44 protein-coding genes (1 of these 44 running past the window's edge) are annotated in these 57,671 nt (G+C 42.6%); 12 read left to right on the forward strand and 32 right to left on the reverse strand.

Annotation, left to right across the window (positions count from 1 at the left end; genetic code table 11):
- Nucleotides 1–330: 330 nt before the first annotated feature.
- Nucleotides 331–1,239: a TetR family transcriptional regulator gene (locus V5G28_RS31840; protein WP_332988150.1), complete on the reverse strand. Its 909-nt coding sequence runs from the start codon at nt 1,237–1,239 to the stop codon at nt 331–333.
- 390 nt (nt 1,240–1,629) lie between these two features.
- On the opposite strand from V5G28_RS31840, the gene V5G28_RS31845 reads away from it, so the two are divergent.
- Complete coding sequence (locus V5G28_RS31845) at nt 1,630–2,628, forward strand: Rieske 2Fe-2S domain-containing protein (RefSeq protein WP_332988292.1); 999 nt, start codon at nt 1,630–1,632, stop codon at nt 2,626–2,628.
- A 54-nt stretch (nt 2,629–2,682) separates the two neighbouring features.
- Here the strand turns inward: V5G28_RS31845 and V5G28_RS31850 are convergent, their stop codons facing one another.
- The 4 genes from V5G28_RS31850 to V5G28_RS31865 all read right to left on the reverse strand — a co-directional run bounded on the left by V5G28_RS31850 (nt 2,683) and on the right by V5G28_RS31865 (nt 6,152).
- Entirely contained in the window at nt 2,683–3,594 is a 912-nt protein-coding gene (locus V5G28_RS31850; protein WP_332988152.1) for an alpha/beta fold hydrolase, read from the reverse strand.
- A 54-nt stretch (nt 3,595–3,648) separates the two neighbouring features.
- Nucleotides 3,649–4,473 (reverse strand): SDR family oxidoreductase, encoded by an 825-nt coding sequence (locus V5G28_RS31855; RefSeq protein ID WP_332988153.1) that lies wholly within the window; start codon nt 4,471–4,473, stop codon nt 3,649–3,651.
- Nucleotides 4,474–4,481: 8 nt separating this feature from the next.
- A complete protein-coding gene (locus tag V5G28_RS31860; RefSeq protein ID WP_332988154.1) occupies nt 4,482–5,129 on the reverse strand; it encodes a pentapeptide repeat-containing protein in 648 nt (215 codons plus the stop codon).
- 537 nt (nt 5,130–5,666) lie between these two features.
- On the reverse strand, nt 5,667–6,152 hold the full coding sequence (locus V5G28_RS31865) for a hypothetical protein (RefSeq protein ID WP_073631147.1): 486 nt from the start codon (nt 6,150–6,152) through the stop codon (nt 5,667–5,669).
- A 734-nt stretch (nt 6,153–6,886) separates the two neighbouring features.
- Between V5G28_RS31865 and aroF the strand changes: the two genes are divergently transcribed.
- Nucleotides 6,887–7,759 carry a 3-deoxy-7-phosphoheptulonate synthase gene (aroF, locus tag V5G28_RS31870; RefSeq protein ID WP_332988155.1) on the forward strand — a complete coding sequence of 291 codons (873 nt, stop codon included), beginning with the start codon at nt 6,887–6,889 and terminating at the stop codon, nt 7,757–7,759.
- A 319-nt stretch (nt 7,760–8,078) separates the two neighbouring features.
- On the opposite strand, the gene V5G28_RS31875 is transcribed toward aroF, so the two are convergent.
- From V5G28_RS31875 to ahcY, 4 genes are all read right to left on the reverse strand, one after another.
- On the reverse strand, nt 8,079–9,263 hold the full coding sequence (locus V5G28_RS31875) for an RNA-guided endonuclease InsQ/TnpB family protein (RefSeq protein ID WP_332988156.1): 1,185 nt from the start codon (nt 9,261–9,263) through the stop codon (nt 8,079–8,081).
- Nucleotides 9,264–9,308: 45 nt separating this feature from the next.
- Nucleotides 9,309–9,917: an IS607 family transposase gene (locus tag V5G28_RS31880; RefSeq protein ID WP_332988157.1), complete on the reverse strand. Its 609-nt coding sequence runs from the start codon at nt 9,915–9,917 to the stop codon at nt 9,309–9,311.
- Between the two features lie 57 nt (nt 9,918–9,974).
- On the reverse strand, nt 9,975–11,327 hold the full coding sequence (locus tag V5G28_RS31885) for a serine hydrolase (RefSeq protein WP_332988158.1): 1,353 nt from the start codon (nt 11,325–11,327) through the stop codon (nt 9,975–9,977).
- 306 nt (nt 11,328–11,633) lie between these two features.
- Complete coding sequence (ahcY, locus tag V5G28_RS31890) at nt 11,634–12,911, reverse strand: adenosylhomocysteinase (RefSeq protein ID WP_332988159.1); 1,278 nt, start codon at nt 12,909–12,911, stop codon at nt 11,634–11,636.
- Between the two features lie 466 nt (nt 12,912–13,377).
- Here ahcY and V5G28_RS31895 point away from each other — a divergent pair, with 466 nt between their 5' ends.
- The 4 genes from V5G28_RS31895 (at nt 13,378) to V5G28_RS31910 (ending at nt 17,011) form a co-directional block, all read left to right on the forward strand.
- Nucleotides 13,378–14,988 carry a mechanosensitive ion channel family protein gene (locus tag V5G28_RS31895; RefSeq protein ID WP_332988294.1) on the forward strand — a complete coding sequence of 537 codons (1,611 nt, stop codon included), beginning with the start codon at nt 13,378–13,380 and terminating at the stop codon, nt 14,986–14,988.
- Nucleotides 14,989–15,191: 203 nt separating this feature from the next.
- Nucleotides 15,192–15,524, forward strand: coding sequence for a hypothetical protein (locus tag V5G28_RS31900; protein ID WP_332988161.1), 333 nt, complete (start codon nt 15,192–15,194; stop codon nt 15,522–15,524).
- A gap of 562 nt (nt 15,525–16,086) precedes the next feature.
- A complete protein-coding gene (locus V5G28_RS31905) occupies nt 16,087–16,353 on the forward strand; it encodes a hypothetical protein (RefSeq protein ID WP_073631213.1) in 267 nt (88 codons plus the stop codon).
- A 286-nt stretch (nt 16,354–16,639) separates the two neighbouring features.
- Nucleotides 16,640–17,011, forward strand: a complete 372-nt coding sequence (locus V5G28_RS31910) for a hypothetical protein (RefSeq protein ID WP_041032171.1) — start codon at nt 16,640–16,642, stop codon at nt 17,009–17,011.
- 216 nt (nt 17,012–17,227) lie between these two features.
- Here the strand turns inward: V5G28_RS31910 and V5G28_RS31915 are convergent, their stop codons facing one another.
- The 3 genes from V5G28_RS31915 to V5G28_RS31925 form a co-directional block, all read right to left on the reverse strand.
- The gene (locus tag V5G28_RS31915; RefSeq protein ID WP_332988162.1) at nt 17,228–18,364 is read right to left on the reverse strand and encodes a glycosyltransferase family 4 protein; all 1,137 of its coding nucleotides are present in this window, start codon (nt 18,362–18,364) and stop codon (nt 17,228–17,230) included.
- Nucleotides 18,365–18,461: 97 nt separating this feature from the next.
- On the reverse strand, nt 18,462–19,355 hold the full coding sequence (locus V5G28_RS31920; RefSeq protein WP_332988163.1) for a glycosyltransferase family 2 protein: 894 nt from the start codon (nt 19,353–19,355) through the stop codon (nt 18,462–18,464).
- A gap of 33 nt (nt 19,356–19,388) precedes the next feature.
- Nucleotides 19,389–20,600, reverse strand: a complete 1,212-nt coding sequence (locus V5G28_RS31925) for a glycosyltransferase family 4 protein (RefSeq protein WP_336231510.1) — start codon at nt 20,598–20,600, stop codon at nt 19,389–19,391.
- Nucleotides 20,601–20,954: 354 nt separating this feature from the next.
- Between V5G28_RS31925 and V5G28_RS31930 the strand changes: the two genes are divergently transcribed.
- The 6 genes from V5G28_RS31930 (at nt 20,955) to V5G28_RS31955 (ending at nt 31,529) form a co-directional block, all read left to right on the forward strand.
- Complete coding sequence (locus V5G28_RS31930; RefSeq protein ID WP_336231511.1) at nt 20,955–21,182, forward strand: hypothetical protein; 228 nt, start codon at nt 20,955–20,957, stop codon at nt 21,180–21,182.
- 1,279 nt (nt 21,183–22,461) lie between these two features.
- Nucleotides 22,462–24,648 (forward strand): hypothetical protein, encoded by a 2,187-nt coding sequence (locus V5G28_RS31935; protein WP_332988166.1) that lies wholly within the window; start codon nt 22,462–22,464, stop codon nt 24,646–24,648.
- A gap of 2,203 nt (nt 24,649–26,851) precedes the next feature.
- Nucleotides 26,852–27,961 (forward strand): glycosyltransferase family 4 protein, encoded by a 1,110-nt coding sequence (locus V5G28_RS31940; RefSeq protein WP_332988168.1) that lies wholly within the window; start codon nt 26,852–26,854, stop codon nt 27,959–27,961.
- Nucleotides 27,962–28,197: 236 nt separating this feature from the next.
- Entirely contained in the window at nt 28,198–29,136 is a 939-nt protein-coding gene (locus tag V5G28_RS31945) for an NAD-dependent epimerase/dehydratase family protein (RefSeq protein ID WP_332988169.1), read from the forward strand.
- A gap of 32 nt (nt 29,137–29,168) precedes the next feature.
- Complete coding sequence (locus V5G28_RS31950; RefSeq protein ID WP_332988171.1) at nt 29,169–30,116, forward strand: glucosamine inositolphosphorylceramide transferase family protein; 948 nt, start codon at nt 29,169–29,171, stop codon at nt 30,114–30,116.
- Between the two features lie 306 nt (nt 30,117–30,422).
- The gene (locus tag V5G28_RS31955) at nt 30,423–31,529 is read left to right on the forward strand and encodes a glycosyltransferase family 4 protein (RefSeq protein ID WP_332988172.1); all 1,107 of its coding nucleotides are present in this window, start codon (nt 30,423–30,425) and stop codon (nt 31,527–31,529) included.
- Here the strand turns inward: V5G28_RS31955 and V5G28_RS31960 are convergent.
- The 20 genes from V5G28_RS31960 to rfbF form a co-directional block, all read right to left on the reverse strand.
- A complete protein-coding gene (locus V5G28_RS31960; protein WP_332988173.1) occupies nt 31,492–32,613 on the reverse strand; it encodes a glycosyltransferase in 1,122 nt (373 codons plus the stop codon). The genes V5G28_RS31955 and V5G28_RS31960 overlap by 38 nt on opposite strands.
- 178 nt (nt 32,614–32,791) lie before the next feature.
- Nucleotides 32,792–34,288 carry an O-antigen ligase family protein gene (locus V5G28_RS31965; RefSeq protein ID WP_332988174.1) on the reverse strand — a complete coding sequence of 499 codons (1,497 nt, stop codon included), beginning with the start codon at nt 34,286–34,288 and terminating at the stop codon, nt 32,792–32,794.
- 311 nt (nt 34,289–34,599) lie between these two features.
- Nucleotides 34,600–35,523 carry a glycosyltransferase family 2 protein gene (locus tag V5G28_RS31970; RefSeq protein WP_332988175.1) on the reverse strand — a complete coding sequence of 308 codons (924 nt, stop codon included), beginning with the start codon at nt 35,521–35,523 and terminating at the stop codon, nt 34,600–34,602.
- Nucleotides 35,450–36,643, reverse strand: coding sequence for a glycosyltransferase family 4 protein (locus V5G28_RS31975; protein WP_332988176.1), 1,194 nt, complete (start codon nt 36,641–36,643; stop codon nt 35,450–35,452). The genes V5G28_RS31970 and V5G28_RS31975 overlap by 74 nt, the downstream gene beginning before the upstream one ends.
- A gap of 73 nt (nt 36,644–36,716) precedes the next feature.
- Nucleotides 36,717–37,709, reverse strand: coding sequence for a glycosyltransferase family 2 protein (locus V5G28_RS31980; protein ID WP_332988178.1), 993 nt, complete (start codon nt 37,707–37,709; stop codon nt 36,717–36,719).
- A gap of 92 nt (nt 37,710–37,801) precedes the next feature.
- Nucleotides 37,802–38,977 carry a glycosyltransferase family 4 protein gene (locus tag V5G28_RS31985; protein ID WP_332988180.1) on the reverse strand — a complete coding sequence of 392 codons (1,176 nt, stop codon included), beginning with the start codon at nt 38,975–38,977 and terminating at the stop codon, nt 37,802–37,804.
- Between the two features lie 124 nt (nt 38,978–39,101).
- A complete protein-coding gene (gene hepA, locus V5G28_RS31990) occupies nt 39,102–40,955 on the reverse strand; it encodes a heterocyst formation ABC transporter subunit HepA (protein WP_332988182.1) in 1,854 nt (617 codons plus the stop codon).
- 234 nt (nt 40,956–41,189) lie between these two features.
- The gene (gene hepC, locus V5G28_RS31995; RefSeq protein ID WP_332988184.1) at nt 41,190–42,044 is read right to left on the reverse strand and encodes a heterocyst development glycosyltransferase HepC; all 855 of its coding nucleotides are present in this window, start codon (nt 42,042–42,044) and stop codon (nt 41,190–41,192) included.
- Nucleotides 42,045–43,642: 1,598 nt separating this feature from the next.
- Nucleotides 43,643–45,874, reverse strand: a complete 2,232-nt coding sequence (locus tag V5G28_RS32000) for a GumC family protein (RefSeq protein ID WP_332988186.1) — start codon at nt 45,872–45,874, stop codon at nt 43,643–43,645.
- Nucleotides 45,875–45,898: 24 nt separating this feature from the next.
- On the reverse strand, nt 45,899–46,999 hold the full coding sequence (locus V5G28_RS32005; protein WP_332988188.1) for a glycosyltransferase: 1,101 nt from the start codon (nt 46,997–46,999) through the stop codon (nt 45,899–45,901).
- 150 nt (nt 47,000–47,149) lie between these two features.
- Nucleotides 47,150–47,305: a hypothetical protein gene (locus V5G28_RS32010; protein WP_336231512.1), complete on the reverse strand. Its 156-nt coding sequence runs from the start codon at nt 47,303–47,305 to the stop codon at nt 47,150–47,152.
- Nucleotides 47,298–48,506 carry a glycosyltransferase gene (locus tag V5G28_RS32015; protein WP_336231513.1) on the reverse strand — a complete coding sequence of 403 codons (1,209 nt, stop codon included), beginning with the start codon at nt 48,504–48,506 and terminating at the stop codon, nt 47,298–47,300. The genes V5G28_RS32010 and V5G28_RS32015 overlap by 8 nt, the downstream gene beginning before the upstream one ends.
- Before the next feature lie 198 nt (nt 48,507–48,704).
- A complete protein-coding gene (locus V5G28_RS32020) occupies nt 48,705–50,015 on the reverse strand; it encodes an NAD(P)H-dependent oxidoreductase (protein ID WP_332988193.1) in 1,311 nt (436 codons plus the stop codon).
- A gap of 81 nt (nt 50,016–50,096) precedes the next feature.
- Nucleotides 50,097–50,648 carry a dTDP-4-dehydrorhamnose 3,5-epimerase gene (gene rfbC, locus V5G28_RS32025; protein ID WP_332988195.1) on the reverse strand — a complete coding sequence of 184 codons (552 nt, stop codon included), beginning with the start codon at nt 50,646–50,648 and terminating at the stop codon, nt 50,097–50,099.
- Between the two features lie 131 nt (nt 50,649–50,779).
- Complete coding sequence (locus V5G28_RS32030) at nt 50,780–51,631, reverse strand: phytanoyl-CoA dioxygenase family protein (protein WP_332988197.1); 852 nt, start codon at nt 51,629–51,631, stop codon at nt 50,780–50,782.
- Between the two features lie 51 nt (nt 51,632–51,682).
- Nucleotides 51,683–52,687 carry a glycosyltransferase family 2 protein gene (locus tag V5G28_RS32035; RefSeq protein WP_332988199.1) on the reverse strand — a complete coding sequence of 335 codons (1,005 nt, stop codon included), beginning with the start codon at nt 52,685–52,687 and terminating at the stop codon, nt 51,683–51,685.
- 164 nt (nt 52,688–52,851) lie between these two features.
- On the reverse strand, nt 52,852–53,802 hold the full coding sequence (locus V5G28_RS32040) for a glycosyltransferase family 2 protein (RefSeq protein ID WP_332988201.1): 951 nt from the start codon (nt 53,800–53,802) through the stop codon (nt 52,852–52,854).
- Between the two features lie 459 nt (nt 53,803–54,261).
- Nucleotides 54,262–55,287, reverse strand: a complete 1,026-nt coding sequence (locus tag V5G28_RS32045; protein ID WP_332988205.1) for an NAD-dependent epimerase/dehydratase family protein — start codon at nt 55,285–55,287, stop codon at nt 54,262–54,264.
- Nucleotides 55,288–55,865: 578 nt separating this feature from the next.
- Entirely contained in the window at nt 55,866–57,083 is a 1,218-nt protein-coding gene (gene lhgO, locus V5G28_RS32050; protein WP_332988207.1) for an L-2-hydroxyglutarate oxidase, read from the reverse strand.
- 146 nt (nt 57,084–57,229) lie between these two features.
- Nucleotides 57,230–57,671: the 3' portion of a glucose-1-phosphate cytidylyltransferase gene (rfbF, locus tag V5G28_RS32055; RefSeq protein WP_096564747.1), read on the reverse strand. Its footprint extends 332 nt past the window's final position; only the last 442 of its 774 coding nucleotides appear in the window; the start codon falls outside the window, past its right edge; the stop codon is at nt 57,230–57,232.

Genomic DNA, 57,671 nt, shown 5'->3' on the forward strand with positions numbered 1-57,671 from the left:
CTAGAATGCTTGTACAGCAAGGCTTTTGCAAAAACTGACGAATGTGTTTCTTTCATATGTTACTTGCAGTTTTTAAGCCGCTAGTAAGAGGCTCATATCTTGCACCTGAAACCTTGAACGTTATTTAAGCACTAAGTATTAAGCATGAAGTGCTTGATTTACGACAAAAAGCCCATAATAAAATGTATCTTTATTTCGGCGCTTTTTAGTGAATCGTGGTTTACACGGTTAGGTACAAGATCTGAGCATGAAAAGGGGGCATTAAGAGCTGACGCTGTTGATGGTGGCGATCGCTTCCAATAGACGAAGAACAGGTGAGCCTGTGGAATGCTAACAACTGCTGTCATTCTGCTTCACCCAATAAATCACCGTGTTATGAGAGACTCCAGTTCTTCTTTCAATCTCCCGAAAACCAACACCATCGCGATACAATTCCAGACACTGCTGCTTCACTTCATCGCCGTATCCTTGCAATGAGTACGCCTCAGGAAATTGCTTGCCGCAGTCTTTGCAGATGTAACGCTGCTTGCCATGACGATGCCCATTTTTAGAAATACGTTCTCCATCACAGTGCGGGCATTTCATTACTATCATTACTTGATTGTGCAAAACTTCATCCCCTACATGAGGGTGTAAGTATGCAATCAGCAGCACCTCGATTTGCTCAAAAATCTGCTGGCGGTGAGTTTCATCGCTGCGTAGTGCCAAGAGTAGCAAAGTATTATAGGCATGGGTGCAGACTTGAGCCAGTAAATGGCAATGTTCGGGACTCAATGCTGGATTGCGGCCTCGCAGCAGTTTTGCCATAAAATTGATGGCTTCCTCGGTAAAGCTATCATCAATGTTTTGAAAGATGGTTCGGGATGTGAAGTACTGCACAAAGACCATCCGACAAGTGGGCTGCTCAAAAAGTTTCTGGAATGCTCCTGCCAAAGTTCGGATAAATCCCTCAAAAGGCAGTTGAATGATTTCTGGCTGATTCAGCTTAGCCCATACGGTGTGTACTCGCTCGACGTGACGCAATTCCAAAGCGTGGAAAATTGCCAATTTATCTGGAAAAAACTGGTAAAGCGAACCTATGGCTGTGTCAGCACGAGCGGCGATCGCATGAGTTGTCGCCGCCTCGAAACCCACTTCATCAAATACCTCAGCTGCTGCATCTAGAATGCGTTCGATACGCTCTTGACTGCGCTTTTGCTTGGGCTGACGGCGCATGGAGGCAATTTTCTTTGAATTCACCCTTGCACCCCTTCGCTCGTCACCAATCCTCTTGACAAACATGAATTGTTACTCATAAATTATAATAAAAGCGAATAATTTGTCACATTTTAGTTTGCGATCGCACCTGAGCGTAGTTGAGTTGCCCTAGCAGGCATTTCAACACAACTCAGATATAGCGGTTCTGGTGTTGAGTGCAATACATCAAGAAATAAGAACCACAGATGGACACAGATGGACACAGATAAATAATTACTTGATCCAAACAAGAAGCGCCATATATGCTACATCCACCGCAAGCAGATTTTGTTTGCGTCAAATTGGACTGGCAAAGGCGTGGTTTGCAACTACGAACTCCTCAAATCAAAATTGACAGACTACTAGTAAATCAGGAGAGTAACACCGATGTCTATGCTTGCTGGTGCGCCTTGGCTATTAGCACACAAGTCTATGTTGGAAATCAACAAGCCAAAAAAAGTATCCCTTTACGGGACTGATTATGTACTTTGGCAAGATAAAACTGGCAAGGTAAATGCCCTACCCAATGCGTGTCCGCACATGGGAGCTATGTTGTCTGAAGGGTGGTGTCAAGAACGTGAAGATAAAACGAGTGTAGTGGTTTGCCCTTTTCATGCACTTGAGTTTGATGGTGAAGGCTGCACGATTTTGCCAGGTTCCAAAAAGAAAACTCTACCGCAACTAGAGCCGCTAGAACTGATTATTCAAGATGATTTTATTTGGTCATACGGCGGCTTTGAACCCAAAATACCGATTCCCAATATTCTTAATGAAATTGCCTCGCAATACGAGTTTATCGGTCATACAGCTGATACTAGCGTGGAGACTGATTTGCTGAGTATGCTGCTGGTTATGCACGACTACAATCACCAAAACGGTACCCATCGACCTTTATTTAGGATTGAGGAAGTGCATTTTGAGAAATTTATTGATAATGGCTATCACTCCCATGCATTTTACAGTATGCCAACAGCAGCTAGTTTGTCTGAAAAACTGAAAAATCCAAGTTTGCTGCTGCTACCAAAAGTTCTTAAAGCTCATTTGGAAAATCACTTTCCATCTTTAGTTATACTTCATGCGGAAAACGGGCTGGGTAAAATTGCTCAAATTCATTTGTTTGTCCCAGAGTCTAAAACTCGGACACGAACCTACATACTGATGTATGGGTTAGTTAAAAACCCTGCATTTAAGGTTTTTGGGCAGACATTTCTCAACTTAGCCAAAGTTGTAGTTGAGCAAGATAGTGATATCCTAGGCAAGATTTACCCGAATACGCCACAAAAAATTAAGCTCAACAACGAAGTTGGTATGGATTGGGTGAGGCGCAATTTTGAAACCTGGCCGGAAATTGTAGAACCGAACCTCAGTTTACAAAAGCCACTGAAGGTGTAAGACTGATTGGGAAGAATAAATTTAGCACATTGAGAGCCATTTTAGGAAGTCACTTTAAGAAACTTCATTAATAAATGGTGCGATCGCCTCAACAAACTCAGCAGTTGATTCATACGGTAAAACATTCCGACCAGGCATTTTAATTCCACGTCCTTGGGGTAAACAGCCGAGGTAATCAGCCAAGCGTTCATCTGGTGATTCTTTTTTACCTTCTTGGCTAATACTCGATGCTGTTTCCCCCACAACGACCAGAGTAGGTTGTTTGATAGAAGCAATAGCTTGACTATAATCTTTGCGCCAAAAACCAGCCAAGAAAGAAAACACTGCATGACGACTTTCGGGATTTTCTGCACCTTGTTCCAAGGTCTTTAACCATTCAGCATCAACAGCTTCGGATGAGTCAAACAATTGACGTGTTGAGAAATCACGCAAAAACTTTTCTCTTCGGGCATATCGATAAAAAGCATTACCCAAAGGCGAATCCAACAGATTCCAAATGAGTTTATCTTGCCATTGCGACGTTTCTTTTGTAATGATTGCCCAAGCTGGAGGACCAGCTAATATAAGTCCGGCGATTAAATTTGGTTCCTTTTTAACTAATTCTATTGCAACTGGAAATAAAGCACCTTGTACTACCAAAATGACACGTTTCTGGACGACCGTTTGTAAAAAGTGTTGCAACTGTTGCGCCCAATCTTTGGGAGTGTAAGCCACATGAGGCATATCGCTTTCACCGCATCCCAACAAATCGGGGTTGTAAATCGGATTACGGTGACCTTGTTTATACGATTCTTGGCAAAACCTCTGCCAAAATTGCCGCGACAACCCAACGCCAATTGGGTGAATTAAAAGCAGGGGAATACCTTCAGCGGTTGAATTGGTTGGGTTATGAATTTCATAGGCGCAGCGATAATTTTTCCAGGTGTAAAACTGGGTTGGAGATGTTGTTTTATCTTGAGTAATCATATGTTTAAGAGTAAGGAACCGCTGAGGTGCTGAGGACGCAGAGCAAGAACTCTTTTAAAATATCATCTGTGGATGAATCAATTTGTATCCTGCGTCTTTTATCTTTTTATTAGACACCTTGGCGTTATATGGGCGCTTACTCTCTTGGGAAGAATCCCATTTAACTTTAGGTAGATTGTGTGTTTCACACACACGATCCAGTAATTCTCCAGTTGTCAGATGCGCATCATCAACTAAGTTATAGATGCCTTGCAGTCGATTCCGGCGGGCAAACCTAATACCACCAATGATGTCATCAAGGTGAATCCAATTTGTTGTATCCTTGCCATTGCCAGGTCGGGTTGTACCAGCATACCGACCAAATATTTTTACCAATTCTCGACCTGGACCATAAATTCCTCCTAATCGCAAAATACAAACACGGAGGTTTTCACTTGATGCTGAGAGTAAAACTTGCTCGGTATCGCTAAGAATTTGCCCATTTTGGTGAGCGGGTGCAATCAGTGATTCTTCATCCACCCACGCTCCGTTTCTGTCCCCGTAAACAGCGTAACTCCCTGTATATATCAGTTGCTGGACGCTGGGAATCTGCTTCAAGACAGAGGCTAAAGTTTGAGCAGTGTGTAGATAAGTTTCTTCGTAAACATCGGCACTTTTTGCACCGATACTCAAAAGCACAACATCTTGATTTCTCAATACTGATTTGAGCAAGTCTGAGTCGTTTCCTTGTACTACTACGACTTGTTGGGCTACTGTTTGTAATTCTGGGACACGTTCAGGAGTGGTTGTGGTGGCGGTGACGACAAAAGTCATCTTTTGTTGCCAAAATTGAGCAACTGCACAACCGACATATCCGCAACCAATAATCGCAACGTTCATTGTCGTACTTATTCGTAAATTTTGCCATCAGGCATGATTGCCCCAACCAAGTTAGCTCCAATCAGTTTAACAAGAAGTCTGTCACCAGAACGAATACGCGCTCCTGTTAAATTTGCTCCCCGCAAATCTGCTCCGCTCAAATCTGCTCCAATTAAGTTAGCACCACGTAAATTGGCTTCTCTCAAGTCGGCTAAAAGTAGGTTAGCTCTAAATAAATTTGCTTCAGACAAATTTGCACCTGTAAGATTTGCTTTGTGCATAAACGTATCACTGAGGTTTGCACCACATAAGTTCGCATAACTCAGGTTTCTACCAGATAAATCTCTGCCTTGTAAGTTTGCGCGACTAAAGTCTTTTCCACTTAAGTCTGGGTTTTGCTTTGGTGGTTGATGGGTTTTTTGGGTTGGCTGTTTGTGTGCAGGTGGCGCTTCATGATGTAATTTTTGATACTTTATTTTTGATAAGCGCAATTTTTCACGAGCCTCATTAATGTCTTGTAGCTTTTTTTGCGCTTTCTCTTGTAAGCGCGTATTGTCTTTTGGGAGGCGATCGGGATGCCATACAAAAGCCAAATCTTTATAAGCTTGGGTCACTTCGTCAAATGTTGCCCCAGGCTCTAATTCCAACACTCTATAATACTGCTCCAACTCGCTCATAAGACGTTTCAGTGGAAATTATCTTAATTATGAGTGATGCAACCGATTAGCGGCTGAATTATTTGTCAAACTTTTTTGCTATTGGGTAATTTTAGCGAAAACCCGAGACTTCTCAGTATTATTTGCAAAGCTTGAGATTACACTTGAGCAACAGTAACTTTCTGTTTTACTACGCCATACGAGTATGCTAACAGATGCACTTTTTCAAGAAAATACAACAAGCATCTTGTACCCACGTCTCATACTCTATACTTTACATAAGTTTGAATTTAAATTGGTTTTTAAAACTGTTAGAAATGACATACTCCTTAATATTGTGTAATTTATTTTTTTGTTTTGTAAAATTTATTAAGTTGCGGCAGTTTCTCCAATCTTTAGATAGCTGCTAACATTTCTAGGATAGAAACATCACCACCGCACTTCAGCCTGGAAAATTAAGCAACGCCCGAGATTTTCCAATATCTATTGTTAAGTCATAAGCTTTAAGCCATTGAAGTGATTATGACCTGCGGCTTAACACCAAGTCTTTCTTAATTTTCAAAGACCTAGAAAACGCTGTTGTATGGCTCGCCAGTATGCCATAAGTGGAATTTGATAAATTTCAATAAAAAGCCAAACAATAATTGTAAGATGCGACAACAGAGTTAATATCGTCCAGATATATGGTAGCCAAGATAGGGGAGTTGCTGGATGGGGTGGAAAATTATAAGCCACTACCCCAATTAAAGTTGTTGGCAAAAGTACAAAAGCAGCAGCAGCTATCACATAGCCCCAACCAAATTCTACACCTTCTATTTGCGCTTCTGTCCAATTAAAGCCATTCCAATGCCAAATGAGGGGCGGTTGTCTGGATGGCATTTTAAGAAGCTGTTGTTCTACGTTGACAGTAAAAATTTGTTGACAGAAATCACAAGACATAGCCTCCATGAGTGGCATATGACTAATCTTACCCACACGACAGACCGGGCAGGGGTAAACTCCTTGATAATTGAAAGATGTGGTTAAAACTTTGGTACTGGGCATAATAATACTTGGTCGTCTTCAAGTGTTAATACAGTCAATTGTGACGTCAAAATGATGAATTATGAATTATGAAATGAGCAGTCCACACCAATTTCTCATTCAGCATTCATACATACATTCATTCTTTCTCCATGCTCTGTGAAATAAAATATTTTTAAAGTTCTGTAAATCAGATGATAGCCAGCCAGCAATAAGTTTTGATTGCCAGAATTGTACTGAGTTTAACGCTTTTTTTTTAGTTATGGTGGTCTTGACGCGGCTCGTTTCCTATGCTAACGTCAGAAAACATAAGTGTAAATTAAATTATTCAACCAAACGCCTGACAAATGATCAGCAGCAATTCCTATTTTTATTTTTGGTTTAGGGTGGTTCACCGGGAGTGAGTCAAGTTTCCTAATGGAAACCGCCCGGTGAACCGCAGAGCCAACTCTGCGGTTTTTGTTTTTTAAGGAGTGAAATTTCATCGTGATGACCTATTTCAGTAGCTGGTTTTATGGCTTTTACTTTTACCCCAGAATAAGTTCCGGGTAAGTCGCGTCATGTCGATGAATCGTTAAAGCCCGGAACTGACAAAGGTTCTGGGCTTTTTTTTTAAAGAAAAGGGACTGGGGATTAGCGATTAGGTACAGGGTAAGAATCTGATTCAAGAAACTTGTCCTAAAACACTACATCTCCCGAAGCCCCAGTCCCGAATCCCGAATCTCGAATCCCTAATTTTTAAGGAGAATCCAACCATGAATAATGCTAAACTAGCCGCAAAATCTCATCCTCACCATCAGACAATCGTCAACCTCTCGGAAAAAGTCGCTTTTGGTGGTACGGAACTGGTGATTATTGGCGGACCTTGCGCTGTTGAAAGCGCCCAACAAATGGAGAAAGTCGCCCAAAACTTATCCCCTGCACCAGTGCAGGCGTTGCGTGGCGGTGTCTACAAACCCCGCACTTCTCCCTACGCTTTCCAAGGAATGGGAGAGGAAGGACTGGAAATTTTGGCAGGCGTGCGATCGCACTACAATATCCCAGTCATCACCGAAGTCATGTCAATTTCTCAAATCGAAGTCGTCGCTGCTCATGTTGACATGCTGCAAGTGGGTAGCCGCAATATGCAAAACTTCGATTTGCTGAAAGCTTTAGGACAAGCAGGTAAGCCGATACTCCTCAAACGCGGCTTATCGGCGACAATTGAAGAATTCGTCATGGCAGCCGAATATATCTTAAGCCACGGAAATCCGGATGTGGTGCTGTGCGAACGGGGTATCCGCAGCTTCGATAATTACACCCGCAATGTACTCGACTTAGGAGCAGTGGCGGCGCTTAAGCAGATCACTCACTTACCTGTGATTGTAGATCCTTCGCATGCGGTAGGCAAGCGCGAACTCGTGGCACCTGTTGCAAAGGCGGCTGTTGCTTGTGGGGCAGATGGATTAATTATTGAGTGTCACCCAGAACCAGAAAAATCTGTTTCTGATGCACGTCAAGCGCTGTCTTTGGAAGATATGGTGAATTTAGTTGATAGCTTAAGGCTTGTAGCAGCATCTGTTGGACGGAGTATATCGCAAGACATCGGGGCGGGTTTCAAACCTGCCCCTATTTGTTGTGCGGCTTAAATGTTGGTAGAGGGCGATCGCTCTTTTCTTTGGTAAATCTCTTGCAGTTGTCAATTGAATGAAAATGAAACCACAGATGGACACAGATGGACACAGATAAATAACTAGTGTTCATCGATGTGCATCTATGGTTCTGTTTATGCAACACGTCTATGGCAGAGGGCGATCGCCCCTTCTATGAGGGTTTTTGTGCAAAACATAACTCTAATTCACTGCTTCAAAATACTTACCTAAACTTGGTTAAACCTCCTAGGCGCGATTTCTTCCTGCTTCAGTCAAGGGAGTCGGCTCCTTCTTGTCCACAGGCGTTAAGTTCCGGCTAAGCCAGCCGTACTTTGTCATCAGGGGCGAATTCAAGATTTACCGCTGCGTTCTCGTCACGGTCTTGAATGTGCCCACATTGAGGATTTTGGCATTGAAATACTCGTTCTGAAAGCTTCATTGGCTGGATGTGACTGCATCTAGAGCACTTTTTAGAACTTGGGTACCATTTGTCAACCAATTCTACTTTAGTGCCGTAGTGGGCTTGTTTATAAATTAGCTGGCGACGAATTTCATAGAAGCAGTTATTGCTAACTGCGCTGGCTAATTTCTGATTTGCAATCATTCCCGAGACATTCAGATCCTCAATCCGTATTGCGTAAGCTTTACGACTTAAATCTGTTGTCATCTTCTGCGTAGTATCTTGCCGAATATTGGCAATTCGCGCATGTTGACGAGCTAGATTATCGTAATACTTACAAGCGTTTTTAGATGCCGAAATCTTCAATTTCTTGCTACCTAGAGTCTTGTTTCGATTACGCCATTGAAGCTTGCCGAGCTTGGTTTTCGCCCGAGTCGTGGCAACAGGCATATCGTATTTTGACCCATCAGAGCATGTTGCTAGCGCTTTCACACCCAAGTCAACACCAATCGTTTCAATTGGATGAATGATTGGTGGAACCTTTTCAGCATCTAAAACAAACGAGACGAACCATTTATTAGCAGTTCTAGAAACAGTAAAAGTCTGAGAACTGCAATAAAAATCTATTCGTTCTTTTAGCCGAAATTCTTTCAAACCTGGCAACTTAATTTGCTTTCCAGGACTAATAACAACCCGATTCGTAAAAGGTATTGGCGGTTGTCCTTTCGCGGGATAAACGCCAGCCGTTTTGTAAACAGTAAAAGAGTCGCCTTTCTTCTTGGATTTCTTGCAAGGAAACCCAGACAGCCCTTCACGCCACCGAGCGAAAGCTCTTTTCAAATCAATAAATGCAGACTGATAAACAGTAGAAGGATATTTCTTCATCCACACGTTTTCAGGCTTCTGCATTGTGACTTGAGTAAAAACTTTCTTGATAGCATCAATTCGTTTTGCGTCAGATGCTTGTATATCTACAAATTCCCAACTCGCTTGAACCAGATCCAACCCAAAGTTGTAAACCCAGCGCTTAAAGCCAGCATTGCCGCGAAGAAGCGAAGTCTCAACCTTATTCAGTTTTAACTCTCGCTTAATAGCGTACATTGGCTAAACTTCTCTTAACTTTCCTATATAGATAAGTATAGCCGCTCATGAGCAAGGATCAATACCATCTACGATTTTTTTCACCTTGTTTTTATACTTCCGTAAACCGTATAATCGCGATGAGAAGCAATGGATAATACACAGCAAATCTTGTACTAGTTCTTCTTGTGGAGACAAGGTTTCAGCGTTAGCAACAATGATTGAACCACCTCCGGATTGTACGATGTATTCAACCAATTCAAAACCAAAACGGCACAATCGGTCTTTGTGTGCTACGTACAGTGACTTCACTTCACCCCGGATAGCCCACTGAATAATTTCCAGGAACTTGGGGCGCTTAAAATTTAACCCACCGCCTATCTCTTGAACCGAATCAGTAATCACCGCTCCTTGGGACAAACAGAATCGCTCCATCGCCTCAACTTGGCTTTGCAGGTCGTCTTTTTGTCCACTCGACGAGACGCGACAATAGACAATAACTCGATTTGGTACTTTACCACCTTTCAAATTTCGAGCGATACCAAGGTGCTCCTCGGTATAAATGCGTTGATTCCCTAGTGTCCGTTCCGGAATTAACTTCTTTTCCCTCTCCCAGCGTCGTAAAGTGGAAGAGGAAACTCCAACAAGCTCTCCAAACTCTGCAACTTTCCACATGAATATACCCACAGCAGTTAACTATGGGCATGTTTAGCAAACTATTTCCAGACTAAGTCAGCCTCTGGTTGCTACACGCTCTCGTCCATTTTGATGCACAATTACATGGGATGCTTTGCCTGTCTCATCCACTACGAATGTACGTTGAGCATCCATCACCTTCATAAAAAACTTTGTTGAGGACTCTGGAAAAATTTCAACTCGTTCTTCTCCAGCCCATTGCGTAAAAATGCGATCAGACTCTTTTGTAACTGTCATGATCCAATCAGGATCGAGTTCATATTGCCCTACGTAGGCATCATAAATAGACGGATCAAGTTCAATCGCTTGCCGCCCTTTAGGCAATTCGTACGGTTCACCAAACAAAATAGCCGCTAAAGCATTCGCAATAGAGACGACTGGTGCTGGTGCTGCTGGTGCATCAATGTTCGTCAGCACAATGATAGAGACTTGTTCATCTGGATATCGAGCAATGCGAGTGCTAAAGCCATCAATCCCGCCACCGTGGTACAAAAGCTTGCGATCATAGTGGGTACAGATAATTCCTCCATAACCGTGGTAATATCCTTTACCATCTTCTGCTTCGCGAATCGTGATCTTGGGGGTAAACATCATCTCTCTCGACGACTCGCTCAGTGTTGCGTCGGTATCAAGCCCTTGTTCCCATTTATACAAGTCTTCAATCGTTGAGTACATTCCCCCTGCACCCGATGGCCATGACATATCAACAAAATCTGCATTTTGATAGGCTTCGCCTGTGAAAATGTAACCTGAAGCTCGATGGGGCAAAATCGCCTCTTGTCGATCGTAGCCTGAGTCAAACATTCCCAAAGGCTCAAGAATCTGATGTTGCAGATAGTCCGCATAGGAGTAACCGGAGACAGTTTCAATGATCTTGGTGAGTACCATGTAGCCCGAGTTGGTGTAACGGTAGCGCTCCCCTGGGGTAAACTCTAGCGGTTCATGGCTGAAGCGGGCGATCAAATCGTCCAGGGTGACCTTGGTTTTTGTCGTCTGCTCAAAGCCATCCAGTTGGTTGAAGTTAGGAATTCCTGAAGTGTGGTTGAGCAGGTGATGAATCGTAATTTGCTCGCCGTTCGGGTAGTCGGGCAAATAGGTTGAAATGGAATCATGCACTTCAAGCAAACCTTGCTCTTGAAGTTGCAAAATTGCCGTCGCTGTGAACTGCTTGGTAATTGAACCGAGGCGGAACTTCGTCTGGGGTGTATTGGGAACATCATGTTCAAGGTTTGCCATGCCGTACCCTGCACTCAACAGGACTTCGCCTGCACGGGCAACTAATACTGATCCCATGAAGTAACGATTTGCTAGACATGCTTGGAGATAAGCTGTCATCTCGTCTGCAATAGCTTGATGGCTAAACTGTGACTGGTTTGCTTGCTCAACCATGAAGACTCACCACTATTTATTATTTAAACGGTGTGCCATATACAGGATAACAAGTCGTTCTGACTGTACTTTTACGGAGGGCAATGTTTGTGCTGGAGTATATCTCGAATGCAAAAAAGGATGTCTTTGTCCGTATCGGTTTGGTTTATAGATGCTTGGTGATTATCTTCAATAGCAGCTTTGTGTCCAAAGTCCAATTCTGGATCAATGACAAAAAAAGGGATAAGCAAGTTGCTTATCCCACAAGAAAAATTTAGAAACAAAAATTTAGAACATTGAGCTTTGGCTTAAGCGCCTAGGTAACGCTCAAGTTCCAGAAGTCCAAGAGTTTGTGTACTCAATTTGGTCTGAGGTGAGGGTATCAATCTGAATTCCCATCGCCTCCAACTTCAGTCGTGCAATTTCTTGATCCACCTCAGTTGGAATTGAGTGGATACCGGGTTCGAGCTGACCCTTATTCTTCACAAGGTATTCGCAACCCAAAGCTTGGTTGGCGAAGCTCATATCCATCACCGCGCTAGGATGTCCTTCTGCTGCGGCAAGGTTAATCAAGCGTCCTTCACCAAGAACGACAACGGATTTGCCACTTTGCAAACGATATTCTTGTGTGAAAGGACGTACTGTCTTGACTTCCTTCGCTTTCTCGCCCAAGGCGACGAGATCCAATTCAATGTCAAAGTGACCGGAGTTACAAACAATTGCGCCATCTTTCATGGCATCGAAATGCTCACCACGAATGACGTGCTTATTGCCTGTCACAGTGATAAACAAATCGCCTTGGGATGCAGCTTCCGCCATTGGGAGTACGCGGAAACCATCCATCACGGCTTCAATTGCTCTAATTGGGTCAATTTCGGTGACAATGACGTTAGCACCAAGTCCCCGCGCCCGTAATGCTGTGCCTTTACCGCACCAGCCGTAACCAACAACGACTACGCTTTTCCCAGCAAGTAGGATATTTGTAGCGCGGATAATGCCGTCGAGGGTGGATTGTCCGGTACCGTAGCGGTTATCAAAGAAATGTTTGGTGTCAGCGTCGTTGACGTTGACTGCGGGGAAGGTGAGAACGCCATCTCTAAACATGGCGCGTAACCGCACAATTCCTGTTGTGGTTTCTTCTGTGGTACCAATGATCTCAGCAAGTTGGTGCTGGCGTTGTTGTACCAAGGTAGCGACGACATCACAACCGTCATCGATGATGATGTTGGGGCGATGGTCTAGAGCGATTTGTACGTGGCGGCTGTAGGTTTCGTTATCTTCACCTTTGATGGCAAAGACAGGAATTTCATGATCGGCGACGAGGCTAGCAGCTACGTCGTCTTGAGTTGATAGGGGATTGCTCGCAATCAGCAGAGCGTCTGCACCACCAGCTTTCAGTGCAATTGCTAGATGTGCTGTTTCTGTGGTCACATGGCAGCAAGCCACAAGGCGAATACCCGCAAAGGGTTTTTCTTGGGCGAAGCGATCGCGGATTTGCCGTAAAACTGGCATTTCGCGTCCAGCCCATTCAATGCGCTGTCTTCCCAAGGAAGCTAGGGCGAGGTCTTTAACCTCGTGCTTTAATCGGGGAGAAGTTGCGGTCATTAAATAGTTCCTCAATTAGAAATAAATTAGCGTAAATTCTTACGCACACTACTAGATTATTCCACAATTAGCAAAATGCCTGCCTCAAGTGTGAAATATAATCTGTGATTAATTTGTTAATTTTATAATTTTGCCCAAATACTTTATTTTTTCTTGTGTCATCTTCCTAAAGATAGGGAAAAAGCAAAAAAAACCAGAATTTATGACCTTAAGATTTGTTAAAACTTGACTGAAGACGGATACAATTACACAGTTTGAGTTTGGAGTATGGCTCTAAGAGTACTGAACTGTACATTTTGCTCAAGGAGGTGTAAAAGTGCGCTTTCAATTTTTGGCGTTCGCGAAGCGCGCCCTGTGCCTGAAGCACGGAGTGCTTCCCCTGAACTCCGTTCAGGGAGCCAATCGGAGATTGGCTGGGCACATAGGGGCGATCGCTCTTTCTTCAACGGTGATCACAGTAGGGGCAATGCCTCCAGTAACAGCGCAGATTCCTTTTTTGCCTACGGTGCAACTTCCCACCCATCGCACTCAAGAATCAGACAATAGAGTGGTTTCTCGGTGGGTGTATTTGGATGGTCGTCGGGTGATACAGATAGCGGCACCAAGGACAAACGTTTCAGAACGTTCACAACAAGTTCAACGAAATTTGAATCAAATTACCGAAGATTTCTTGAAAAAACCTGACTCAAAGCTTGATGTGCAGGTTGAGCGTTCAGCTGGTTCACCACCAGTCATTCGCGTCAATGGTTATTACCTGATGACCGTCACTTCCCAGGACGCGAACCAGCTACAGGTAAATACCCCCTCAGCGGCGGCAGATTTAATCGCCCAAACGTTGGACGACGAATTCAATGAGGCAAGAAACGAGCGACGATCCGAATTTTTAATCCGCCAGGGTGCAATTGCTGGTGCAACTGGTTTGGGGATGATTGTATTGAGTTGGGGAGTGTATAGCTGGCAGCGGCGCTCAAGAAGGTACCCACTACAGCCGCCGCTTCCAACCTCAGCAGAAGCTAAACCTATTACAACACAGCTGACTGAACAGCAACATCAACATCTTAAAGAAGTCAAACGGCGACTTTCTCAGCTAGGTCAAGCAACGATTTGGGGCGGTGGAACTTTCTTCATACTGGGTCTGTTTCCCTATACGCGACCGTTTCAGATCCTCATTATCTCAGCGGCGCAAATTCCTTTGAGCTTAGGTGTTGTGGTACTGGGAACTTATGTGGCAGTACGTCTAAGCTATGCCCTGATTGACCGCTTTACCACTGCTTTTATCAACAGTAGTGCATTACTAACTCCACAAACGTCGGAACGTCTACAGTTGCGAGTTTCTACAATTTCTGGCGTTTCCAAAGGTATTGTGACCGTTGTCTGGGTGGGAGTTGGCATCCTGCTATCCCTGACGACGCTGGGTATAAATATTGGTCCGTTGCTAGCTGGTGCCGGTTTGGTTGGTGTTGCCGTATCGCTTGCCTCGCAAAACTTAATTAAAGATGCGATCAACGGCTTTCTGATTATCATGGAAGACCAGTACGCTTTGGGCGATGTCATTAACGTGGGAGATGTGGGAGGTTTGGTAGAAAATCTAAATCTGCGGATGACTCAACTGCGGGATGCCGAAGGACGGCTAATCACAATCCCCAACAGCGAAATCAAAATAGTTGCGAATCTTTCTAGTCGCTGGTCACGCGCTGATCTAACTATCCCAGTCGCCTATCAAACCAATATTGACCAAGCTTTAAAGTTGATTGAAACTGTCGCCTTAGAGATGGACCAAGACCCAAAATGGCAAAATCCAATTTTGGAAACCCCCCAAGTTTTAGGAATAGATAATTTTGGCGACAGAGGTTTGATTATCCGCGTCTGGATTAAGACACAGCCCCTTAAGCAATGGGAAGTCGCACGGGAGTATCGCCGTCGTCTGAAAGTCGCCTTCGACCATGCCGGAATTTCCATTCCTTTGCCTCAACAATCGATTTGGGTAAACGATTTTCAAATGCAGACACCTCCACTTGATGGCAACGGGAATTCGTCAATAGTCAAACAAACGGATCATAGGGCGTCTACACATTAAGGGATTTCCAACAAATAAATTATCCATTTTATCGCACCAGCGCCCTTCTCCGGCAGGAGAAGGGTGTTGTGCCGGACTGCTTGCCCTAAAGTAAAGGATGAGCAAGTGATTAGCAAACAACCATTTCCGCGATCGCACAGTGCATATTGGGAAAATGACAGAACTTGGGAATGTATTATGGAAATTATCCCAAGGTAGCTGCGATGACGGAATTAACCGCCGAACCAAAGCAAACTTACGGGTTAATTGTAGGTATTGAAAAATACCACGAATCAACTTGGAATGTCAAAGGCGGGGAACCGATCAACGATGCCCTTAAGTTCGCTGAGTGGCTGTGTCAAAAGCAGCGCGTGCCTCAAGGAAATATTTGGTTGTGTTTGTCTCCACTAGAGGAAAATCAGGAACAGGTGGATCAATGTAAATTACTAGTAGCAGAAGCTACCTTGCAAACTCTTGATAATATCATTAATAATTTACTTCTGCGAAAGTCAGGAGATTTACTTTATATTTTTTGGGCGGGGCATGGTCTTTTATAAAGTAAATATGAAGTAGGGTGTGTTACGGCTATGTAAGGATTTGAGCGTCTTGTGAGAGTAGGAATAAGCCGTAACGCACCACGCTTATGCGCTGCCGTACTCTGGCTTGAACGCACCCTTGTATCTTAGAAGAAGTGGTAGACCGTCGCACCCTAGGTCATTAAAGCGACCGAGGGCGAGTTCGGCGTACTTGACCGTGTGCTAAATATTAACGTGTTCAAAATAATCTTAAATAGCTTAAACTCTTTCTAGATAAGCATCAGCGCTTTTTGGCACGGGATAAGACTAGGTTGTTAATTACACCGTAGGTGAGAAAAGAAGTGAAAACATACATAGGGTCGAAATCACCACTTCATATTGATCAACTCCGATACCCGTAACCCGTGACGGTACATCATATATAAGTGTTATTTCTGAGCAGTACCCTGCGCCTGTACTCCCTACTCCTCATCTCCCAAATGCGGTACATCTGTACTATAATAGATATAGCGTTCACGAAGCCTAAGTTAGTGCAAAACAGGTGGGTGACAGCGTTCCGGAGATGCGTTTAACGGTTTGTCCTATGATTAAGCACTATATTCTCAGCCTCAATCCGACTGCCAAGCATGAATGGGATCGGTGTATTCTACGTGACCCACTGACCGCTAAACGCCCAGAGATTGCCAAATTAGTTGCCGAAGCGGTTGGTGCGGATACAGGCAGTTATTTAGTCAGTGTAAATATTGAAGTCCAAGTGTTGGAAGAAGCTGCGGTACCACAAGCCGAACAGCTTTCCTTAAATATTGGAGAGGTGACGATCCAACCTGCTCAACTCAGGGAAGTGGCTTAGGGATTTCCAAGAAATAAATTATCCATCTTGTGGGGGAGCCAGCGCTCTTGGTAGGGTTTCCCGACAGCAGGCGACTGGCGTTGGGCGTCCCCGCCCGCCCAGTTTATAGGACGGGCTGTCCGGCCCATCCCACAAGAAAAAGTTGGATATTTTTTTATTTGGAAGTCCCTTAGAACAGGACAAGAGAACAACGAGGAAATGGAGGACAAGGGAGAATTTTGACTTCCTCATCTCTCACTCCGGTACTAGAATATGTCATTTTATTTAAGAGGAATAAGTTATTTTGATGACGCAACTCAATCATTATCCAGCTGCGATCGCTCAAGCTGCCCAAAGAGTAAACGAAATAGACTCCCAGTTAATGGCAGTTCAGCACCAGATTAACCGATTTGAAGGCAATGCGGATCGCAGCGCCGCTTTTGATATCGATTTGAAAAATGATGCTCAACGTAAAGCTCGTCGCTTTGAAGTGCTACTTGTCAATCAAGAATACCAAAAAGCAATGGACACCCTGATACAATTAACTACCGAAAAGGCAAATGCTGTTGCTCATGTAGAATATCTGCGTAACCAGTTTAGTGTGGCTAAGCTGCAAGCAAGACTAGCAATAGCTCAACAACTCACAGATTTTGAATCGCGTGAATTAGTAGGTTTGTAATCAGCGCTAAGTGCGTAGACACATATCTTGCACCCAACAAGAGCCAGAGGCTCTAATATCTCGTTACCAGGTTAAACCTGGTAACGAGCGTTTGGAGCCTTTGACGACTCACTGTTGCAATTGCAAGATCTCAGTAGACACATTTTATATTTCGTAGTGAGGAATGCGCGTCCTCTTCCACCAAAGCAAGGACTAAAGTCCTTACTACAAACAAAGTCATAGCTTGTTTAACAGTTTAGCAATTTGCTGATTAATAGCTGTGACATCAAAACGTTGGCGGGCGATCGCCTGTGCATTCTCAGCTATATTTGCCGTCTTTTCTGGTTCTTGGAGACAGGTGGTAATCACTTGCGCCAATTCATCAGGCTTTGCTGGTGTCACTAAAAAACCATTGACACCATGTTCTACTAATTCAATTGCACCGCCAGCTTTCGCCGCAACCACAGGTGTTCCGCAAAGCATACCCTCTACAATTACCCTACCAAACGGCTCTGCAGCAGTTGAGGTATGTGCAACTAAGTCACAAGCTGACATCAGCAATGGAATATCTGAACGAAATCCTAAAAATTTTACTCGATTTTCCAGTCCCAGCGCTGTCACCTGTTGATGTAAATGCTGGACATATTCTTGTTCTCCAAAAAGTGCATCACCAACTAAGATTGCTGTGACATCAAGAGGAGATTTTGCCAGTGCTTCTATGAGTATGTGCTGTCCTTTCCAAGGTGCGAGACGGCTAAAATGTCCAACGACAAATTGTCCGTCTATCCCCAGTTGTTGTCTGATTTGCCTGACATCGGACTCTTGGCTTTGATAATTTTTCGTATCAAAGCCGTTGTAAACGACTTTCGTGATGTCTGGGCGTCCTCCCGCTGCTAAAAAGGCTGCTTGGCTTGCTTGGGAATTGGCAATGACTAATGATGCAAAACGATTGGCGCAAGTTACTGCAATCGAACGGTTGGTTTTGCTAAAGTGCTCTGGGGAAAGAATATCATGCAAATGATAGACCAAAGGACGACGGCTGAAAAAACTCGCCAGTGCGCCAACAACTAATGCTTTTTGCGTGTTCGCGTAAATTAAATCGAATTCTCTTGCTTGTTGCACGACTTTAGCAATTAAAGGTATAAGTTGACCTAAACTGCCTAATCCTTGTGCCAAGCTGCTTTCTTTGCGAACTTCTATTGCTTGAGTGGTGAGAACTTGAACTGGAATGTGATTCTGTTGTAGTAAATTTCTAAAAGAACCTTCAGCAAATAATCCCACTAAACACCTATCTTTATAGGGTTTGGCGATATCTATTAAACATAGTTCAGCCCCGCCTGGTTTACCGCTTTGGTCTAGGAAGAAAATTTTCATAGGGCTTAAGATCGGATAATAATTTATACTAAGTTTAAGTGCTACAAGAATTCGTAATTCGGAATGAAAATTTCAATTACGAATTACGAAACAGGAATTAGACAGGGAAATATCTGTATTTAATACAACCCTGGATTTGACCAATATGCCATGCCAGATGTCTTAAGGCTCCAGCTAAGCTTGCTTTGTCACGGATTTTCAAACGCAAAACATCCAAACACAAGTTTAAAGCTGTTTTCACCCAGATCTTCCATGACATGAGTTTAGGTAAACCGAATGAGCGATGCTTTTGATACAGTAATGGTTCGTAAAAACCAACACTCCACGAGCGGCTGCATCCGCCCATTATGCTTGTGCGAAATCGGTAATTAAGGATTGCGTCAGGGACTTCATGCAGTTTTGCTCCTGTTTGTTGAACCCTCCAGCAGTAATCAATGTCTTCAATCGCCAGAAAGGTTTCATCAAAGCCACCTACAGCTTCATGTACTGAACGTTTGATGCCGATGTTATTACCACCTACCACTGGCAAATATGGGTGATCGAAAGCAATTCCATCACCGTTTTCAACTCTGTAGCTTTTGACTAACCAAGGTTCATTGAGTTTCCAGTGTTGATTGCGACCAGCAACGAAGTCATACTTGGACAGCGCCTCGCCCATTGCTGCTACCCAACCAGGTGCAACTTCGTCGTCGGCGTCGCAAAAAGCCAAGGCTTCACCTTTGGCAACACTTGCACCAACATTACGGGCGTGAGCTGCTCCTTTCTTATCAGACGCATCGATTACGCGAAGCGATGGTATTTTTATACTATATTTTTGGGCGATAAGCCGGAGGCTTGACGCTTTGCGTATCGCCACTGTTTCATCACGAGAACCATTGTCAGCAACAATCACCTCCCAAAGCTGGTTCCACTGCTGATTTGCCAGTGCTTCCAGTTGCTTGGAGATTGTATCGGCTGCATTAAAAGAGGGAACAATCACACTTAACATCATGGCTGCAAAACCAGCATTACAACAATATTATACTTAGGCTAATAGAACACTCCGTACATCCTGCGCTATTTTGTTCCAATCGAAGTTGGCGACAGCATACTCACGACAGGCTTGTTGTGTAGGTGCTGGAATTTTTCCCAGTAGCACCTGTTCTAATCTTTCTGCAATGGCTGGGACTTCTATTGAGGACGTAATTAAACCCGGTGAGAATGGTTCTAAAATTTCTGGCATTCCTCCAACGGGAGTACACACAACAGGAGTACCGCAAGCTAAGGATTCTACTATTGCCAATCCAAATCCTTCAAAAGACTGACTGGGCATAACACTCAAGTCAGCCGCTTGGTAAGCAACAGGTAACAAATCGTCTGGTAGGAACCCTAAAAATTTAACATGATTGCTGAGTCCTAACTCAGTTGCCTGCTGTTGTAGTGTAGCTTGTAGTGGTCCACGTCCTGCTATCGCCAGCAAAACATCTGGAATGTTCGGTTTAATGATAGCCAAGGCTGACAACAATTTGTCAACTCCCACTCGATTGACCAGACGCCGGGCGGTGAATAAAATTGGGCGGTCTTGCGGCCAATCTAGTTTTGCGCGAGCTTCATGAAGTGATAAATTAAGTTGAAACTGGCTAACATCAACTCCACCTGGAATTATGTGAATTTTGTTCCAAGGAATCTGATATTGTTCATGCAATACATTACCGAATGCTTTGCTCAGAACAATCAAGCGATCGCAGCGGTTATATGTTCTTTCTTCTATCAGCTTAGCTTTGAGCCAAAGACTTAGTTTCCTCTCAACGACTTCCTCTTGACTTTCATATGCCCAAGGGCCATGAAAGTTAAAGGTAATAGGCACTCCTTTTGGCAAAAGATCCAAAATTGGAAAGCTGTATAATGCAAAATGTAAATTAATGGCATCAGGTTTCGCACCTCTTGTTTTTTGAAAGTTAGTACGGATGCTCCACAACCGTTTCCAAATGGCACTATCTGCCGATGCCAAGTTAGTCAGTTTTATCGGCAAATTTGGTTCCCCTTCTGGTAAACCAACTCCACATAATTCAACTTGGTCTTGATTTGCTGCCAATTTCTGGGTCAATTCATAAATATACCGTTCCAATCCTCCAGGCGTTTTAGGAAACCAGCCTAGTCCCAAACAGAGAATAGACGCAGATTTTGAAGCAGCGTTTTTTGTTCTCTTCCACTTATGTTTCTCCAAGTAATGCTTGTCTGTGTATCTCGTTGTCATTTACTTTTTAACGCCTTTTTTTGATTTCAGCACGATTATTTATTGATGCCGACAATAGATATATTCTGTTAATGAATATCTAATCAGAACTTTTTCCTACAACTATAGATAGATGTTTATTATCATTTTCTATCTATAGGTAAACAAATTATCATATAAAGATATAAATTTGGTATTTTTATAAAATCCTTAATTATACATTTTTTAAACAAAATATTTGAAGGGCAATTTGTAAGATCAGTATAAAGTTGTAAATACGCAAAAATATTTTTTACACTCAGAAGCTATCACCGAAAAAGTACTTTGCTGCTAAGAACGCTGTTGTACAGAAAGGTTTTGTAAAGGTTTTTTTAAATGGCGTCGGGAAAACCCCTGCTATTTACCTTGGAATACACCTCTTGCATAAATATTATTTTGTCTCGCCCAGAGGCGAGGCAGCGCCGTGGTGAGCCAGCGCAGCAGTCCTTGTTTCCCTCATGTGCCACTTCCGTGCGGGGGTTCCCCCGCCCTTGGAAAGTGGCGTCAGGCGACTGGCGTTGGTTTCCCTCCGGGAGAAACTCCGGTGCGAATGATGCTGAGTAAGCGCGCTGCAGTCCTTGTTTCTTACGCCTAGGCGACTGCCGTAAGCAAAGAAAACGCTCTCCGCAGGAGATACCCGATAGCCGTAAGGCGTGGCCGTTCCCACTAGGGCTTTCCCGCGCCTAGGCGACTGGTGAGTCCAGTCCTGTTAGCGTTAGCGTGGCACGTAGGGCGTTAGCCCGTGTCTCAGGCAACTGCCATAGGCGGGTTTCCCGCGCCCTGGGAACTGGCGTAAGCAAAGAAGGCGCTCTTTGGAGGAGATACCCGTGCCTCTTGCTCCCTTCGGGAGAGCTTCGCGCTCCAGAGGAGCTGAGTGCAATCATCCACACGCTTCGCGAACGCCCAAGCCGCGTGCCGCAGGCATAGGGCGTCGCAAAGAAGAACACAAAGAAAACGAATGAGTGCAAGAAGTCTAATGAAAGACTCCTCGACACCGGTGAGTGTTAAGTCTGACTATTAGCTATAATTTGCTTCAACTATCAACGATCAATCTTCCGTAGTTTAGGAATACTGATGAAATAAAAAAATAGTTGGACAAAGGTTATTTCGTATGAATTTTTACTTTTTATTTAAAATAGAGGTTGCAAATATAATCTAGAATATGTGTTACCAAAAGTAACTGTGTAAAAGTAAAAATTTAGTGTTTTCCTGATAAAGTTTTTGTAAAAATATAGATGAAACTCGGAAATTGTAGCTTATGTATGATATTTCAACATATAAAAGATGTTTTAACATAGTTTGAAGTAAAACAAATGAGTTGAGTAGAATTAATGAGAATTATTTGAAAAAGTTGCTTTTTGATGAAAGCAAAGATTGAAGACTGACATTAACAGAGAGATAAGATATAATTTGATTTTTCCATGTAACTGTAAAATTTTTCAATGATTATTATGAACCATAAGTGGGAATTTTAATTATTTCTATCTAGAATTGCCACCCAATAGTGCAAAAGTACTATATTTTTTCATGTAGCTATACTCTGCTGTCTTAGAGGATGTTTAAAAGGGACTAGGGATTGGGGATCCTTGGATTGGGGTAGTGGTATATCAAACGAAAAATTATGTCCGGGGCAATAAAGACCTAAACATATTTTGGGGCATTTTCCCAGCCGCTAGTCCCCAATCACGAGACAGGGAGCGTGCCTTCCTGAGCTAGTACTGCAGGAGGGTTTCCCTCCGTAGGTATCTGGCGTCCCCCACCATACGTACTCGTTGGTGGGGGACTCCGTGGCCTCACCAGTTAAAAATGAGGTTGGAGAAGCAATCAACAATTTTGTCACTTTATGAAAAATAGATTAATTTCCAAGTTGGTTAAGTTCTACGAAAAACTACGAAATAATGGTCATTTACGACGAGGAAAAACTGCAAAATTTGTCCTCGTTGTAATTGCTGTAATAACTATTGCATTGTACTTTGCTATGAGATCTGCACCTGCCACAAACGCCTACACAACATCTTGGATAGGTAATACTTATGGTGGTGGTAGCAAATGGGTGCAGAATTATGTAGAGGGAATGTATGTTGGTCCTGATGGTACGGTCTACACCAACAGCACTTGGGATGAAGCAGGAAGAGAAGCAGGAATATATAAAGACGGTGATGTTCTTGGTCCTGAGTCTGATCTTCATGGTTGGAGCCGTGGAGGTGGCAAAGCCATAACAGCAAATAGTAAGTACATTTACCTTGCTATGGTGCAGGGATCAATGGGCAAGATAAACGAGGATTACCCACCAGAAAAAACATCTTGGTACTGTGTCAGACGCTATAACTTGTCTGGAAAGCCTGCGGGTTTTCCTGGAGGGCGTGGCTATGACAAAAGTATGTTGATTGTCAGCACGAAAAACCCAGTTACGGGATTAGCAACTGTAGGAAATCAGTTGTATGTGAGTATTGCTAAGGCAAATCGCATCTCGGTCTATAACACTGAGACAATGGGGGAAGTACGCAATTTTTCTGTTTCCAGCCCAGGACAGATAACAATTGATAAACAGGAAAATCTATGGATAATACAAGGCAAAAATGGCAGTACTCCTGCTCAGATTTTGCATTATTCAGCAGAAGGTAAGCGCCTGCCTAAGGTGATTGCAGATGTTGTTGACCCGAGTGCGATCGCGATCGATAATCAAGGCAGACTTTTGGTAGCAGAAAATGGACCTCGTCAGCAAGTACTGATTTACAACATTGCAGGCAAACCGAAACAGGTGGGAACATTCGGTATTGAGCGTGGCATTTTTGCAGGTGTTCCTGGTGAAGTTGGAGATTTGAAATTTTACGGCATAAGCGGCGTGGGTACAGATGCAGCAGGTAATATCTATGTGAATAGTAATGGTTTTCATAATGCAGGAACCGACTTAAGAAAGTTTTTGCCATCAGGAAAGCTGCAGTGGCGCTTACTGGGTTTGCATTTTGTGGATAACGCTGATACAGATCCTCAAAGTGATGGGGTGGACGTATACACTAAGCACGAATACTTCGACATGGATTACAAAAAAGCACCTGGTAAGCAATGGAATTACAAGGCGTACACTCTAAATCCTTTTAAATACCCTCAAGATCCACGCTTGCATACATCGCCGACTTCAGTCTTCTTCCGGCGCATCCAGGGGAAACCCTTCATGTATCTCATAGATATGTATGAAAGCTTTATGCAAATTTATCGTTTCAATCCAACCACGGACGGTAAAGTTGCTATACCATCTGCAATGTTTTTTGGCACAGTTCTCAAGGATGGTAAAGTTGGAAGTTGGCCGCCGAATCAACCGCAGGAACAAAAGGATTGGATCTGGCGGGATAGCAACGGCAACGGTGCCTTTGATAAGGATGAGTATAACATCAGGGATACAGATGATTATCCCTATGTTGGCGGATGGTGGGTAGATAGCAAAGGCGACGTATGGAAAACGTTGCGAACTGAAGAAGGTATCCGGCATTTTCCTTTACAAGGACTAGATGCTAAGGGCAACCCCATTTACTCCTACAGTTCGATGAAAAAGGATAAAACTCCTAGCCTATTTACGGATGTGCGACGGATTGAGTATTTCCCCGAAACAGACACCATGTATTTATCAGGCTTTACCAAAGAGCATCCTGCGGTTGAAGATGATTCTGGAGTCGTTGGATCTGAAATTGTACGTTATGACAACTGGAGTCGCGGAAATCGCACTCCCCGGTGGCGAACGGTCATTCCCCATGACACCACTGGAAAGCGCGAAGTGCTTACAGCCGCGATGAGTGTGGCGGGAGATTATGTATTCGCTGTAACAGTGAAAACGTCAGAAGTGCACGTCTATAATGCAGCGACAGGAAAGCAAGTACAAAAGTTAAAACCTGGTCCAGAAGTGGCTGGTGAAAGTGGCTGGATTGATATACCCTACGGTATCCGTGCTTTTCGCCGCTCAAATGGAGAGTACCTGGTATTTGTTGAGGAAGATTGGAAAGGAAAGGTGATTGTGTATCGGTTACCCAGATAAGCGCATATATCAATACAGTTCAGTTAAAGATTGTTGATGATAGCGTAAGCGCAGTGTGTCTGGAAGGTGCCATAGATTGCACACCTGTAGAACTTTCAGATGCACTGACTTTTCACGTCATCTGGAAAAACCAACAAAGGAACCTAACCCCCAGCCCCCAACCCTACAGCGCTTTCGTGTAAGGTGGGCATTGCTCACCCTCCGGGTATGCCTTGCCTGCCTTGCGCTTTGCGCTTACACCCGTCGCTTGGGTCGGGAAACAAGGACTGCATAGTACCGCTTCACCGCAACAGACTGCTTACCAATATCTCAAATGTCCATTACGCAAGCTTTTAGGGGCAAGAAACACCCTAAGATTTGTGGTCTAATCATAAGAATAAGCGCTGTAGTAGGGAAGGGACTAAGGTAAAAGCCTCTGTCAGTAATAAAAGCTGCTCCTCTTCCCTCCCCTTTTAGGGCTATCCATTAGTCACATTTTTCTTTACAATCTTGAAATTTTTGTCTGGTATGCGTCTTGAACACTGGAATTGTAACATTACTTGACAAAATGACGCTTCTTCTTCTCGCCAAAACTAGGTTTTTATTGAGAATTAATGACGAACGAATCAGGGTTAGAAAAAACCTGAGTTATGGCTCTGGCAAATGTTGAGAAAGATCCGGGTAATGGATAGTCTTTTACGGGAGGGTTAGCCAGACGTGGAGAGAGGAATGGAAGCGAGGTTCTCCAGATAAGAGTGAAAACTAAGGCATACAACGTCTCTATATTGCTCAGCGCATAAATCCAAAAATACGTCAAAATACGTCAATTTTAAAGTTATCGTAAAAAATCTACACTGACAGTTGTTATAATTTTCTATACAGTGTAATATCGTTTTGCAATCACCACTGAACTTGTAGATATTCATGAAAAAGGTAAATAAAGATATTTTGAAGAAAGGAAATTAGTGGAAAAAAGAATTCCTAACTAATGATATTGTAAAATCAGTCAACTAACAAAATCTCAAAAATAATTTTGTTCAAATATTTTATTTCTCTTTGAACTAAAATTCGTTAAAATTCACCCAAGAAATTGCGTTTAAATGAGCATAAATCATTTGACCGTGAGATGAACAAAAACCAGCTGATCCATTCATAACTCAGGAGCGTTCTTATAAAGACGTCAATGCTTAACTGAGCAATTTTGTGTGTCTAAGCAGCCTCAAGTTGGTTTATTCAGCGGAATGCACGCCCGCTTTAAAACCCTTATTTTCTCCCGGCTGTTTGCGGTAGCTTCCGCCGCTCTAAACTTTGGCAGAGCGAGGGGAGGGCTGCAAGATGTGATTTGAAAAAATTATCTCACTTTTCAGTTAGGTCATGATTTTGTGTCATGACACAATAGTTGTATTGCGAGATTTTTCTGGCTTTAATTTCTTATTTTCTTGAGGGAAAAGTATAGAAAATTGTAATATTGACAACACTTTTTGCAATAAAATTATATTTCTTAAACTAAAGATCAACATCTCTTAAATAAGAACCTGTAAAACATAAGACATAATGACACTAGTACATGACGGCGGAAATAAAGCTACCCTTCGGGTTCAGCAGTCGCCTGCGGAGGGAAACCCTACCAAGAGCGCTGCTTCACCATTACAAACCAGCAAAAGAGTTACGGTATAAGTCTTTTGACTTTTGACTTTTGACTTCCGCCCTGCGGTACTAGAACACTAATTAAGGAATCTAACTTAGGTTGTTTCAACTATTCGCTAGTTGCAAATAAATGGTCAAAATCTCATTTTCCGCTCGTCACGGCTATGATGAGTGAATCGAGTTATAGAAGGTTTATTTATATTGTTATAAGTCAATGAAAAAAATATGAATACAAAACAACTCTTCCAATTTTTCCAAACAACAAAACCGCTGTCTATTCTGAAGATGCAGAATTTTGTGGGTGCTTACCGAGTCTTAATTCAATCGGTTCAAGACAAAAAAACAGAGCACTCGTCCGAAGGACGCGGTAACGCCTATAGCCTCCTAGTATTCTCAACTTGAAAGCCTGCTCCGTAGCTTTGTCAAGCCATTTTTGGGGTCTTATGAAATCCTTTTTAAAGCAGAATCCTAATAACTACCTGTAGTTTAAGATCCTGCATTTATCAGGGGTTGCTTCTATCAGTACCGAATTAATATCAACCATTTGCAACAAGCGACCACTGTGGAGATCATATAAATGCGTATACTACATCTGACAAACCACGTACAAGAGATTGGTAACGGTATCGTTAATGTGGCGGTAGACCTCGCCTGTATGCAAGCAAAAGATGGTCACGATGTCGCTGTAGCCTCCTCTGGAGGAGAATATGAGGCATTACTAGAATCTTATGGAATCAGACACTTTGATCTAAACCAGTCAAGAACACCGCTAAATATTATTAAAGCGGTATGGCGATATCGGAAAATTGTGGATGAGTTTAAACCGGATATTGTCCACGTGCATATGATGACGGGAGCAGTGCTAGCAGCAGTTCTCAGGTTTGGCTATAAATATAGTTTAATTGCGACAGTGCACAACGAATTCCAGCCTAGTGCGGTACTGATGGGCTTGGGTGAGCGAGTGATTGTCGTCAGTCAAGCGGTGGGAGAATCTATGGCACGGCGTGGTATCCCAAAACAAAAAATGCGGGTTGTATCCAATGGCACGTTAGGAAGTCCGCGCCAGCGCAGCATTAAAGAATACCAACCGCTCCCCCTACACCACCCTGCGATTGCAACAGTATCGGGGATGTATCGGCGTAAGGGAATCGGGGAATTAATAGATGCTTTTGTTGAAATTGCCGGCGATTTTCCTGATGCCCATTTGTACTTGGTAGGTAACGGACCTGATCGCGAGTCATTGGAAGAACAAGCGCGAAACACTCAAGCAGCTTCGCGCATTCATTTTGAGGGTTTCCAACCAGAACCAAAGAGATATCTACTAGCTACTGATATCTTCGTACTTGTTTCTCACAAAGATTCCTCACCCCTTGTGATTCCAGAAGCACGAGAAGCTGGTTGCGCGATCATTGGTTCAAACGTAGATGGTATACCTGAAGCCTTAGACGCTGGGAAAGCAGGCATTCTCGTACCAGCAAAAGATAGCCATACCTTAGCCGTAAATTTAAGGCAGTTGTTGAGCGATCGCGATCGCCTGCAATGGTGGAGGACTCAAGCATCTCAGAACCTAGAAAGGCTCAGTGCTACTCGCGTTCATAAAGAAACACTAGCTGTCTATAAAGAGTTAGTACCAGATAATACGCTCAATAATTATGAATATGCTAAAGCCAAGCTAATTCATAATTAACAAATTGAGCTAGAGATTAATTTATTCTTGATAACCCGTAATTCGTAATTGACAATCATACAGCAGTTTGCAAGTAAATGAGGTACACAACCTAGACTTCACGCGCCAGATATGAAGGCTGTTTTACTCCTGACGACTGACGAATGACGCGAATACTGCTGCTGTAGGTGTCAATTACGAATTACGAATGAAAATCACACTATTTTTCCCCAACTATTTTTCCCCAAATTAAATTTATGCATTTTATTGTCACTGGCGGAGCAGGCTTTATTGGTTCTCATCTGACTGAGCAGTTGTTATCAGAAGGTCACTCTGTGACTGTGATTGACAATTTGACGACTGGTAACTTACAAAACTTACCTGAACATTCTGGGTTAAAATTTCTGCACAAAAATATATTAGACTGTCACCCAGAAGATTTTTCTACACAGATTGATGGTATTGCTCATTTAGCAGCTACCCCATCGGTTACTGAATCATGGCTCAAGCCGCTGGAAGCGCACGATAATAATCTGTCTGCAACTCTAGCTGTGATTAAACTGTGTGACGCTTTAAAGATTCCTAAGCTAGTCTTTGCTAGCTCTGCTGCTGTATATGGTAACAAAACACCTCTATCAATTTCAGAACAACATCCTCCCGATCCCATCTCTCCTTATGGTTTGCAAAAATTGGTAAGCGAGCAATATGCTGCCCTTTTTACCAAACAATGTAACTTTTCATTTATTGGCTTACGCTTATTCAATGTATTTGGACCTCGACAAGTACCTGGTTCTCAATATTCTGGAGTGATTTCCATATTTGTTGATGCAATGCTCAAAGGTTTACCCATCAAAATTTATGGCGATGGTAGTCAGACAAGAGATTTTGTGTTTGTGAAAGATGTAGCGACTGCCTTTGCTAAAGCTTTAACGACTCCACTACCTGCTGGTTCAGCATTAAGTTGTAACATTGGCACAAGTAAATCAACTTCAATTCTTCAGCTTGTAAATATTATGAGAACTTATTTCCCCAAATGGGAACTAGAACCTAGCTTTGCACCTTCTCGTCCTGGAGATATTCAAGACTCGCAAGCGGATATATCCAAAGCATCATCAGTTTTAAATTTTGTACCTCAGTGGTCTGTAGAATCTGGTTTAAAAGTTTTAGTAGAATATTGTCAAAAACATAATTCATAAATCTCTTCATATATTTTTCACAAATAATTCTGATGAATACCCTTAAGAAGATTATCAAGGAACTACACTTTTCTCTAGTCAATAGTTTCCCAGTTTCTATAGCTAATAAGCTGCCATTAGGTGCGCTGACAAAAAAGGAAAGATGGTCTATTGGAATCTATACTGGCAGATCTCCTGTTGATTTCGATGCTCCTAAAGAGATAAAAAATCCTGTCTTGACACGCCGGAATGTATCAGATGTCAGGGCTGGGTTTGTTGCAGACCCTTTTATGATTAAAGTTGATAGCACCTGGTTCATGTTCTTTGAAGTGTTGAATCAACAGACACGTAGAGGAGAAATTGGGCTAGCAACGAGTGAGGATACAGTGAATTGGAAGTACGAACAAATTGTACTTGCTGAACCATTTCACTTATCTTATCCCTACGTTTTTGAGTGGATGAATGAATATTACATGATTCCGGAGAGCCATCAGGCAAACTCGATTCGATTGTACAAAGCATCCAAGTTTCCTACAGAATGGAGTTTTGTTGGAAATATCAAAAGCGGTGCGTCATTTTTAGACGCTTCTATCTTCCGTCACGCTGATAAATGGTGGTTATTTACGGAAACAAATCCTCAGCATAACTTTGACACTCTCCGTCTCTACTATGCTGATGAGTTGCTTGGTTCTTGGATAGAACACCCAAAAAGTCCAATTATTAGTGGTAATGCACACATTGCCAGACCAGGCGGTAGAGTTTTAGTGATGAATGATAAGATTATTCGCTACACTCAAGACTGTCAGCCAGACTACGGCACACAGTTGAGAGCATTTGAAATTACTGAGTTGACAACGACAAGTTATCAAGAACGAGAAATCGACCAAAACTTAGTGCTCCAACCTACTGGTGTTGGTTGGAACGGTGCTGGTATGCACCATATCGATCCTCACTTGATCCATGAAGAGCAATGGATTGCTTGCGTTGATGGGAGAGGCTGAATTTTAATAAAATATTAAAATTTCAAGACTTGCACCTCGTCGCCTACAGGCACCAATTCTTGGAAAAAAAAAGCCTGGTCGTGCAGGTTTTTTTTGTAGCTGCGGCATATCTGTTCAACCAAAAAATCAATGCTTGTCTGTATTTGCCTAGACCAAATTCAATTCTTACAATTTGCATAAGATCGTAAAAATTCATTCTATGATCTGAGCAAATACCTTTGCCAAATTGGCAAAAAATATCCGGATTGGTGGAATTATTTTTTGATTGATTATTTATAAGATAAATTAGTAGAAAATTAAAGCTAGATGCGAATTCTACATATTTTGAACCACGTCCAAGAAGTTGGTAATGGTATTGTCAATGTAGCCGTGGATTTAGCTTGTCTCCAAGCTAAAAATGGTCATAATGTGAGCATAGCATCTGCTGGTGGACAATATGAGGCATTACTTACCACATACAATGTAAAGCACTTCAATTTGGATCAAACAAGAACACCAATTAACATCATTAAAGCTGCTTGGCGTTATTGGAAAATCATCGAAGAGTTTCAACCAGATATCGTCCATGCCCATATGATGACTGGGATTGTGCTGGCAAAGATTTGGAAGACTTTCTCTACATATGCTCTCGTTTCCACAGTACACAACGAATTCCAGCGGAGTGCAGTGCTGATGGGTTTAGGCGATCGCGTTATAGCAGTCAGCCATGCGGTTGCTGAGTCTATGGCACGGCGTGGTATTGCACAAAACAAGTTAAGGGTGGTATCTAACGGGACTTTGGGGAGCGTTCGTATGCGAAAGCTTCAAGAGTACGTAGCGATGGAACTGCAAAGACCGGCAATTGCTACTGTAGCCGGAATGTACAAGCGCAAGGGTATTGGGGAGTTAATCGATGCTTTCGCACAAATTGGTGCTGATTTTCCAAACGCGCATCTCTACTTAGTGGGAGACGGTCCTGACCGAACTTTGTTTGAACAGCAGGCGCAAACTACACTCTTTGCTGACAGGATTCATTTTCTGGGCTTTCAAAAAGAGCCACAATCTTATATGCTGGGGTGTGACATATTTGTGCTGGCTTCACACCGTGACCCTTCTCCGCTTGTGATTCCAGAAGCCCGTGAAGCTGGCTGCGCGATCATAGCTTGCAATGTCGATGGGATACCAGAAGCTTTAGATGGTGGACAGGCGGGTATCCTGGTACCCCCAGCAAATAGCCAAGCGTTAGGGGAGGCTCTTAGGCAATTGCTAAGTACCCCCGACCTAATGCACCAGTGGAAGAACTTAGCACAACAAAACTTAGAGCGATTGAGTGTTGTGCGTGTCCATGAGCAAACCATCTCGGTGTATCGAGAGTTGACTGCCAAATGGCTTGAACTTAAGAAACACTTGGCACCGCAGAGCGAAGTGCGTTAACAAAGTTTTGAGCGTAACGCTGTGTGGAGAAATCAAGGGCGCGTTGCTGTGCGGCTATTGCAGCATTACGGGCAAATTCTTGATCGTTGAGGTAGCACAGAATCGCATCTGCCAGTGCATTAGCATCACCATAAGGTGTGAGCAGTCCGTTTACGCTGTCCGTAATGATCTCTGTTGGTCCTCCAGCATTGCCAGCAATTACGGGTTTGCCTAATGCCATCGCCTCAATAATCACAATCCCAAACGGCTCCTTATCCGAGGCATGAACAAATATATCCATTGCCTGCACCCACTCTGGGACGTTACTCTGCAAACCAGCTAAGATGACCTTATCCTGAAGTCCCAAAGCTGCTATTTTCTCTTTTAAAAAGTCTTCATAATCCGGTTCCAAATCATGCCTACCCCCGACCGCCAAACAATGGGCATCAGGATACTTCTGCAAAACTTTGGGCATTGCTTCTACAAGAACGTGGATTCCCTTCCAGCGCTGCAATCGTCCAACAATTCCAATTAAAGGTCCGTGCAATGGCAAACCTAGCTTGCGTCGGGCTTCAGCAGGAGAAGGCAAATTAGAAGAATTAAAGCGGTCTAGTGATACGCCAGGGTAGACCAAGGGTGTTGGTCTATGGGGCCAAATCCGTGCCTGTGCCTCCTTGCCATCCTTCGAGAGCGTCACAATGGCACGGGCTGGCACTAAAGTAGCAAGCCGCACCAACCAAGGCTGGTCATAAGGTACCTCCAGTTGGTACCATACAGAAGGCAAGCCCGCAAGCATCGCTGCAAGTCCTCCACAGATATGGGTGATCCACATCCAGTTGACAATCATATCTGCACGTTCGCGTCGGGCGATGAAAGCTATCCTGAGAACAGCAGCGATGAAACGGTGAACTTCGCGCAGGCGACCGCTTTCAACAACTCGCGTGTCAATACCGAGCGCTCTGACCTGTTCTACCATCGGACCATGTTCCAAAAATATTACCAACCACTCGACACCTACATTACGTCCCTGCTGCATCAAATCCCAAAGCATCATTTCACCGCCGCCTCGTAGTTCCGCTAGCGGCATAATTACAACAACTTTCACGTGTTACCTCCTTATTTGTTTGTATACGAATGTATTTGCAAAAAGGTTAGCTCAAAGAATTTCCCATACTAGCTTATGGGGCAATACGGTTGGTGATAAGCCTTTTTCTCTCCCCCGCGCAAGAACTGCAACCAAAGCACTTCCCTCAACAGACTCATAATGCACCCCGCAGTATGCCTCATGCCTTTCCTGAAGGGGCGCTCAGATCAGGACGCTGATATTGAGGTGGAATCTGATATTGCGCTGCACTCATTTCTTGATGCTGATAGTACTTATGTGCTGCCATGGTCATACCAAAAAATCCCCAAAGAATCATGCCTGCTATACTCAGCATTCCGCTACCGATAACGAGCTGAGAACAGGCAGATATACCAATGGCGCGGGCAGCACTGACAAAAGTATCGAACCGAGCCTCATTATATTTGCATACAGTGAAAATCATGAGAATGAGTCCACCTAAGTAAGGAAGACCTCCAACCCAGCCTAGCGTGAAGAATATATCTAAAATGCCGCTGTCTATGACAAATACTACTATTTGACCAGTTTTTTCATCGACTTTCCAGGTGTTTCCAAACCCATTGCCGAAAACATTAGACAGCGCAACACTCAAGTTTCTGTCATAGCTTCCAGATCTATCTTTGAAGCTGCCATCTTCTTCAAGATTGGAAAAACTTTCCAGTCGAGTCGCAACAACATCCGAAATTGGTTCTATAGTCGCTAATGGCACGACACATAATGCTATTGCCAATATGATGGTAATCAAACGCATTTGAATCTGTGCTTTGACCGAACCAAAAATCATAACTACCCCAAGTAACCAGCCCCCCCAGTTAGTACGTGCCTGGGTGAGTAGGAATGACAAATAGCCCACTGCTGAGGCGGGAAAATTTAAAGGTCCTTGGCGGGCTGTGAACAATAACAGCAAAGCAGCTTGCATCACAGCTCCAAATGGACCGACTGAGTGCATTGTGCTCCATACGCGCATACCAAAGGGTACCGGCTCTCCAGAACTGGTATTCATTTTTGATTCTATGAGCCAGACTCTGTCCCACTCAGGCGCTACCACAAATTGAAACACGCCGTAAGCTCCAGTAATCAATGCACACCACAAGAATGTGCGCTGAAGGTTCTCACGATAGGTAGGATAATCCCGCCAGCACATAAATAAATGGAAACCAAAAAGGATAGGAGATAGCCAATCCAGAAGACTGCGTACTACGGGGACAGGTGTGTTGTATATCAGTCCCACAAGCAAGCCATAAAACACCCCTACAAGAGCCAAAACAAAAGGTAAGCCTCCTTGGCGAGAGGCGCTGGGAAGGTATCTGAAGGTGGTTCCTATCGTAACGAATGTCACCAAATATGGTGCTATAAGCATCTGGCGTGTTATGTCCCAACCAGCACGCAAGTCAACCAAGCGGGCAATAAACGCTGAGACAAACCACATCCACCAGGTAAATCCTAAGTAAAGAACTGGATGCCTAAGGTATAAAAATATAGCTACTATAAAAGATGTTACAGGGAAGATGAGGCGCACCGTACTAGCACTTGCAAAATAGCAAGCTAGATTCAGCAATACAAAAGCGATGATGACTATCCAACCTTGGAGCGATCGCTGATCTGGTGAGTACTTTTCTTTAACAATAGGATTATATAGAATCTGTGTGGAACTCATGCGAATTCAATTTTTTAGTTTACTAACGGGTAACGGGTAAGGATTAGGGTCTAGGGGAGCCACTGCGCCCTTGGGGGTTTTCCCCGAGTCCTGCAACTGGGGTGAGTGAACGAGAGTAGGGGTTTTCCCCGAGGAGCGTGGTAGGCTGTTTCTTAAGAGTGTAGGGTGCAGTGTTTCCCTACACCCTGTAGAAAATTTAAAAATCAAAATTATCTTTTTGAATTTTGAATTTTGAATTTTGAATTTTGAATTGTCAAACCCTGCCCACTCGTTAGAATTAGCTTTTTAGCAGACTACTGTATCAATTCCTTTCAAGGATTAACATGTGCCTGCCATGCCTGCCAACGCCCACGGATGGAAGCTAGCCACTTTTGCCCTGCAAGCTTGCCTTCGCGGGGCAAAAGCCTAAGCCATTGTACGAACCCCAAACTATCCCGTGTGCCAACTAATATAGCCCAAAGTAAAAAAAATACACGCCTTATAGGTGGCAGATGCTCAAGTAACACAAGCGTTTCATTATGAACTAAATTTATCCAAGCGATTTCATTAAAACTATTGCGTTGGTCTTCATCAAAACGCTGTGCTGGATAATGGTCTACGGCTACGGCCGGATCGTAAATCATCTTCCAACCCGCCCGCTTTAAAGCTAGGGTAAATGCCATTTCAAAGTGTACCTGCGCTCCCGTACCTCGCATCCGCTCATCAAAGCGCAATCCGCCAATGGCGCTGGTACGAAAACTCATGTTGACTCCCTTGAGGACATCAACTTCGCGGGGTTCTCCTACTCCCAAGTGATGGTTGCCAATCACTCGCCCAAACCACTGCAGTTCACCTACGACCTCGCACGAGTCATCTAACAGCTTGTCACCTTGGTGTATCCAGTCGCGTCCGCCGACTCCGCCGATGCGAGTGTCTGACATGAAATGAGCACTGATGCGTTCTAACCAATCAGGGCGGGGTGCTGCATCATCATCAGTAATTGAAACTGTATCTCCCTCAACCGCTTCGAGTCCAGCGTTAAGAGCTGCGACCACTCCCCCAACAGTCACTTTCACAGTATGCAGTGGCAGTTTGCTTTCTTGAAATCCTTCGAGAAACTGCCAAGTATCAGCGTCTATATCCCGTACAACCACTATCACCTGAAAAGGTGGTTTAGTTTGCTCAAGTAGCCCCTGTAGGCAACGTGATAGGTCTTGAGGACGACGATAAGTCGGTATGAGAACGGTGTTCCTCATTCTTGCTTAACTCCTCAAACAGATCCACATAGGTTTTTGCCATAGTATTCCAGCTATATTGTTCAGCAATGGCGCGAGCAGCTTTACCCATTTGGTTCATGAGACTACGGTCATTAACCAAAGACAACAGTGCCCCTGCCAAAGCATCGGTGTCGTCCGAGTCAGACAAGACAACCCCGCATTCTGCTGTTACCAATTCTGCCCCTCCTGTTGCCGTTGCAGTAATGACGGGAAGCCCAGACGCGAGGGCTTCCAATAGGACTAGGGTACAAGCTTCGTAACGGGAGGGAAACACGAATAAATCAGCTGAGCGCATAATCTGGGGTATATCACGTCGATACCCTAGAAAATGAACTCGCTCATTCAATTTCAATGATTCTGCCATCTGTGGGAACGGGCTACCTTCAGTACTTCCCACAACGGCTAGATGTAAATTCGGTACTTTTGTCAGAGCACGCAGTACGGTATCTAAATTTTTCCTGGGCGTACGAATGTCCCCGGCAAACAGCGCTAAAGTTACATTTTCAGGCAACCCTAGTGTTTGACGATTCACTATACCAGGAGAAAACTCTTCTAAGTCAACTCCATTAACAATGACTTGAATTCGAGAACGGGGTACGCCAATACTTTCCAATTCTTGGGCGACTTTTTCGGATACCGCAACCACAATGTTCGCTTTTTGGAAAGCTTGTTTCTCCCAAAAGGCGTTTAATGCTGTATACAGCCACTGGTAAAAACCGTAGAAATCTCGGCGGATACGGGAAATGTGTGCAGGCGATCGCAGCCAAGAACTGTGGACAAAATGTACAGCATTTACATCCGATGCTGCTTTTGTAATTGCTCCATTAACTTTGACCAAATCAACTTGGGAGCGATGTTTCCGCAACCAATCCGCACTTTTTTGCGAAAATATGAAATTCCGAAAAAATTCGCTTGGTAAGCTATTGACTGAAATAGAAATCCAGTCCACTTGGTTACTTTGTTGCAATTCTGGTGCTATTTCACTTGCCAATAAGGTAAGCTCATGACCTCGGCGAATTGCTTCCTTAGCAACCTCATAATTCACTCGTCCCTGTCCATCACCCTTTTTTACCTGGTGAGTCACAATACATAATTTCACGCACCACCTTCCTTGTTTATTTATTACTTAAATGTTATGTTCAAAGGTTACGCTTTCTACGCCATTATTTCATTCATACTTTTAGCAATTTATTGACTAGCGGTCGTGGGCTGAAACTCAAAGTCAATGCTGCTATAGTTCTTAAATTAAACTTTTGTTCACAAAGCGCTCGCCAAAGATAAGGACGTGCTTGAGCTTGAATTGTTTCTTGAGAACGCAGTAAACCTAGAGCTAAAGTTGTATGAGCCTCTAACCATTTCTGCTTAAAATACGGCTTATACTTGTTAAGGCTTTCATCTGACATAAACTTTTCGTAGCAAAACATTTCCGCTTTTCCTTTGCGGATTTTTGCCTGAACATCTCGACCACCACTGCGATTTGTGTCTGTTTGGTCATGGGCGCGATAGCGTGTCAATCTTTCTGGATGATAGTAAGCTCCATGACCGGAACGGGAACATAAATATGCTAAATATAAATCCCACATACCACCTACTTCTTGTGGAATACTATCCCAATCAACAAACTCGTTACGAATTAAACAAGCTGCTGCGGTGGGTACAGACTTATGTACTACAGCAATTTCATAAAAAGGTTGATGAACTCCTTGCTTGAGGGACTTACGTTTGTATGCTCTTGTATATTCTTCAGTAGCTGCATAATCAATTTTGCTCTGTGCATCCATAATATATTGGTCACAGAAAGCTAAAATGGCATCTGGATTTTCTTCCAAAGGGGGAACAAGTTTTTCTAAAAAATCCTTGTTCCACATATCATCATCATGCAGACTGGCAACGTATTTGCCCTGCGCCATCTTAAAGGCGTTCATCTGATTGGGAAACATCCCAACATTTTTTGTATGTCTAAAAAATCGGATGCGTGAATCACCAAAAGATTTAACGAGCGTTTCGGGACTTTCTGGACTGCAATTATCTGAAACAATAATTTCAATATTTTGATAAGTTTGTTTCACAGCACTATCAATTGCTTGCTTCAGATAATCTGGTCTATTATAAGTTGGGATTATAACGCTTACTAAAGGCTGTTGTGAGCTATGACTGTGTAACATATCTAAAAAGTCCTTTAATTTTATAATATAAATAGTGTCCTATCTATGGTTGGAGACAGAAACAGCCTAATTGGCTTGATAATATTATCTAACTAAATGTTTTCAAAGGGAAATTTAGATATTGTGTTTTCATAAATTTTTTGTAAATGTTTGACGTGAATATCCATTGTGAATTCTTGCAGAAACAAAGCATAACCTTGTTCGCCCATGCGTCGGCATTTTTCATAATCGCTAGACAAATCAGTAATCGCTTCAGCCAGCATCTTAATATCATTGGCTGGCACAAGAATACCCGTTTCCCCATCTCGTAAATATTCTGGAATGCCTCCGACTGCGGCAGCAATGACAGGTCGATAGTGAGTATAACCTTCCAGAGTGACAAGACCAGCCGGTTCAGGCCAGATACTGGGGAAGATAACAGTAAAACACTGTTCGTAAAGTTGATTTAATTTCTCGCTATTACACCAGCCATGCCAAGTGATACGGTTGTTTATCCCTAGCTTGTGAGCTAATTGTTCCAATCGGGGTTGATCCCAACCCTCACCTGCAATATCAAGTTGAATTTGCGGATCTGTATGTACTAAGGTTTTGAGCAGCCATTCCAGTCCTTTATCAGGAACTATTCGCCCAACAAATAAAATTCGATGATTTTTGTGTGTTTCTAAACTCAAAGGTGCAGTCACCATTTGCGGTGCGGAAATACCACAGCGTAGCGTTACAGTTTTTTGAGGCGGTACTCCGTTTTTAATCAACTGTCGCCGTACGTAGTCACTATTAGCAATAAAAGTTACTGGATACTTTTGTGTGACATTGAGTAGCCGATGAGTGCCTTGTAATTCTTTCATCACTCTTTTGGGTTTGCGGCTCCCACAGCCATCTATTATTTTGCCCCAGAGACATCCTAAATAAGAGAGATTACGATCACAAATGACGCCTTGTCCTGGTAAATATTTTGTCCCACTAGCACAGTAAAGTGAGTGATTGTGAACGGTAAAGACAGTGGGACATTCTCCTGTAACTTGCAATAGTAAGTCTGGACTGTGGATGTGTAGCAATTTAAATCGGCTTTGATCTAGTTCTTTGAGCGATTTAATTACAAAGTCACTCACATCAGGTTGCCGATTTTGAATCAGAGAAGTTAGATAAGTTTCCGCTCCTCCGTTCCCATTTACTCTAAAGCTAGAGCAGTGATACATTAACTTATGATCAAACTGGGGCTGCTGCAAGTTTTCTGCTCTTACCTCCGCATCAGTTATTAACTTTGACATGGCTCCTCCACCTTATTTTCCAGTTTTTACAAGTCTATTCCTTAGAGAACTTTCTACACGGTTGCAGGTGCGTTCTTACTATCGACACATCCGGTTGTTATTTAGTTGTCATCGCTATCAATTCTTAATTGAGTTGATGCTGCATCTGGTGATATTTCCAAAGCTTGCCCTTTAGCTCAAGCAACTCTTGATACCCGCCCTGTTCTACAATCTGTCCCTGTTCGAGTACGACGACTTTATCTGCCCGGACTATTGTGGATAAGCGGTGAGCGATCACAATCACCGTTCGTCCTACAGAAAGCTTTTCTATAGACTCTTGAATAAGTCGTTCTGACACAGTATCAAGAGCACTTGTTGCTTCATCCAAAATCAGAATTTCTGGATCTCGCAGCAAAGCGCGAGCAATTGCAATTCGCTGACGCTGACCACCAGAAAGTCTTACACCTCTATCTCCAAGTTGAGTGTCGAAACCTTCGGGCATTTCTTGGACAAATTCCAAAGCATTCGCGAGTCGAGCTGCTGCGTAAACTTCCTCATCTGTTGCTCCTTCCGATCCATAGGCAATATTGTTACGGACAGAAGTGTTGAAAATAAAGGTATCTTGGCTGACCACGGCAATCTTCCGGCGCAGCGAGTGGATTTCAATATCCCGCAAATCAACGCCATCAATAAAAACATGACCCTGTGTGGCATCGTAAAATCGCGGAATCAAATCCGCCAATGTTGTTTTACCAGCCCCCGAAGCGCCCACCAGTGCTGTCATCCTGCCTCGTTCAATCATCAGCGTGATGTTACTAAGTACCAAATTTTCGCTGTCGTAACCAAAATCAACAGACACAAAGTCGATTGAACGTTTTAAGCCAGGAAATTCGATATGTCCGTTGCGGAAATACTGTTGCTCATCAATTGCCAAAAGTTTTTTAACGACTTCCGACGAGCCGTACATTGTACTGATATGCGCCGCCACACCATTAATATCTTGAATAATTGGTACGAGGCGAAAGAGAACGAAGAAAAACGCTAATAAAGGACCTACTAGTAGTGTTCCGTTAGTTACAAAACCCGTAAATGCCAGAACAATCATTGCCACGAGTACTGTGGTCGCTAACGCCTCTGCAAATGGCTTGACAACCATCCATACCAAGGCAATTTTCTTTGAAGCCGCGAAAAGATTGAAGCTGGCATTATAATAACGTTTACGTTCAAAATCTTGAGTGGAAAACGCCTGAACTGTACGAATTCCATTGATGAATTCTACGGCTATTGAAGTAAAACTATTGTTGGCTTTCGTTACGTCAAAACTCGCCTCCCGCACGCGACCATTTAATGTAGATAAGCCCACTCCTAACAAAGTGAACAGCATCAATGAAATGATAGATAGCTGCCAAGATATCAAGAACATTGATAGTAGGTAAACCGCTGCCGTGAGTGTTCTTGTAAACAAAAAAGCTCCCGAACCAAAAGCTTGCTTGAGCCTTTCTATCTCCGTTGTTATAGTATTTATCAGATCGCCAGACTTAGTTTTGCTAAAATAACTAATTTTTACAGACTGTAGTTTCTCAAAAATTTGTTTACGGAGCCTATCAACTAAATTAAGCTGAGTTATTTCGGTGTAAAGTTGTGATAAATAATTTAACCCGGAACGTATCCAAGTGCTAATTAAAATTAAGAACGAGACGCGATACAGCCGATTGATAGAAGATGGGTCGTTCGCTCCCAAGACAAAAGTATCTAACCAGTCATTTCCGGTCTTAAACGGGATTTCGGGAGTCGTTAAGCTTTGCAGAAAGGAAAGCAAAAGACTAACATTAACACCCTCAGAAATTGCCGCCAGAAATGAAAACACCAATGCAAGAACTGCAATTCGGCGAAAGTGTTTAAATTCTTGCAGTATCAAGTAGTTGTTCTGCCAGAACTTAGTAGTCTTTACTAAACTCTTAAGCAGATTTTGAACTGGTTTGGAAATTTTTAGCTGCATGGTCAATATTGAACTATAGTTTTCCTGGGAAGATAGAGCGCTCCAAGTACTATGTCTTACGAAAAGCCGCAACGCGTTTACGTGCGGCAAATGAACTCACTACTGTACAAAGCACTAGTTGCTATTTTGTCAGAATCAAGGGCAGCGAGAGCCACTTTGCAAGGCTTGAACCTGTGTAAGTATCACTAGCATATGGTAACGATGGGGCGTTCAAGCCATCAGGTAACGAACAAATCACAAAGTGGGACTATCCAGATGTAACAAGTTTGACTCTGCCTCAACTTCCCATGACCCCATGATTCCTGGTAATCTATTGAGATTTCGTTGTGCTTCTGGACTCAGCCGTACTGCATCTTCCAAAGTCCAGCAACGAGGTCCTGTCAAAGTCATTTCACCACGCAGCACATTCAACAACTGCGGCAGATTATCCAGTCCGTACTTACGCATCCAAAGTCCTAGAGTTGTCAGATTCTGCTCATCTTCCCCATCGCATAAACCGCTTTGATATGCAATTGAAGGCATAATGCTACGCGCCGCATCCACACTTGCTTTCTGGGTGAGTGTCGTTGTGCGAAACTTAAAAACCTTAAAAAGTTTACCCCGTTCTCCAATATGCCATTGGCAAGAAAAAAGTGATCCTGGTTCTGGGGAGGAAACGCGCATTAACAAAACTAATCCCAGCATGATTGGACTGACAGCAAGCAGAAAAACCAACGCTGTGAGCCACTCAGTGAGCCGCTTTAACCACGATAATACTGAGCCAACTGGTTTCGGCTGTTTATCGCTAGAAGGTATGCGTAGGAATATAGGCTTGTTGGCTGCAAGGCACGCATCTGCCCAAAATCTCAACCTTGCTTCACCGAGTTTTGGATCTATGCGTACCAAATTTACTGGAGAACGCTTTAAACACTCCACTAACAATCCCTTTTTATCCAGTGGAGGCATATAGGGCTGTTTCACTACTATAGAAGGCATAACCAGCAACTGATCCCGTCGCCATTGAAGTGTGCAGTACTGTGACGGATTATCTTGTTGTTGCTGCTTCACAGTATAGGAATTTTGTAATGTTGCTTTTATTGAGGTTGTCATATGTATTTACACTCATAGTACAGTAGATCCCAATCTGATATCGAAGCCTACTAAAGCCAAATAGTCCGACCTGTATCTTAGTCTTCACTCCAAACCTGGAGGTCAGTGAGTGGGAAAAATGATAGTACAGCTATCCCTCATAGATATTGCACATCTTCGGAGAATTTATCTTTATAAAAGATGTACAAGATACAAAAATAGTAGCCTTTAGATAAATCTAAGAAACTTCTCTCTTGTATTGTTTAAGGGGTATTTAATATCTAGGATATAAGACGCTGTAGGAATAACGGTTACGTAAATAGATTCTTTATTTACTCTTTAAACATTTCGTGCCTTTTTCCCGGAATTATTAAGCTATTATGAATAACATCCCTTGTCTAACTACGTAATAACCCTTTTGCTGCTCATTCCATGTGATTTTAACACAATCAGATGATTGCAATTAAAAAAAGCTTAATTATCAAAAATGATCAAATCACAGAAACTCAGTAATTTTTGTGGCAAAAACTTTATACAATTATGTCAATTTCAGTTTAGATAATTTTCACAAGAAAGAGAATTCTTGTTGAGATAACACGAAATTTCTAACGTTTGATTCAGTATGTTTATTCTATGCCTCACTGTCATTTACCTGCTATATAGGATGGCTAAAAGCTAAAAGAACAGTCGTGCGTATCTATTTTTACCTATATAAGAAAAGATGATATCTAGAAAGAAATAATTATGTTATTTATGGTACGCTAAGTCACTACACTAGTGAAAGGCAATCGTAATTGTGACTATCTTTTGTTATAAATCATGACTCAATCGTTAGACAGTGCTTTATGAAAACCCTGAATCAAAGTGGATCACCGTCGCAATTTCGGCTTGGGTGCGACTATCGCTTTTGTACTCTTTATTTGCAAGAAAGCGCCTAAATTGCCAAAACCTGGGCGCTTTATGGTAGGTTGTCTGATAGATTTCCACAGTTTTACCTAGATTTGATCAAGGGGCAGCTAGCTTCCCTAGTGCCCTTTCATTCTTAGATATTTTGCAATGGTTTATCAGACAAGCCAAGACTTGGGAGATACGGGAGACAAGGAAGCAAATTCTTCCTTGTCCTCGTTGTCCTGCTTGTCTTGCTTAACTGATGGAGATGTTATCAATTACAAATTATGCTGACACTGTTGCCCCTATAAAAAAATACGGCTTATGCCAACGCTGAAGGGCATATACCGCATTGAGGATTGCATTTTTGTTGTTTATTGACACTCCCACGCCTGAAAGGTGATGGGATTCTTGGGCTGAGGAAAAGCATTAGCCACCTTTGGTCTTACAGAGCATTCTGCGTCATTGCAGACGCCTCCTCCCTATACCCAGGGCAAACGCATCTTGTCATTAACAAGGCTCTGTTATCAATAGAGTCTGAAATAACCGCATTAAGCAATGCTTACTAACATGATCTTGAGTTCTATTTTTAACTTAAGTTTTATAGGTAAGCAAAATGCCGGAGAGCGATAAATCTGATTTTGTCGTTTTATACATAAATCAGACTTTTCGTCTATTACCTATACACCAAATTTAGATACGTTTGCCCTGTCCCTATACCTTTGTACCCTTTATTTCTCCATAGCTTGTTGCAGTGCAAAGCGGTGTTGCTGTGCGTAGGGAACGTATGTACTAGTAGAATTGGATACCCCGTTTGCCACAACTCCTAGTAAGTTTAACCTGCTCAGCATCGCTGTCGCTTGCGTAAGTTGGGTTCTAGTCACCCTACCAATGCTGGCTACCATAACCACGCCACGACACGATGATGCCGTAAGCATAGCATCCACTAAGCCAAGAACTGGAGTGGCATCTATAAGTATCAAGTCATAGTTCTCCTCAAATGTTGCCATGAGTTGCTGCATCCGAGGGGAACTCAACAGATTCGCTGGGTCAGCAGGTGTTGGTCCCGCGGTTAAAATATCGATGTAAGATGAGCCTGAGGACTGGATACTAATTTGGTTGGGTATAGAGACGTCACTTGTTAGTAAAGTAGAAAGCCCCTGTTCGTTGGGAAGATTCAGTTGTTTGTGTAAACTGGGATCGCGTAAGTTGGCATCAATCAGCAGTACCCGTTTATGTAAACGAGCAGCACTCATTGCTAGACCCAATGCCAGAGCTGACTTACCCTCATCTGATAAAGCTGAGGTAATCATCAAAGATTTGAACGAAGAAACAGAGTTCAAAAGTTCAATGTTTTTATAAATTAGATCTAGCGATTCCCAACGTGGTGGAGATTGCAATACTTGAATTGTCCAAGGAGCTGGGACTTGTGGCTTCCCTAAAGGTAACTTAATAACTGATTCTCTATTTTTAGCAGGTGGCAACTTGGGAGTTGTTCCTAATATCGGTAGGGCAACCTGCTTCTCCAACTCAGCTGTGGTGTGAACTGAATCATCAGCCGCTTCACGGACAAAGGCAGCAATACCTCCCAACATCAATCCAACCACTGCACCCAGCATCAGGTTCTGCTGCAGGTTTGGACCTAACTTTTCACCGGGTTGGGGTTGTTCCACAACTTCCCAGTTAAATCCTCCCTTGGTAATTTCTTGTCGCAATTGCTGTTCTGCTTTCAAAAGCTCCTGCAATCTTTCGCGGCTAAGTTGTATTTGGGGCTGTAAGCTACCATAGCGAGCTAAAATCGCGGGAAATTTTGTGAGTTCCTCACGTAGTTGTTGCTCTTTCTTCGCCAGAACTTGGTCTTTAGCGCTTAAAGACACTATTGTGGTTTGTGTGTCCACCAATTTCGCAGCGAGGTTGAGGTCAATTGCGCTCTTCTGTCCTTGTTGTAAGAGAGACGGTGCTTGGCTACTAGCTTGAGCAGACTCTCCCCCTAAGGTTCGTCTTTGCTCTTCCTGCAATAATGCTTTTTGGCTTTGAAGTTGAGCTACCAACTTCTGCACGTTCGGAGCTTGATCTGTAAAACGCAAGCGTTCCTGTGCTAAAGCTAGTTCTGTTTTTTGGTATTCGTTCAGTAATCCTTGGTAGCGAGTAGACTGACTTAGACGAGCTTCGACCAGGGCATTCTGTGGAGTACTTTGGAGCTGCTGTTGTAATGTTTTATACGTAGCAGATGCTTCTTGATACAGAGAACGAGTTGTGCCGCGCTCTTGCTCAATCCTGATCAATTCGTCCTGTATGGCTTTTGCCTGTGTCTCTGGATCTATTAATTTCTGAGATGTGCGAAACCTTTGCAAGTTAGTCTCAGCCTTTCTCACTTCATCGCCTACTTTCTTTAACTGAGCGCTGATAACTTTCAGACCATCTTTTAAGCGCTTGTCCTGCTGTTCAATGTTGTACTCTAGATAAACTTTCTGAATTGCATCCAAAACTTCATGTGTTTTAATTGGATCTTGATCGGTATATTGCACCTGAAATATTTTAGTAGCAACATTATCTTCCTTATTTTTGATTTGACTTAAAACTAAAGCGCCTTTCAACTGACCTACGGTCATGTCTGGATACTGGGGCTTGAGTTGATTAACTGCTTTTTGAAGCAGACCAGAACTTTGCATTAAGCTCAGTTGGGTTGCAGCGTCTACTTGAACAGTAGGGTCGGTAAACTGACTGTCTACACCACTACCACCTTCTTTCCTTCCTTGATAGTTAGGTTCTACCAACAGCTGCATTGAGCTTCTGTAAGTAGAAGGTGTCCTTTGTGTCATCACACCTGCTACTGCAATACAAGCCACAAATGCTGCTAAAAACCAAGGAAATCTACGTATTAAAACCGCAAACAGTTGTCCGTAACCCTGTTCTGACTCAGTAACTGGATTTACATATGGACTTAGGCTGCTCTGAACCACCTTTACTATCCCTCAGCTAACAAATTAATTGAATAATGTATTTACGGTACAAGCTTGTTCAATAACTTGCTCGACCTTATTAAAGAAAGCCTCTTCTGAAAAGTTGGCTACAGCATGATTACGAATGTTTTCGTAATCCCAATAGATTTCCCTGGCTTCTAGTAGTGCAGCTTGCAGTGATTCGGGTGTTTGCCTCTTAAAAAAGACTCCTGTTTTACCAGGTATCTGAGTATCTAACACCCCACCCGCTCCAAAAGCAATGACAGGTGTTCCACTGGCATTTGCCTCTACAGGAACTAATCCATAATCTTCTAGGGCAGCAACTATAACAGAGTTGGCTTTAGAAAACAACTGAGTGCGTTGTGTATCAGTTACGTGTCCTAAAAACTCAATATTGCCTAATGCTTTGGACTTTAATCTCTCTTTTTCTGGACCATTCCCTGATATCAGTAACCGCCATCCCAGCCAGTTAAAAGCTTCGACTATTATATCAAGACGCTTGTAGCTGATCATCCGAGCTGAGGCAAGATAAAAGTCTTCTTTTGTATCTGAAAAAACAAATTTACTCGTATCTATCGGATAGTTAATAACAATGGCTTTTTTACCGTAGGTATTTCTAATACGACGAGCGACAATGCTGGAGTTAGCAATGTAAAGGTCAGGTTCCTGTGCACAAGCAAGGTCTACCTTTCTCATAACTTGAAAGACTTGTTCGATTAATGGAGCAAAATATCGATAGTCTCCATACTCCCGTAAATAAGTTTCTGTATCCCACAAAAAACGGGTAACATTATGGCAAAAGCAGATGTGGCGTGCGTCTCGGTTCTTTCGCACTGCTTTGGCAAAACTGGTGCTACTGCTGATAATGAGGTCGTATTCTTGCAAATCTAAGGCGCGAAACGCTGGAAAATAGAAAGGAGCCATCAACCGGAAATACTTTGCTGCTCTAGGAATATTTTGCAGAAAAGTTGTGTTGACAATACGCTCACCTAAATCAATGGTTTGTTCGGGATCGTATAAGGAAGTAAAAACGTCTGCTTCAGGGTAGCGTTTGCAGAGCAATTCAAAAACGCGCTCTGCCCCTCCTTTTTGGGTTAAATAATCATGCACTAAGGCAATTTTCATATATTTTTTGTGGATTTACTTTATACAATTATCTACAAATCATAGGTTGGTGAACACTGCACCCACAACTTACAAATTATTTTACAAATCTGATTCATGCTCCTATTTGTTTCCAAGATACTAAAAGGTTATTTTTATAATATTAATTTTTCATAAATATTTCGTAAGGATACTAGCTGGTTTTTGGCTGACTCTGATTGGTTTGCTTTTTACTCGGAAAACCCAGTGACAAACTCTACTATTGAGTTCTCGAACTTGAAACTTGACACGTAAGCTAAGTTTTTCTAATAATGGAATCTTAGACATGAATCAACACCTCCTTTTTCTGAGAATGATTTTTCATAATTTTTTCGATAGTATTTCTATAATTTTCTGCAAACTTTTCTTTGGTATGATTTTCTCTGGCAACTTCCCAAGCTCTTCTTGCCATCTGTTTTAACTGTTCTTTAGACTGAGTGGAAATTTTTTGGACTTCTTGCTTGATTTCTTGTATTGAACTGTCTTTTAGGATGACACCGTAATCTTTTTCCACATTTACACTAGCTTCATAGCTGACAATTGGTATTAACCCTGCATGCATACAATTAATCACGCTACCACCACCACCTTCAGAACAGGAAGGATAGACAATGCCAACGCAGTTGTTAAGGATATCTCTAAACTTCTGACTGTTTATATCAATCCATCCTACAGTGTGAATATTAGCGGTTTGATAAAGTTCTTTATAAAAAGCTTCTACAAAATCTTGTTCTTTACTTATTGGTCCGCAAATGGTTAAATGGCAATCAGGCATTTGAGCAAAGGCTTCCAATACCAAGTCTAATCCCTTGTGAACTAGACCGCCACTACCAAACCAGATAAAATTCTTGCGGCAAGTGTCAAAATCTTTTTCTTCTGACCATGAATAAACGACTTGTGTAGAAATGGGAACGCGGTAAAGGGGTTTTTTTGCATATCTCAGGGTACTCATGGTAAACTCATTCCCTAGAACTGTGGCACAATCAGCGTGTTCTAGAGCTTGATTAGGTGGTTCAAATCTCCGAGGACTTAGAGTTATCCCTCGCCTTTGCTGTAGTGCTAACAGTCTGTTCGCTTCTGCTGCATTATGGAATAAAAGATGAGCGGTGTCAGCATGGAATATTTTTACACAATCTTTATTGAGGAATGGTGCACACCTTTGCAGGTTGGAACGAGTTTCTATAAAGAATGCATATTCTTTTTGAGGTAAAAATATATCATTGTTATATTGGATAACATCAACACAGTAGCCTATGTCCAAGAAAGTTTGTGCCATTTGGTAACATTCCCAAAAATGGGTGTGGGAATTCGGGATAGGCTCGCCAGGTTTTAAGAGAAATGGTTCAACAACGTATGAGATCAGTACGTTACCAATGGCTGGCTTACGCGGTTGGAGTGAAACCTTCCGGCGCATTTGTTGACGGACTTTAATTTTGTGTGTTATGCGATTAACAATATTGACTGTACGCTGAGCTAATTTAGTTGCCATAAGTCTAGTGAGTTGGAAGAGTAGTGAACCATTGTTAATGCTTGGGATGCCATCAACTTGTCGAAATAAGAATCTCATAATCTTTGCATAACTTTTGCGTCAAATAAGAGATTCTTTACTACTCAACCTATGGCTTTTTTGCTACCAAAGTCAACACCATAACATCAAGTATGGGTTGACTTCGGTTAACCTAGTTACCTAAACTGCTGCCAAGGTCTTTGATTGAGCGAAATAAGCGTTCTGCTCAGTTCGCAGTTTGTCGCACAGTCTACCTTCAGGCAGTTCTACGTCGTCATAGGTGAGGACTTGGTCTTTTGGAATATCTCGCTTGAGGCGACATCCTTCCGCTAAACCAATGGGCAAGAGGTTTTGCTCTTGGACAATGTTGGACTTTTCGCATTGTCCGTAAGTCATGTAATAGCCGATGCCATCTAGGGTTTCTCCAGCTTTTAAGTCGATTTTGGCAGTGGTGACAACATCTACTAAGGGACCTCCTAAAGGACTTAAGACGTAATCTTGGAAGAGGACAGCGCGAGCAACAGACAATGGCACCTCAAAGTGACAGAGGTGGTAAGGAGTATAAAAGCTGTAGAGCGGACCTTCACCTAACTTGTACAGGTTGAGGTAGTGCTGTTGCTTGGGATCGTCGTGAGTTCCAAATACAAATACCCCTGGACCTGGTTTTGCGCCAACCACGTAATCAACGATGCCGCCCAGTTCTTTGAGTTGTTCGACATCATACATTTTGGTCATTTCATCGACATGACCGTTAAAGTCGTATCCCAGCATTCCCCGCTTGGCAACTGTCATACCTGTGGCATTGGCAACGATCGCCTGCTCAAAGGAAATTTTTGTGCCATCGGCAAAGCTGGTGACCATGTGAGCCTTTTGACCCCAACGTTTGGCAAATGCTTCCTGTGTGGTGGGATTACGATAGGGATCTTGTAAGCCTTTGATGTTACCACACAACAGCGGAGTTAAGCCGATACTTTTTACAAAACGATAAAGGTTCAATTGCACCCCTGGCTGATCCCCATCGCAAGCGGTCAAGATGACTCCTGCTTTGTCGGCGTAAACTTTGAGAATTGGACCGATGGTACCATCGAGTTCCGCGTTCATCATAATGACATGCTTGTGATGAGCGATCGCCTCAAGCACGACATGAGCGCCAAATTCTACCGCACCTGTGACTTCAATCAGTGCATCGATACCTTCGGCACGACACAGTAACATTGCATCTTCTGTCACTGCGTATTGATTATGGGCGATCGCGTCTTCTAATTCAGCAACGGTAGAAACGACTTTGTAATCTTCAATCCCTGCTTCCGAATATGCTCGCTTGGCTGCATCAACACTCCGGTTGGAGATAGCAACTAACTCCATACCAGGCACGGAATTTTTAATTTGATTGGCAATTCCCCGTCCCATAAAGCCAGCACCAATCATTCCAACTTTGATGGGGTTACCTGCTTCGGCGCGGGCTTGTAAGGCGCGATCTACAATAATCATTTAGTGGAACTCCTGTGTTGATATTTGCTTGTTAGTTGTTAGTCGTGAATTATTAGTAGTTTGCCCACTGATCACTAAGGACTAAACATTTCCTCCAACGCTCATCATTCTCATCAAAGGCCAATTTTGATCTTTTTCGGAAATTTCAGTCACTTCCACAGGCCATTGAATATTGAAAAATGGGTCATTATAGCGCAATCCCCGCTCATATCCTGGTGTGTAAAACTCACCAACCTGATACACAACTTCTGCCCCATCTGTGAGTGCTTGATAGCCGTGAGCGAACATCTCTGGAACATAGAAGGCGCGACGGTTTTCTGCGGTTAATTCCACACCTACATGTTGAAGGTAAGTAGGAGATTCAGGACGCATATCAATAATCACGTCATAGATAGCGCCTTGGGTACAGCGAATTAATTTCGTTTCTGCTGCTGGCGGAATTTGATAATGCATTCCCCGCAGCGTCCCTTTTTTGTGGTTAAAAGACAGATTGCATTGAGCAACTGTTGGCTTTAAACCATGCGCCTCAAATTCTTGAGCGCAGAAGGTACGGGCAAAGAAACCACGATGGTCGTGCTTCTCTTCTAGGTCAATGATGTACGCGCCTTTAAGTTCGGTTTCGGTAAAAATCATGGGAAAACTCTCCTTGAATAATGACTACACAGTGGCACTAGGTAATTCCTGATTTACCTTCGTGTTGTTCGCGCCTACCCAACAGGTAGGCGCGAACAACACGAAAAAATTCTAAGGGCGGGACAAGCACACTATCTAAGAACTCTCACTGAATCAGGTTCTTGAGATAATTCTGGTTTGGCAAAAGTATCATCCCAGTACTGGGTGCAAAGTTCTGGTCGTTTCGGTGGGTTTGCAGTGTAAACAAAAAAGAGTGCTGACCTTTCTTCTGTCCTTAGGGTTCCATGGTGTAAAGCAGTTTTTGGGTCTGTAAAAATGACCGTACCTGCAGGTCCGGGACATGATTTCCACTTGTGTGCTGGGATGACTTCCTTAAGCTGTTCATCGGTGATACCTATGTAGCCTGAGCGCCAAAGCTTGTAGTAAATCCGGTAATAATTTAGGGTGGACAAGGAGGTCAAAGATAAGGGAACATATTCAAAAGGACCGTGTTTCTCTTCTACGTCGGTCAAATAAATAATTATTTTGACCATCCGGCGGTCTTCTGAGTCTTTATGCCATAGCAGTGTGCCAAACTGATTTTCGTTGGGAAAGTCTTTGCGTAAATGTACCCCTTGAAAGGCAGTAGGAAGACCGATGTAATTTTCGATGATGTTAAGCAGCTTTTGTTCCCGACCCCACTGAGAAAATTCTGGTAGGTCTGTTACTGTGTAAATTTGTGGCAGTCTTTCAGTGAGATGACTGTTATTTGCAGCTGACATTCTTGACAATTGAGTATGAGCTGCTTGGAGAAGATAAGCTGTAGAGCTTAATCCCAACTCTTCGAGTGTTGTTACGTAAACTCCATCGCGTTTGAGAGCATTGACAATGATGCGATCGCCTTCTTCCAGAGCAGGCAATTTTCCTGCATGATTCAAAAGCGCAGATTTATAACCTAACTCAGATTTCAGTTCAGATATTTTGTTTATAATAGTGTTAAGCATGGAATAACACCTTCTGCTAAATTTGGTTTTTTCTCAGTATTGATTGGCTACTTATCCTTCATATTTTTGTAAATTTTGAGCAGCCGAATCCGTTGTTTCTGCCATTTTCAATTCTTTAGTAGCTACTACATCAAAAACAGACATACCTACTAAAGCCAAAAAGGGAACTACTGTCTGGATAGCGAACACAGGCCATCTTCTCAAAGCACCTAAAAAAACTTTCAAGTTAGCTTCTTGAAAATTCTTCAAAATCATCCTACGGCAAAATTGCTTAGAGTATCCGTTTTCCTCCAGTTTTATCAAAACGTCTGACAGGTGTTTGTACTGCATCAACAGTGCTGATTTTGGCTCTTTTTGCCAATAACTCACACCTACAATACATTCTACGTAGGTATCTTTAGTAACAATTGTCCTACCATTTGCAGCGCAATACCCAGCTAAGTATGCTAAAGATATCCAGTTATCCTCAGCTTCTTGCCAGATTTGGAGAGCGCGTTGTACCAAGTCAGTGCGATATACCGAAGCAGTTAGAAAGATGACTGCACCAACACTTTTTGAAAAACAATGTTCAAATATAGCTTTCCCGTCACCAGTTCCATCTTCACTATCAACATCAAACCAACGGTTACCCACTATTGTCGGTGGGTGTACTGGTTCACCTGTGATTTGGTTACGACCAGAGAAGTTCAGGAACAATAATGACAAATCCTCATGTTTTTTGATTTTGTTGATGACATAAGCAACTGCTCTATCTTGAATGGGGTCATCATCACCAATTGTCCAAACATATTTGGTTGTTGCGGACTTTAAGCAATGAATGATATTCCGCATGACACCAATATTTTCAGAATTTCTGCTGGATTTCAATGTGATATGACTAATATTTTGCCACTTCTTAATGACCTCTTGAGTATTGTCAGTTGAACAATTATCTGAAATAAAAAATTCACAATCAGATTCAAAGCCAATGATAGCTTGAGCAAGCCATGTTAGTTGCTTATCAAGTAGTTCAGCACGATTGTAAGTAGGAATGGCGATAGTGAGTAATTTATTCATGGTCAACTGTAGATGCTACATGAAACTGTATTTTTACTAATTCTTGGTTTCTTGATTTAGTAATCATCTTGTGCTTATTTGGTTGTTTTTAACCTGATAACATTAAATGCTACTACAGAACAGGTGTGAGTATAAGTTTGTGAAGTTGTGCTAAGAATATCAGATTACGGGCTTGTTGATATTTCCTTCGGCGACAAAAGAATTCCTTTTGCAGATTTCCCTACCAAAGCTAGGTAGGGAATTATTGTGGTTATTGCTAGAATTGGCCATCTTTTCAAAGCGCCAAAGAAAACCCTCCAGTTATTTTTGAGAAAATGTTTCAAAACTAATTTTCTGCAAAAGTTACTAGAGTATCCTATTTCCATCAATTTTATATAAAGTTTAGGCAAATCAATATATTGCATTTTAAGCAATACTTTTGGTTCGCGCATCCAATGACTAACCCCGAAAGCGCTTTCTAAATAGGTATCTTTTGTCACCTTTACACTACCATTAGCAGCACAAAATGCAGTCCAGTATACTTGCGCCTCCATGTTATTCAAACCAGATGACCATTTTTTGACAGCAGACTGCACCACTTCTGTTCGGTAGACTTGAGCAGTCATAAACCCTACGCCAGAGTGATTTTGCTCCAAACAAAGTTCAAATGCCGCTTTACCATCAGCACACACTTCTTCATTTTTAATATCAAAGCAGCGTTGATAAAGTAATTCACCAGTTGGCTCGTAACGGCACGAAAAGTTGAGAATCAATAATGTTAGTTTTGGATACTTTTTGAGATTTTCCACTACATAGGTAAGAGTTCTGTCCTGAATTGGATCATCATCACCAATTGTCCATATATATTTACTAGTAGCTGCATTTAGGCAGTATGCAATATTTTTCATAACGCCTAAATTTTCGCTATTTCTATTTACAATAAATTTACTTTTACTAAAATCAGGCAGCCACTTTTTAATAATTTCAGATGTATTATCCGTAGAACAATTATCAGAAACGATGACTTCACATTCCGATTCAAACCCTTGGATAGCTCTAGCCAGCCATGCTAGCTGTTGATCAAGTAAATGAGCGCGATTGTAAGTGGGGATGGCAATTGTAAGCAATGTTTTCATATTTCCGTTTAACTCCTACGATGTCAGATTTAATTTCTTCAGATTTTGCAGTTAGACAATAAGGAAAGAGCATCATACGAGCACCCTGGCGAAAATTTTGACTACCATCACAAGCTAAGAAGCAACGAAAGCTAGTGTATCTGTCGTTTATAGTTGTCATAAATTCCAGCCCTGTAAAAAAAAATGGTAGATAAGATAGTTCCAATATAATCAGTGGTGACAGAAACTTAATAATTGAAACAATGATTGTAGATTAAGTCTACTGAGGTTAAAACAGTTTGATGGTTGGAAATGTTCACCCTAGGTTTATAATCCACAGTTGATAATTCAAATTCTCCACTATACGTAGAACTTATGCGCGCTAATGAATTTTGTACCTGTGTGAGCTATAAACTTGTTTTTGTGATGAACATTCCCATCACACAATCTCCCTGATTGCTTTTCAGCAATTATGACAGTTTACTTACTCCAGAAGAAATCTTTATCAATTTGCTGAGTACGAATCAGGTACTCCAGCTGCTTCAAGCGAGTGAAGCCTCTAGATAAGAAAACCTCTTCAGTCATATCGATTTGTGAGAACAAATCATACAACTGCTGCGCCCCCCGCTGGGCATTCCAATCACACTTAAAGCCAGGTAGCACGGTGTTAATTTTCTCGAAAGATACGCGGTAACTGCGATTGTCTGCACCTTGATCGCCAAAGCTCAATTTGCAATCAGGGAAAACTCCGGCAACAATTTCGGCAATTTCTTTAACTCGATAATTATTTGCGGTATCTCCTACGTTGAAGATTTGGTTGTGTACGATATCACGAGGAGCTTCCACGGTGCAAACAATTGCTTTGCAAATATCCAACGCGTGGACGAGTGGACGCCAAGGTGTACCGTCACTGATCATCTTGATTTCTTTGGTTGTCCATGCCAAACCTGCTAAATTGTTTAAAACAATATCAAAGCGCATTCTGGGGGAAGCACCAAAGGCAGTAGCATTCCGCATGAAAGTGGGAGAGAAGTCATCATCAGCCATTGGCTTGACATCTCGCTCTACTAAAGTCTTACATTCTGCGTAGGCGGTTTGGGGATTAACAGGGGATTCTTCTGTGACATCACCCTCGGTAGCGACGCCATAGACACTGCACGAAGACATATACACAAAGCGACGCACACCTGCTTGTTTTGCCAATTCGGCAAGACGAACTGAACCTTTATGGTTAATTTCGTAAGTGATGTGTGGTGCAAGCTGTCCAGTGGGGTCATTCGACAGTTCAGCCATGTGAACTATGGCATCAACACCTTGCAAATCCTCTACTGTGATATGGCGAATATCTTTATTGAGAGTTTTGGCTGTGACGTGAGTACCATTGTACAACCAACCCACTTTATAAAAACCGGTGTCTACTCCGATAACTTCATGTCCCCGTTCGATGAACAAGGGAGGTAATAAGCTACCAAGATAACCTTCAGTACCAGTGACTAGAATTTTCATTGTTTTCAATTCCTATTGAAGTTCGATTTCATGTTGTAAATGAATTACCCTAGTGAGGTACGGTGCGTCACCCCTTCGGGGAAGTCACGCATTCAAAAGACACGCATTCAAAAGTCACCCCTTCGGGGAAGTCACGCATTCAAAAGTCACTCTGGTTAGGGTTGTTTAGGCGATCTAGTTATGATGTATTGATGGCAGCATAAATTATCGCCTCCACTCACCTTGTATACATCTGTTATGCACCGTAACACACCATTTTTAAAGTTTTGAGCTTGTCAACGATGTTACTTTCATAAATTTTCTCCAAAGCCGTCTCCAAATCGCATCTCGCCAGCCAGACCAGTTTGTCATGTCGAGATATTGGAAGAACAAATCTTTTTTTAGGGTATTTAGATTCTTTTGGCAATCCTGCATACCAGGCTTTGGGAGAATTTGTGAAGTGAATAACGCCGCAACTGTTAAGGAGTTCGTTATACCTATTCTTCTTAAGTTTAGGTATTCTCACATGAAACAATGCCTGTGCTAGATGAAATAAAATAATAAATCTTGTTGCAAAAAAGCACAGGCAAACACAATATTTAGATCTGACTTACTACAGCTTTGAGATGCGATTGTTCGGGAATTTGAGCGACAATTGCTTTGCCAATTTCGATGGAAGATGTTGCAGCTGGAGAAGGAGCATTGCAAACATGGACGGAGTTTTGACCTTGAACAATCAAAAAGTCGTCTACCAGTTTGCCATCGTTCATCAGCGCTTGTGCGCGAACACCAGCGTGGGTGGGGACTAAATCTTCTTGTTGGACTTCGGGAATGAGTTTTTGCAAACTTTTGGTGAAGGCTGCTTTACTAAAGGAACGAATGATTTCCTGGATTCCTTCGTCAGCATGTTTAGCTGCGAGTTTCCAAAAACCAGGAAAAGCCATGACTTCTGCAAAATCGCGCAAGTCAAAGTCGGTTTTGTTGTAGCCTTCACGCTTGAGGCTCAGAACTGCATTTGGTCCAGCATGTACGCTGCTATCAATCATACGCGTAAAGTGGACACCCAAGAAGGGAAAATCAGGATTGGGAACTGGATAAATCAAACCTTTCACCAGATAACGTTTTTCTGGTGTGAGTTCGTAATATTCTCCCCGGAAAGGAACAATTTTTGCTTTCGGATCGGCTTTACCCATTTTGGCAACGCGATCGCTATGCAACCCAGCACAATTGATCACAAAGCGAGTTTCAAAAGTACCAGTGTTAGTTTCTAATACCTGATGGTTACCACTGGTAACTATTTTTTCAACCTTTGTATTGAGACGCAGTTCTCCTCCCTGCTGTTTAATAATTTCAGCATACTTGAGGCAAACTTGCTTGTAGTTTACAATACCAGTTGAAGAAACGAATATTCCCCCAACGCAAGTGACATGAGGTTCAATTTCTTTGACTTCCTCAGGAGAAATTCTCTTAACATCTATGCCATTTTCAAAACCTCGCTTGTAAAGATTTTCTAGACGAGGCAATTCTTTTTCATCAGTAGCAACTATCACTTTGCCGCAAACTTCATGGTCAATTCCATGTTCTTGGCAAAATTCCACCATTGACAGACAACCGTCACGACAAAATTTAGCTTTGAAACTTCCCGGCTTATAGTAAATGCCAGAATGAATCACGCCACTATTGTTGCCGGTTTGGTGAAAAGCCCAATTGCTTTCTTTTTCTAAAACCAGAATGCGAGCATTGGGATAGCGTTTACCTAAAGCCATCCCGGTGGAAAGACCAACGATTCCTCCACCTATAATCGCAAAATCATACATGAGTACTGTAGCTCCTGGGAATACGAAGTGTGAAGAGTAAAGAATGAAGAGTGAAAAATCAAAAATGCTGAGAGAAAAAACAAGAGTGAAGAATGAAGTGATTTTTATATCTTGTATGTTCTATCTTCTATCTTCTTCTTTTTTTCTCACCATACTTTCCAAGGAGCCTTACCATTCTTCCACAGATCCTCGAGGTAATTTTTATCTCGTAAAGTATCCATTGGCTGCCAGAAGCCATTATGCTTGTAAGCAGATAGCTTTTCCATTTCGGCAAGCTTTTCTAATGGTGTCTGCTCCCAAACAGTGGAATCATCAGCGATTAAATTGATGACTTCAGGCTCTAGCACAAAATAACCACCATTAATCCAAGCTCCATCCCCTTCTGGTTTTTCCCGAAAGCTTGTGATTTTTGTTTGTTCGTGTCCTAAGACAAGAGCACCAAAGCGTCCTGGTGGTTGGACTGCTGTCATTGTTGCTAAACTCTTTTGTTCTTTATGAAAATTAATCAGTTCTGCAACATTGATATTGCTTACACCATCGCCGTAGGTGAAGCAAAAAGTTTCATTGCCAATATGCTCTCTGACTCGC

Origin of the sequence: Scytonema sp. PRP1, from assembly GCF_036697665.2 — a bacterium.
In the GTDB taxonomy this organism is placed as follows: domain Bacteria; phylum Cyanobacteriota; class Cyanobacteriia; order Cyanobacteriales; family Nostocaceae; genus Kalymmatonema; species Kalymmatonema gypsitolerans.

Bases quoted from the DNA above. Each gene is read 5' to 3' on its own strand.
- V5G28_RS31845 (WP_332988292.1), top strand. From the start codon at position 1,630: ATGCTTGCTGGTGCGCCTTGGCTATTAGCACACAAGTCTATGTTGGAA.
- V5G28_RS31850 (WP_332988152.1), bottom strand. From the start codon at position 3,594: ATGATTACTCAAGATAAAACAACATCTCCAACCCAGTTTTACACCTGG.
- V5G28_RS31855 (WP_332988153.1), bottom strand. From the start codon at position 4,473: ATGAACGTTGCGATTATTGGTTGCGGATATGTCGGTTGTGCAGTTGCT.
- V5G28_RS31860 (WP_332988154.1), bottom strand. From the start codon at position 5,129: ATGAGCGAGTTGGAGCAGTATTATAGAGTGTTGGAATTAGAGCCTGGG.
- V5G28_RS31865 (WP_073631147.1), bottom strand. From the start codon at position 6,152: ATGCCCAGTACCAAAGTTTTAACCACATCTTTCAATTATCAAGGAGTT.
- aroF (WP_332988155.1), top strand. From the start codon at position 6,887: ATGAATAATGCTAAACTAGCCGCAAAATCTCATCCTCACCATCAGACA.
- V5G28_RS31875 (WP_332988156.1), bottom strand. From the start codon at position 9,263: ATGTACGCTATTAAGCGAGAGTTAAAACTGAATAAGGTTGAGACTTCG.
- V5G28_RS31880 (WP_332988157.1), bottom strand. From the start codon at position 9,917: ATGTGGAAAGTTGCAGAGTTTGGAGAGCTTGTTGGAGTTTCCTCTTCC.
- V5G28_RS31885 (WP_332988158.1), bottom strand. From the start codon at position 11,327: ATGGTTGAGCAAGCAAACCAGTCACAGTTTAGCCATCAAGCTATTGCA.
- ahcY (WP_332988159.1), bottom strand. From the start codon at position 12,911: ATGACCGCAACTTCTCCCCGATTAAAGCACGAGGTTAAAGACCTCGCC.
- V5G28_RS31895 (WP_332988294.1), top strand. From the start codon at position 13,378: ATGCCTCCAGTAACAGCGCAGATTCCTTTTTTGCCTACGGTGCAACTT.
- V5G28_RS31900 (WP_332988161.1), top strand. From the start codon at position 15,192: ATGACGGAATTAACCGCCGAACCAAAGCAAACTTACGGGTTAATTGTA.
- V5G28_RS31905 (WP_073631213.1), top strand. From the start codon at position 16,087: ATGATTAAGCACTATATTCTCAGCCTCAATCCGACTGCCAAGCATGAA.
- V5G28_RS31910 (WP_041032171.1), top strand. From the start codon at position 16,640: ATGACGCAACTCAATCATTATCCAGCTGCGATCGCTCAAGCTGCCCAA.
- V5G28_RS31915 (WP_332988162.1), bottom strand. From the start codon at position 18,364: ATGAAAATTTTCTTCCTAGACCAAAGCGGTAAACCAGGCGGGGCTGAA.
- V5G28_RS31920 (WP_332988163.1), bottom strand. From the start codon at position 19,355: ATGATGTTAAGTGTGATTGTTCCCTCTTTTAATGCAGCCGATACAATC.
- V5G28_RS31925 (WP_336231510.1), bottom strand. From the start codon at position 20,600: ATGACAACGAGATACACAGACAAGCATTACTTGGAGAAACATAAGTGG.
- V5G28_RS31930 (WP_336231511.1), top strand. From the start codon at position 20,955: ATGGCGTCGGGAAAACCCCTGCTATTTACCTTGGAATACACCTCTTGC.
- V5G28_RS31935 (WP_332988166.1), top strand. From the start codon at position 22,462: ATGAAAAATAGATTAATTTCCAAGTTGGTTAAGTTCTACGAAAAACTA.
- V5G28_RS31940 (WP_332988168.1), top strand. From the start codon at position 26,852: ATGCGTATACTACATCTGACAAACCACGTACAAGAGATTGGTAACGGT.
- V5G28_RS31945 (WP_332988169.1), top strand. From the start codon at position 28,198: ATGCATTTTATTGTCACTGGCGGAGCAGGCTTTATTGGTTCTCATCTG.
- V5G28_RS31950 (WP_332988171.1), top strand. From the start codon at position 29,169: ATGAATACCCTTAAGAAGATTATCAAGGAACTACACTTTTCTCTAGTC.
- V5G28_RS31955 (WP_332988172.1), top strand. From the start codon at position 30,423: ATGCGAATTCTACATATTTTGAACCACGTCCAAGAAGTTGGTAATGGT.
- V5G28_RS31965 (WP_332988174.1), bottom strand. From the start codon at position 34,288: ATGAGTTCCACACAGATTCTATATAATCCTATTGTTAAAGAAAAGTAC.
- V5G28_RS31970 (WP_332988175.1), bottom strand. From the start codon at position 35,523: ATGAGGAACACCGTTCTCATACCGACTTATCGTCGTCCTCAAGACCTA.
- V5G28_RS31980 (WP_332988178.1), bottom strand. From the start codon at position 37,709: ATGTTACACAGTCATAGCTCACAACAGCCTTTAGTAAGCGTTATAATC.
- V5G28_RS31985 (WP_332988180.1), bottom strand. From the start codon at position 38,977: ATGTCAAAGTTAATAACTGATGCGGAGGTAAGAGCAGAAAACTTGCAG.
- hepA (WP_332988182.1), bottom strand. From the start codon at position 40,955: ATGCAGCTAAAAATTTCCAAACCAGTTCAAAATCTGCTTAAGAGTTTA.
- hepC (WP_332988184.1), bottom strand. From the start codon at position 42,044: ATGACAACCTCAATAAAAGCAACATTACAAAATTCCTATACTGTGAAG.
- V5G28_RS32005 (WP_332988188.1), bottom strand. From the start codon at position 46,999: ATGAAAATTGCCTTAGTGCATGATTATTTAACCCAAAAAGGAGGGGCA.
- V5G28_RS32010 (WP_336231512.1), bottom strand. From the start codon at position 47,305: ATGTCTAAGATTCCATTATTAGAAAAACTTAGCTTACGTGTCAAGTTT.
- V5G28_RS32015 (WP_336231513.1), bottom strand. From the start codon at position 48,506: ATGGCAACTAAATTAGCTCAGCGTACAGTCAATATTGTTAATCGCATA.
- V5G28_RS32020 (WP_332988193.1), bottom strand. From the start codon at position 50,015: ATGATTATTGTAGATCGCGCCTTACAAGCCCGCGCCGAAGCAGGTAAC.
- rfbC (WP_332988195.1), bottom strand. From the start codon at position 50,648: ATGATTTTTACCGAAACCGAACTTAAAGGCGCGTACATCATTGACCTA.
- V5G28_RS32030 (WP_332988197.1), bottom strand. From the start codon at position 51,631: ATGCTTAACACTATTATAAACAAAATATCTGAACTGAAATCTGAGTTA.
- V5G28_RS32035 (WP_332988199.1), bottom strand. From the start codon at position 52,687: ATGAATAAATTACTCACTATCGCCATTCCTACTTACAATCGTGCTGAA.
- V5G28_RS32040 (WP_332988201.1), bottom strand. From the start codon at position 53,802: ATGAAAACATTGCTTACAATTGCCATCCCCACTTACAATCGCGCTCAT.
- V5G28_RS32045 (WP_332988205.1), bottom strand. From the start codon at position 55,287: ATGAAAATTCTAGTCACTGGTACTGAAGGTTATCTTGGTAGCTTATTA.
- lhgO (WP_332988207.1), bottom strand. From the start codon at position 57,083: ATGTATGATTTTGCGATTATAGGTGGAGGAATCGTTGGTCTTTCCACC.